The 55,644-nt window shown below is 57.2% G+C and carries 53 protein-coding genes and 3 pseudogenes (1 of these 56 only partly in view); 34 read left to right on the plus strand and 22 right to left on the minus strand.

From position 1 onward, the window contains the following. Positions 1 to 242: 242 nt before the first annotated feature. Positions 243 to 815: a xanthine phosphoribosyltransferase gene (locus PseAD21_RS05195; protein ID WP_025113230.1), complete on the minus strand. Its 573-nt coding sequence runs from the start codon at positions 813 to 815 to the stop codon at positions 243 to 245. Between the two features lie 54 nt (positions 816 to 869). Continuing rightward, positions 870 to 2,879: a DNA helicase Rep gene (rep, locus tag PseAD21_RS05200; protein WP_102354771.1), complete on the minus strand. Its 2,010-nt coding sequence runs from the start codon at positions 2,877 to 2,879 to the stop codon at positions 870 to 872. A gap of 254 nt (positions 2,880 to 3,133) precedes the next feature. On the opposite strand from rep, the gene PseAD21_RS05205 reads away from it, so the two are divergent. Then, positions 3,134 to 4,807 (plus strand): bifunctional diguanylate cyclase/phosphodiesterase, encoded by a 1,674-nt coding sequence (locus PseAD21_RS05205; protein ID WP_102354772.1) that lies wholly within the window; start codon positions 3,134 to 3,136, stop codon positions 4,805 to 4,807. A 108-nt stretch (positions 4,808 to 4,915) separates the two neighbouring features. Here PseAD21_RS05205 and PseAD21_RS05215 read toward each other — a convergent pair whose 3' ends face one another. Further along, entirely contained in the window at positions 4,916 to 6,271 is a 1,356-nt protein-coding gene (locus PseAD21_RS05215; protein WP_102354773.1) for a NorM family multidrug efflux MATE transporter, read from the minus strand. Positions 6,272 to 6,430: 159 nt separating this feature from the next. Here PseAD21_RS05215 and PseAD21_RS05220 point away from each other — a divergent pair, with 159 nt between their 5' ends. Both PseAD21_RS05220 and PseAD21_RS05225 read left to right on the plus strand, forming a co-directional pair. Beyond that, a complete protein-coding gene (locus tag PseAD21_RS05220; protein ID WP_102354774.1) occupies positions 6,431 to 7,351 on the plus strand; it encodes a LysR substrate-binding domain-containing protein in 921 nt (306 codons plus the stop codon). A 189-nt stretch (positions 7,352 to 7,540) separates the two neighbouring features. Beyond that, positions 7,541 to 9,517 (plus strand): methyl-accepting chemotaxis protein, encoded by a 1,977-nt coding sequence (locus tag PseAD21_RS05225; RefSeq protein ID WP_102354775.1) that lies wholly within the window; start codon positions 7,541 to 7,543, stop codon positions 9,515 to 9,517. Positions 9,518 to 9,688: 171 nt separating this feature from the next. Here the strand turns inward: PseAD21_RS05225 and PseAD21_RS05230 are convergent. Further along, a pseudogene (locus tag PseAD21_RS05230) lies at positions 9,689 to 10,336 on the minus strand (ATP-binding protein); the annotation flags it as partial. 258 nt (positions 10,337 to 10,594) lie between these two features. Between PseAD21_RS05230 and PseAD21_RS05235 the strand changes: the two are divergent. The 5 genes from PseAD21_RS05235 (at position 10,595) to PseAD21_RS29715 (ending at position 16,462) form a co-directional block, all read left to right on the plus strand. After that, positions 10,595 to 11,149, plus strand: a complete 555-nt coding sequence (locus PseAD21_RS05235; protein WP_178082092.1) for a TnsA endonuclease N-terminal domain-containing protein — start codon at positions 10,595 to 10,597, stop codon at positions 11,147 to 11,149. Continuing rightward, complete coding sequence (locus tag PseAD21_RS05240; protein WP_146011259.1) at positions 11,136 to 13,064, plus strand: helix-turn-helix domain-containing protein; 1,929 nt, start codon at positions 11,136 to 11,138, stop codon at positions 13,062 to 13,064. The genes PseAD21_RS05235 and PseAD21_RS05240 overlap by 14 nt, the downstream gene beginning before the upstream one ends. Next, positions 13,061 to 13,951, plus strand: coding sequence for a TniB family NTP-binding protein (locus PseAD21_RS05245; RefSeq protein ID WP_102354776.1), 891 nt, complete (start codon positions 13,061 to 13,063; stop codon positions 13,949 to 13,951). Before PseAD21_RS05240 ends, PseAD21_RS05245 begins: the two co-directional genes overlap by 4 nt. Further along, positions 13,909 to 15,030, plus strand: coding sequence for a TniQ family protein (locus PseAD21_RS30180; RefSeq protein WP_102354777.1), 1,122 nt, complete (start codon positions 13,909 to 13,911; stop codon positions 15,028 to 15,030). The genes PseAD21_RS05245 and PseAD21_RS30180 overlap by 43 nt, the downstream gene beginning before the upstream one ends. 604 nt (positions 15,031 to 15,634) lie before the next feature. Beyond that, a complete protein-coding gene (locus PseAD21_RS29715) occupies positions 15,635 to 16,462 on the plus strand; it encodes a hypothetical protein (RefSeq protein ID WP_178082091.1) in 828 nt (275 codons plus the stop codon). A gap of 124 nt (positions 16,463 to 16,586) precedes the next feature. Here PseAD21_RS29715 and PseAD21_RS05260 read toward each other — a convergent pair whose 3' ends face one another. Further along, positions 16,587 to 16,805 (minus strand): hypothetical protein, encoded by a 219-nt coding sequence (locus PseAD21_RS05260; protein WP_102354779.1) that lies wholly within the window; start codon positions 16,803 to 16,805, stop codon positions 16,587 to 16,589. A gap of 92 nt (positions 16,806 to 16,897) precedes the next feature. Beyond that, positions 16,898 to 18,667 (minus strand): hypothetical protein, encoded by a 1,770-nt coding sequence (locus tag PseAD21_RS05265; protein ID WP_102354780.1) that lies wholly within the window; start codon positions 18,665 to 18,667, stop codon positions 16,898 to 16,900. Between the two features lie 362 nt (positions 18,668 to 19,029). Here PseAD21_RS05265 and PseAD21_RS30185 point away from each other — a divergent pair, with 362 nt between their 5' ends. The 4 genes from PseAD21_RS30185 (at position 19,030) to PseAD21_RS30190 (ending at position 21,435) form a co-directional block, all read left to right on the plus strand. After that, positions 19,030 to 19,218 (plus strand): DUF4917 family protein, encoded by a 189-nt coding sequence (locus PseAD21_RS30185; protein ID WP_226500835.1) that lies wholly within the window; start codon positions 19,030 to 19,032, stop codon positions 19,216 to 19,218. A gap of 48 nt (positions 19,219 to 19,266) precedes the next feature. Next, positions 19,267 to 20,421, plus strand: a complete 1,155-nt coding sequence (locus tag PseAD21_RS05275; RefSeq protein WP_102354782.1) for a hypothetical protein — start codon at positions 19,267 to 19,269, stop codon at positions 20,419 to 20,421. 260 nt (positions 20,422 to 20,681) lie between these two features. After that, the gene (locus PseAD21_RS05280) at positions 20,682 to 21,107 is read left to right on the plus strand and encodes a hypothetical protein (protein WP_102354783.1); all 426 of its coding nucleotides are present in this window, start codon (positions 20,682 to 20,684) and stop codon (positions 21,105 to 21,107) included. Between the two features lie 97 nt (positions 21,108 to 21,204). Continuing rightward, on the plus strand, positions 21,205 to 21,435 hold the full coding sequence (locus tag PseAD21_RS30190; RefSeq protein WP_371859048.1) for a DUF6602 domain-containing protein: 231 nt from the start codon (positions 21,205 to 21,207) through the stop codon (positions 21,433 to 21,435). Positions 21,436 to 21,444: 9 nt separating this feature from the next. Here the strand turns inward: PseAD21_RS30190 and PseAD21_RS05285 are convergent, their stop codons facing one another. Beyond that, complete coding sequence (locus PseAD21_RS05285) at positions 21,445 to 22,116, minus strand: hypothetical protein (protein ID WP_102354784.1); 672 nt, start codon at positions 22,114 to 22,116, stop codon at positions 21,445 to 21,447. Between the two features lie 151 nt (positions 22,117 to 22,267). Between PseAD21_RS05285 and PseAD21_RS05290 the strand changes: the two genes are divergently transcribed. The 6 genes from PseAD21_RS05290 (at position 22,268) to PseAD21_RS05315 (ending at position 26,315) form a co-directional block, all read left to right on the plus strand. After that, entirely contained in the window at positions 22,268 to 23,134 is an 867-nt protein-coding gene (locus tag PseAD21_RS05290) for a hypothetical protein (RefSeq protein WP_146011261.1), read from the plus strand. Between the two features lie 126 nt (positions 23,135 to 23,260). After that, positions 23,261 to 23,530 (plus strand): hypothetical protein, encoded by a 270-nt coding sequence (locus PseAD21_RS05295; RefSeq protein ID WP_102354786.1) that lies wholly within the window; start codon positions 23,261 to 23,263, stop codon positions 23,528 to 23,530. Next, positions 23,523 to 23,873, plus strand: coding sequence for a helix-turn-helix domain-containing protein (locus PseAD21_RS05300; RefSeq protein ID WP_008439377.1), 351 nt, complete (start codon positions 23,523 to 23,525; stop codon positions 23,871 to 23,873). Before PseAD21_RS05295 ends, PseAD21_RS05300 begins: the two co-directional genes overlap by 8 nt. After that, positions 23,874 to 24,890: an ImmA/IrrE family metallo-endopeptidase gene (locus PseAD21_RS05305; RefSeq protein WP_102354787.1), complete on the plus strand. Its 1,017-nt coding sequence runs from the start codon at positions 23,874 to 23,876 to the stop codon at positions 24,888 to 24,890. Next, positions 24,887 to 25,537 carry a C1 family peptidase gene (locus PseAD21_RS05310; RefSeq protein ID WP_146011262.1) on the plus strand — a complete coding sequence of 217 codons (651 nt, stop codon included), beginning with the start codon at positions 24,887 to 24,889 and terminating at the stop codon, positions 25,535 to 25,537. The genes PseAD21_RS05305 and PseAD21_RS05310 overlap by 4 nt, the downstream gene beginning before the upstream one ends. Then, the gene (locus tag PseAD21_RS05315; RefSeq protein ID WP_102354788.1) at positions 25,515 to 26,315 is read left to right on the plus strand and encodes a hypothetical protein; all 801 of its coding nucleotides are present in this window, start codon (positions 25,515 to 25,517) and stop codon (positions 26,313 to 26,315) included. The genes PseAD21_RS05310 and PseAD21_RS05315 overlap by 23 nt, the downstream gene beginning before the upstream one ends. A 9-nt stretch (positions 26,316 to 26,324) precedes the next feature. Here PseAD21_RS05315 and PseAD21_RS05320 read toward each other — a convergent pair whose 3' ends face one another. Genes PseAD21_RS05320 through PseAD21_RS05330 form a run of 3 tightly spaced genes read right to left on the minus strand, consistent with a single transcriptional unit; the run spans position 26,325 to position 28,535 of the window. Next, positions 26,325 to 26,996: a uracil-DNA glycosylase gene (locus PseAD21_RS05320; RefSeq protein ID WP_102354789.1), complete on the minus strand. Its 672-nt coding sequence runs from the start codon at positions 26,994 to 26,996 to the stop codon at positions 26,325 to 26,327. Then, on the minus strand, positions 26,993 to 28,213 hold the full coding sequence (locus PseAD21_RS05325) for a nucleoside triphosphate pyrophosphohydrolase family protein (RefSeq protein ID WP_102354790.1): 1,221 nt from the start codon (positions 28,211 to 28,213) through the stop codon (positions 26,993 to 26,995). Before PseAD21_RS05325 ends, PseAD21_RS05320 begins: the two co-directional genes overlap by 4 nt. Before the next feature lie 28 nt (positions 28,214 to 28,241). After that, positions 28,242 to 28,535: a DUF4031 domain-containing protein gene (locus PseAD21_RS05330; protein ID WP_053154488.1), complete on the minus strand. Its 294-nt coding sequence runs from the start codon at positions 28,533 to 28,535 to the stop codon at positions 28,242 to 28,244. A 44-nt stretch (positions 28,536 to 28,579) separates the two neighbouring features. On the opposite strand from PseAD21_RS05330, the gene PseAD21_RS30195 reads away from it, so the two are divergent. The 4 genes from PseAD21_RS30195 (at position 28,580) to PseAD21_RS05350 (ending at position 34,189) form a co-directional block, all read left to right on the plus strand. Next, positions 28,580 to 28,972 (plus strand): helix-turn-helix transcriptional regulator, encoded by a 393-nt coding sequence (locus PseAD21_RS30195; RefSeq protein WP_102354791.1) that lies wholly within the window; start codon positions 28,580 to 28,582, stop codon positions 28,970 to 28,972. 22 nt (positions 28,973 to 28,994) lie between these two features. Then, positions 28,995 to 30,494: a potassium channel family protein gene (locus tag PseAD21_RS29855; protein WP_218244967.1), complete on the plus strand. Its 1,500-nt coding sequence runs from the start codon at positions 28,995 to 28,997 to the stop codon at positions 30,492 to 30,494. A 202-nt stretch (positions 30,495 to 30,696) separates the two neighbouring features. Continuing rightward, positions 30,697 to 32,646 carry a hypothetical protein gene (locus PseAD21_RS05345; RefSeq protein ID WP_102354792.1) on the plus strand — a complete coding sequence of 650 codons (1,950 nt, stop codon included), beginning with the start codon at positions 30,697 to 30,699 and terminating at the stop codon, positions 32,644 to 32,646. A gap of 949 nt (positions 32,647 to 33,595) precedes the next feature. Then, the gene (locus PseAD21_RS05350; RefSeq protein WP_102354793.1) at positions 33,596 to 34,189 is read left to right on the plus strand and encodes a hypothetical protein; all 594 of its coding nucleotides are present in this window, start codon (positions 33,596 to 33,598) and stop codon (positions 34,187 to 34,189) included. A 783-nt stretch (positions 34,190 to 34,972) separates the two neighbouring features. Here the strand turns inward: PseAD21_RS05350 and PseAD21_RS05355 are convergent. Then, positions 34,973 to 35,824 (minus strand): annotated as a pseudogene (locus PseAD21_RS05355) (YifB family Mg chelatase-like AAA ATPase); the annotation flags it as partial. 791 nt (positions 35,825 to 36,615) lie between these two features. Beyond that, entirely contained in the window at positions 36,616 to 36,876 is a 261-nt protein-coding gene (locus tag PseAD21_RS05360; RefSeq protein ID WP_102354794.1) for an accessory factor UbiK family protein, read from the minus strand. 413 nt (positions 36,877 to 37,289) lie between these two features. On the opposite strand from PseAD21_RS05360, the gene glnK reads away from it, so the two are divergent. From glnK to sutA, 4 genes are all read left to right on the plus strand, one after another. Then, complete coding sequence (gene glnK, locus PseAD21_RS05365; RefSeq protein ID WP_002555808.1) at positions 37,290 to 37,628, plus strand: P-II family nitrogen regulator; 339 nt, start codon at positions 37,290 to 37,292, stop codon at positions 37,626 to 37,628. 37 nt (positions 37,629 to 37,665) lie between these two features. Beyond that, positions 37,666 to 39,003, plus strand: coding sequence for an ammonium transporter (locus PseAD21_RS05370; RefSeq protein WP_102354795.1), 1,338 nt, complete (start codon positions 37,666 to 37,668; stop codon positions 39,001 to 39,003). Positions 39,004 to 39,218: 215 nt separating this feature from the next. Further along, positions 39,219 to 39,644, plus strand: a complete 426-nt coding sequence (locus tag PseAD21_RS05375) for a secondary thiamine-phosphate synthase enzyme YjbQ (protein ID WP_102354796.1) — start codon at positions 39,219 to 39,221, stop codon at positions 39,642 to 39,644. A gap of 102 nt (positions 39,645 to 39,746) precedes the next feature. Beyond that, positions 39,747 to 40,073: a transcriptional regulator SutA gene (gene sutA, locus PseAD21_RS05380; RefSeq protein ID WP_007920420.1), complete on the plus strand. Its 327-nt coding sequence runs from the start codon at positions 39,747 to 39,749 to the stop codon at positions 40,071 to 40,073. Between the two features lie 234 nt (positions 40,074 to 40,307). Here sutA and PseAD21_RS05385 read toward each other — a convergent pair whose 3' ends face one another. From PseAD21_RS05385 to PseAD21_RS05410, 6 genes are read right to left on the minus strand one after another with little or no spacing between them, the layout of a single operon-like run. After that, positions 40,308 to 41,015, minus strand: coding sequence for an HAD family hydrolase (locus PseAD21_RS05385; RefSeq protein ID WP_102354797.1), 708 nt, complete (start codon positions 41,013 to 41,015; stop codon positions 40,308 to 40,310). Then, positions 41,015 to 41,911, minus strand: coding sequence for a tyrosine recombinase XerC (gene xerC, locus PseAD21_RS05390; protein ID WP_102354798.1), 897 nt, complete (start codon positions 41,909 to 41,911; stop codon positions 41,015 to 41,017). The genes PseAD21_RS05385 and xerC overlap by 1 nt, the downstream gene beginning before the upstream one ends. A gap of 2 nt (positions 41,912 to 41,913) precedes the next feature. Next, entirely contained in the window at positions 41,914 to 42,639 is a 726-nt protein-coding gene (locus tag PseAD21_RS05395; protein WP_102354799.1) for a DUF484 family protein, read from the minus strand. Positions 42,640 to 42,652: 13 nt separating this feature from the next. After that, entirely contained in the window at positions 42,653 to 43,483 is an 831-nt protein-coding gene (gene dapF, locus PseAD21_RS05400) for a diaminopimelate epimerase (RefSeq protein ID WP_102354800.1), read from the minus strand. Positions 43,484 to 43,486: 3 nt separating this feature from the next. Further along, positions 43,487 to 44,734, minus strand: coding sequence for a diaminopimelate decarboxylase (lysA, locus tag PseAD21_RS05405; protein WP_102354801.1), 1,248 nt, complete (start codon positions 44,732 to 44,734; stop codon positions 43,487 to 43,489). A gap of 9 nt (positions 44,735 to 44,743) precedes the next feature. Further along, positions 44,744 to 44,917: a lipoprotein gene (locus PseAD21_RS05410; protein ID WP_007911098.1), complete on the minus strand. Its 174-nt coding sequence runs from the start codon at positions 44,915 to 44,917 to the stop codon at positions 44,744 to 44,746. 319 nt (positions 44,918 to 45,236) lie between these two features. On the opposite strand from PseAD21_RS05410, the gene cyaY reads away from it, so the two are divergent. From cyaY to rnk, 3 genes are all read left to right on the plus strand, one after another. Beyond that, complete coding sequence (gene cyaY, locus PseAD21_RS05420) at positions 45,237 to 45,563, plus strand: iron donor protein CyaY (protein ID WP_102354802.1); 327 nt, start codon at positions 45,237 to 45,239, stop codon at positions 45,561 to 45,563. A gap of 2 nt (positions 45,564 to 45,565) precedes the next feature. Beyond that, the gene (locus PseAD21_RS05425; RefSeq protein ID WP_102354803.1) at positions 45,566 to 45,781 is read left to right on the plus strand and encodes a DUF1289 domain-containing protein; all 216 of its coding nucleotides are present in this window, start codon (positions 45,566 to 45,568) and stop codon (positions 45,779 to 45,781) included. Between the two features lie 255 nt (positions 45,782 to 46,036). Then, entirely contained in the window at positions 46,037 to 46,456 is a 420-nt protein-coding gene (gene rnk, locus PseAD21_RS05430) for a nucleoside diphosphate kinase regulator (RefSeq protein ID WP_038359156.1), read from the plus strand. Between the two features lie 7 nt (positions 46,457 to 46,463). Here rnk and PseAD21_RS05435 read toward each other — a convergent pair whose 3' ends face one another. The 3 genes from PseAD21_RS05435 to PseAD21_RS05445 all read right to left on the minus strand — a co-directional run bounded on the left by PseAD21_RS05435 (position 46,464) and on the right by PseAD21_RS05445 (position 50,274). Further along, positions 46,464 to 49,307 carry a class I adenylate cyclase gene (locus PseAD21_RS05435; protein ID WP_102354804.1) on the minus strand — a complete coding sequence of 948 codons (2,844 nt, stop codon included), beginning with the start codon at positions 49,305 to 49,307 and terminating at the stop codon, positions 46,464 to 46,466. 182 nt (positions 49,308 to 49,489) lie between these two features. After that, positions 49,490 to 49,735, minus strand: a complete 246-nt coding sequence (locus tag PseAD21_RS05440; protein WP_047596728.1) for a TIGR02647 family protein — start codon at positions 49,733 to 49,735, stop codon at positions 49,490 to 49,492. A 254-nt stretch (positions 49,736 to 49,989) separates the two neighbouring features. Continuing rightward, entirely contained in the window at positions 49,990 to 50,274 is a 285-nt protein-coding gene (locus PseAD21_RS05445) for a hypothetical protein (protein WP_102354805.1), read from the minus strand. 123 nt (positions 50,275 to 50,397) lie between these two features. Between PseAD21_RS05445 and PseAD21_RS05450 the strand changes: the two genes are divergently transcribed. Further along, positions 50,398 to 51,057 carry a glutathione S-transferase family protein gene (locus tag PseAD21_RS05450; RefSeq protein ID WP_102354806.1) on the plus strand — a complete coding sequence of 220 codons (660 nt, stop codon included), beginning with the start codon at positions 50,398 to 50,400 and terminating at the stop codon, positions 51,055 to 51,057. Between the two features lie 130 nt (positions 51,058 to 51,187). Here the strand turns inward: PseAD21_RS05450 and argH are convergent, their stop codons facing one another. Further along, positions 51,188 to 52,582, minus strand: a complete 1,395-nt coding sequence (argH, locus tag PseAD21_RS05455; RefSeq protein WP_102354807.1) for an argininosuccinate lyase — start codon at positions 52,580 to 52,582, stop codon at positions 51,188 to 51,190. A 326-nt stretch (positions 52,583 to 52,908) separates the two neighbouring features. Between argH and PseAD21_RS30200 the strand changes: the two are divergent. From PseAD21_RS30200 to PseAD21_RS05470, 4 genes and pseudogenes are all read left to right on the plus strand, one after another. Further along, positions 52,909 to 53,058: pseudogene (locus tag PseAD21_RS30200) on the plus strand (sensor histidine kinase); the annotation flags it as partial. Next, positions 53,055 to 53,801 (plus strand): LytTR family DNA-binding domain-containing protein, encoded by a 747-nt coding sequence (locus PseAD21_RS05460; RefSeq protein ID WP_003229385.1) that lies wholly within the window; start codon positions 53,055 to 53,057, stop codon positions 53,799 to 53,801. The pseudogene PseAD21_RS30200 and the gene PseAD21_RS05460, both read left to right, overlap by 4 nt. 138 nt (positions 53,802 to 53,939) lie before the next feature. Continuing rightward, positions 53,940 to 54,881, plus strand: coding sequence for a hydroxymethylbilane synthase (hemC, locus tag PseAD21_RS05465; protein ID WP_102354808.1), 942 nt, complete (start codon positions 53,940 to 53,942; stop codon positions 54,879 to 54,881). Continuing rightward, positions 54,878 to 55,644 carry the 5' portion of a uroporphyrinogen-III synthase gene (locus PseAD21_RS05470; protein WP_102354809.1) on the plus strand. The gene runs 1 nt beyond the window's last position, so only the first 767 of its 768 coding nucleotides appear in the window; its start codon is at positions 54,878 to 54,880; only part of the stop codon is in view: it crosses the right edge, with 2 bases visible at positions 55,643 to 55,644. Before hemC ends, PseAD21_RS05470 begins: the two co-directional genes overlap by 4 nt.

Here is a 55,644-nt window from a genome sequence, read left to right on the forward strand (position 1 = left end):
ATGTCGACTGACACTACGCCATCGCGAGCAGGCTCACTCCTACAAGGGGCTGCGGTGTGGTTTTATTCGATGAAGGTATCGACGCCATTCGGTCCCAAGGCCACCGCACACTAACGGCCTGACCCAAAACAACTGTGGGAACGGGCTTGCTCGCGAAAGCGGTGTATCAGTCAACCAAGATGTCGACTGACACTACGCCATCGCGAGCAGGCTCACTCCTACAAGGGGGCTGCGGTGTGGCTTTATTCGATGAAGGTAACAACGCCGTCCTTCAGCGATTTCACACGGGCCAGCGATTCGACGCGGTAGCCCTGCGAATCCAGCTCGGCGCGGCCGCCCTGGAACGACTTCTCGATGACGATGCCCAGGCCAGCCACGGTGGCGCCAGCCTGCTTGATGATCGAGATCAGCGCCTGCGAAGCCTTACCGTTGGCCAGGAAGTCGTCGATGATCAGCACGCGGTCGCTGCTGGTCAGGTGACGCGGGGAGATGGCCACGGTGCTTTCGGTCTGCTTGGTGAACGAGTAAACAGTCGCCGACAGCAGGTTTTCGGTCAGGGTCAGGGACTGATGCTTGCGGGCGAAGATCACCGGCACGCCGAGGTTCAGACCGGTCATGATCGCCGGGGCGATGCCCGAGGCTTCGATGGTGACGATCTTGGTGATCCCCGAATCCTTGAACAGCGTGGCGAATTCGTCGCCGATCAGCTTCATCAGGGCCGGGTCGATCTGGTGGTTCAAAAAGGCGTCGACCTTCAGGACCTGGTCGGAAAGCACGATGCCTTGTTCGCGGATTTTCTGGTGCAGTGCTTCCATGAAGCTGTCCTCGTTCGGCGCTTGTGCGCCCTAAGCTTTAAAAAGTGGTCAATTCTAGCGCTTTAACATCGCGCGTATATCAGCCAGTGCGCTATTGCCCCGCACGGCTTTGACTTCGGTCGGTGTGTCGTCGTTGCCTTCCCACGCCAGATCGTCCGGCGGCAGCTCATCGAGGAAGCGGCTAGGTGCGCAATCGATGATCTCGCCGTACTGTTTGCGTTTGGCGGCGAAGGTGAACGCCAGGGTCTGACGCGCGCGGGTGATGCCCACGTAGGCCAGGCGGCGTTCCTCTTCGATGGTGTCGGCTTCGATGCTGGAGCGGTGCGGGAGGATTTCCTCTTCCATGCCCATGATGAACACGTAAGGGAATTCCAGTCCCTTGGACGCATGCAGCGTCATCATCTGCACGCCTTCGGCGCCGTCTTCCTCTTCCTGCTGACGCTCCAGCATGTCGCGCAGGACCAGTTTGCCGATGGCGTCCTCGACGGTCATTTCGCCTTCTTCATCCTTCTCGAGGGTGTTTTTCAACGCCTCGATCAGGAACCAGACGTTGCTCATCCGGTAATCGGCAGCCTTGTCGCTGGAGCTGTTGGTGCGCAGCCAGTTCTCGTAGTCGATGTCCATGACCATGCTGCGCAGCGCCGAGATCGGGTCTTCGCCGGCGCATTGCTCACGCACCTTGTCCATGAAGCGCTTGAAGCGCGACAGGCGATCGGTGAAGCGGCTGTCCAGATGTTCGCCCAGACCGATTTCGTCGGTGGCGGCGTACATCGAAATCTTGCGTTCGGTGGCGTAGTTGCCGAGTTTTTCCAGGGTGGTCGAGCCGATTTCGCGGCGCGGCACGTTGATCACGCGCAGGAAGGCGTTGTCGTCATCCGGGTTCACGATCAGGCGGAAGTAGGCCATCAAGTCCTTCACTTCCTGACGGCCGAAGAAGCTGTTACCGCCGCTCAGACGGTACGGCACCTGGTGGTGCTGCAACTTCAGTTCGATCAGCTTGGCCTGATAGTTACCGCGATAGAGAATCGCAAAATCGCTGTACGGGCGGTCGGTGCGCAAGTGCAGGCTGAGGATTTCCATGGCCACGCGCTCGGCTTCGGCGTCCTCGTTACGGCAGCGGATCACGCGGATCTCGTCACCGTGGCCCATCTCACTCCACAGCTGCTTTTCGAATTCGTGCGGATTGTTCGAGATCAGCACGTTGGCGCAGCGCAGGATGCGGCTGGTGGAGCGATAGTTCTGCTCGAGCATCACCACTTTCAGGGACGGATAGTCGTCCTTGAGCAACATCAGGTTTTCCGGCCGTGCACCGCGCCAGGCGTAGATCGACTGGTCGTCGTCGCCCACCACGGTGAACTGGTTGCGCTTGCCGATGAGCATTTTCACCAGCAGGTACTGGCTGGCGTTGGTGTCCTGGTATTCGTCGACCAGCAGGTAACGCACCTTGTTCTGCCACTTTTCGAGAATGTCGGCGTGCTCTTCGAAGAGTTTTACCGGCAGCAGGATCAAGTCGTCAAAGTCCACTGCGTTGAACGCCTTGAGCGTGCGCTGGTAGTGGGTGTAGACGATGGCAGCGGTCTGTTCTTTGGGATTACGCGCGTTTTCCAGCGCCTGCGGCGGCAGGATCAGGTCGTTTTTCCAGGCGCCGATCATGTTCTTGATCTCGTCGACGCCGTCGTCGCCCGCGTATTCCTTCTGCATGATGTCGGTCATCAGGGCTTTGACGTCGGTCTCGTCGAAGATCGAGAAACCGGGTTTGTAGCCCAGCCGCACGTGTTCCTTGCGGATGATGTTCAGGCCCAGGTTGTGGAAGGTGCAGACTGTCAGGCCGCGTCCTTCGCCGGCGCGCAGCAGGGTGCCGACCCGCTCTTTCATCTCGCGCGCGGCCTTGTTGGTAAAGGTCATGGCGACGATGTACTGGGCGCGGATGCCGCAGTTCTGGATCAGGTGCGCGATCTTGCGGGTGATCACGCTGGTCTTGCCGGAGCCAGCGCCGGCGAGCACCAATAGAGGGCCGCCGACGTAGTTCACGGCTTCTTGCTGCCGGGGATTGAGTCGGGACATACGAAAATTCGGGAGTCGTTGACGAAATGGGCCGGCATTTTAACAGGCTCAGCGATTTGTGCTGCTCTCTCCGACTTGTGACGCACCGCGCGATTCAAATTTGCCGGTTTTGTTACTTTCGCGGAGGATGCGCGGTGATTTTGCGGCTAATGTTCTCATTCGTGACACAAAATAACGTTCTGATAATCGTTGTCATTGAACATCGCAACGGCATAATGCCCCGCCCACATCATTGCAGAGTCTAGGGAGCTAGCTTGTCTACGCCTGTCGAACCCTTGCGTTTGCTGCTACTGGCCGAAGAGCCAGCGTGGGCAGCGTTATTGCGCGAGTGTCTGGCTCCGATGGGGAGCGCGGCGGTGCTGATCAGCGCGCCGAGCTGGGAGTCGGTCAGCAGTTTGTTCGAAGACAACCGCCATGCGGTGTTGTTGACCGTTCCCGCGTTGCAGCCGGCCCCGGGCCGTTGCAGCCTGCCGACGGTGTTGCTGCTGGATCAAGAACCGGCTACGGCGCCCGATGGCGTCAGCGACTGGCTGGTGTTCGACGCCCTCGACGCCGGCATGCTGCGCCGTTGCCTGCGCCACGTGCGCGAACGCGGCGTTCTTGAAAACACCCTGCAACGCCTGGCCGAACAGGATCCGCTGACCGGCATCGCCAACCGTCAGGGTTTCCAGACCCTGCTCACGGCGCGCCTCGCGGAAAACGACGGGCGTGGCGTGGCCCTCGGGCATCTCGACCTCGACAACTTCCGTCACGCCAACGATGCCCTCGGCCATCAGGCTGGCGACCGTCTGATTCTGCAGGTCGTCGCGCGGCTGAAAGGCCAGCTGGAGGCCGGTGATCAACTGGCGCGCCTGGGCAGCGATGAGTTTGCCCTGCTGATCGACACCCGCCGTGCGCCGCAACGCGCCGAGTGGATGGCTGAACGCATCACTGAAGCTTTGTCCGAGCCGTATTGGGTTGACGGCGAAAGCCTGTTGATCGGCTCCAGCCTTGGCATCGCCCATGCCCGCGCGCAAGGTGGCGCCGACCCGCTGATGTGGCACGCGCACATCGCCATGCAGCAGGCCAAGAGCACCCAAGGCTGCACCTTCCATATCTTCAACGAACGCATCAACCGCAATGCACGGAGCATGGCTGACCTCGAAAGCGAGTTGCGCCGGGCCCTGCGTCGCGATGAGCTGGAGTTGCATTACCAGCCACGGCTTAATCTTGAGGACGGCCAGATTGTCGGCCTCGAAGCGTTGGTGCGCTGGCGTCATGGCGAGCGCGGATTGCTGCCGCCGAGTGAATTCGTGCCGTTGGCCGAACAGAGCGGCTTGATCGTGCCGCTGGGTTACTGGGTGATTTCCCGGGCCCTGCGTGACATGCAGGCCTTGCGCGAGCGCGGCCTGCCGGCGCTGCACATGGCGATCAACCTGTCGTTCCGCCAGTTTCAGGACAGTCAGCTTTTGCCGACCTTGAGTCGCTTGATCGCTGAGCGGGGCGTTGAAGCGCAATGGCTGGAATTCGAACTGACTGAAACCGCGGTGATGCGCCGCAGCGATCTGGTCAAGCAGACCATGGACGCCCTCGGCCGCCTCGGCGTGCGCTTTTCACTGGATGACTTCGGCACCGGGTTCTCATCGTTCGTGCACCTCAACAGCCTGCCTATCACCTTGCTGAAAATCGACAAGAGCTTCGTCGGTGGCATGGAGCAACGTGAGGAGAACCGTAAACTGGTGCACGCGATGATCAATCTTGCGCACAACCTGCATCTGGAAGTGGTGGCGGAAGGGGTCGAGACGCCCGAACAGCTGGATCTGTTGCGTGGCTTTGGCTGCGATCAGGTGCAGGGCTATCTGATCAGCCGGCCGTTGCCGTTGGCGGAGCTGGTGGAGTACCTGACGTTCGGCTCAAGCCAGCAGCCAGCCCTCGAAATCGTCGGCTAAACACCTATCCCTTGTAGGAGTGAGCCTGCTCGCGATGGCGGTGTATCAGACAAATCATCATTGCCTGACACACCGCCATCGCGAGCAGGCTCACTCCTACAAGGGTACTCAGTCAGGCTGGGCGACGGTGTATTGATTTGATGGCGCCGGCTCCAGCCGAATCATCCGCTTCATCTTCCACTCAAACGCCAGCGTCAGGCTCACCGCCGCACACGCCAGCCCCAGCGCCAGGCCCCACCACGCCGCCGGTGCGCCAATCAGCCAATAGCAACCGAGGCCGACCAGGAACGTGGTCTTGGCATCCTTGAGCCCACGGATGCAGCCCATGGCAATCGTCTGCGTGCCGTCGAACAGTTCGAACCATGCCGCCACCGCCAACAGGCTCACCGCCAGGCGAATCACCTCAGCAAACGCCGGGTCATTGTGATCAAGGAACAACCCGACCAACTGGTTCGGCAACAGCCAGAACACCATGGCGAAACCCAACATCACCACCGCGCCGAATACGATGCCGACCCGCCCGGACATCCGCGCATCGCTCAACTGCCCGGCGCCGTAATGCTGGCCAACGCGCATGGTGATCGCGTAGGACATCCCCGCCGGCACCATGAACGCCACCGAAACGATCTGCAGGGCGATCTGGTGCGCGCCCAGTTGCGTGCTGCCCATGGTGCCCATGCACAGGGCGGCAAAGGCGAATAAACCCACTTCCACTGCGTAGGTGCCGCCAATCGGCAGGCCGAGGCGCCACAACTCCTTGAGATACTGGCGGTTCGGCCTCGACAGGCCGGCGCGCAACGGATAAGCGTCGTAGGCCGGATGCCGACGGATGTGCCAGGCCAGTGCCAGCGCCATGCAGTTGGCGACAATCGCCGTGACCAGGCCGATGCCCGTCAGGCCCATTTTCGGCAGGCCGAACAGGCCGGTGATCAGCGCGTAGTTGAGCAGGAAGTTGGCCACGGTGCCGCCGAGGCTGATGACCATCACCGGGGTCGCCCGGCCAATTGCGCTGGTAAAGCCACGCAGGGCCATGAAGCTCAGGTAGCCGGGCAGGGCAAAGGGCAGGGCGATCAAAAATTGCCCCGCGGCATTGACGTTGGTTTCGGTCTGGCCGAACAGCAGCAGCACCGGTTTCAGGTTCCACAGCAGCAGTCCGGCGCCGAGCGCCATCAGCCACGCGAGCCACAGCCCGGCCTGAGTCAGGCGCGCCGCGCCGACGATGTCGCCGGCGCCCTGACGGATCGCCACCAGGGTGCCGACCGCCGCGATCACGCCGATACAGAAAATCGACACGAACGAATAACTCGCCGCCCCCAGCCCGCCACCGGCCAAGGCTTCGGGGCTGAGGCGCGCCATCATCAGGGTGTCGGTCAGCACCATCAACATGTGCGCCAACTGTGAAGCGATCAACGGCCCCGCCAGCCGCAGGATGGCCCAGAGTTCGGTACGCACAGGATGCTGCATGGTCATCACCACTCATTGAAAGAGGGAACAGGGGACCGTCGATTCTCGGCGCTTGGCAGCGTTTGCACAAAGGGATAAAAAGGATGGGTGGCATGATTAAAACTCATTATGAGAAGATCCAGCCAGGTTGGCTGTATCCCGCTACAGGAGCTTTTTTGCATGTCCCGTCGTCTTCCTCCGTTGTATGCCCTGCGCGCATTCGAAGCGGCGGCGCGGCACAGCTCGTTCACCCGCGCCGCCGAGGAGCTGTCGATCACCCAGAGTGCGGTGAGTCGGCACATTCGTACGCTTGAAGAACATTTCGCCTGCAAGCTGTTTCATCGCAGCGGACGTAACCTGCAGCTCACCGAATCGGCGCGGATGCTGTTGCCGGGGATTCGCGACGGTTTTGCTGCGCTTGAGCGTGCCTGCAACACCTTGCGTGCCGAGGACGACATCCTGCGCATGAAAGCGCCGTCGACCCTGACCATGCGTTGGCTGCTGGCGCGGCTCAGTCGTTTTCGCCATCTGCAACCGGGCAACGAAGTACAATTGACCAGTGCGTGGATGGACGTGGATTCGGTGGATTTCAACAACGAGCCTTTCGACTGCGCGGTACTGCTCAGCGACGGGCATTTTCCGCCGGACTGGGAGGCCAGCCTGCTGTTTCCCGAAGAACTGATTCCGGTCGGTGCGCCGAACCTGCTGAACGATCAGCCTTGGGATGTGGCGCGACTGGCGTCCACCGAGCTGTTGCATCCGACCCCGGATCGGCGCGACTGGCGCAGTTGGCTGGAGCACATGGGGCTGTCCGAGCAGGTCTCGCTCAAGGGCGGGCAGGTGTTCGATACCCTTGAACTGGGGATGATCGCGGCGGCGCGCGGTTACGGTGTGTCGATGGGCGATTTGCTGATGGTGGCTGAGGATGTGGCGCAAGGACGCTTGAGTCTGCCGTGGCCGACCGCCGTCGCCAGCGGACTGAATTACTACCTGGTGTGGCCGAAAACCCGCCCGGGAGGTGAACGTTTGCGCCGCCTCAGCGACTTCCTGCAAGGCGAAGTGCGCGCCATGGCGCTGCCGGTGGTCAAGCGGTTGAGCTGAAACGTTCGAGCCGCCACAATGCCGGCCTTGCGCCATAACCCCGCTATTTACTCAAGTATTCGGTTTTACCGCCGAAAATGAGCATGTGGGACCGTCGTGCCGGTCTCCACGATTTCACCCCCATTATTAGAATTTTCCGAGCAGGTGCTGCGATCAAGGAGGATCCGGCGGCTCGGCCAGGAGCTGTCCATGTCTCAACCTCGCGCCCGGATCGCCTCGCAGCTGGGCCTCGCGCTTGCTGTGATACTGGCGATTGTCATCAGTGGCAGTACGGTGTTCGCCCTGCGTTCGCTGGATACCGCCAACCTCGCCACCCGTGAAGAACACCTCGCCAGTGAAGCGCGGCTGCTGGCCGACCAGTTGAGCACCTTCCACGGTACGCTGCGTGAAAGCACGCAGCGCCTGAGCGGGTTGTTCGAGAAGCGCTTCAGCGCGGGCCTGAGCATTCCCCCGGACGAGCCGGTGACCGTTGCCGGGACCCAGACCCCGGGCCTGCACCTGGGCAGCGAAGTACTGAACAACAACTTCAAGGAAGTCGACGAGTTCAAGCAAATGACCGCCGGTGTCGCCACGTTGTTCGTGCGCAGCGGCGAAGACTTCGTGCGGGTCAGCACCTCGCTGACCAAACAGGATGGCACGCGCGCCATCGGCACCTTGCTCGATCACACCCACCCGGCCTATGCGAAGTTGATGGCAGGGCAGGGCTATGTCGGGCGCGCCTTGCTGTTCGATCGTTCCTACATGACCCAATACACCCCGGTGCGCGATGGCAGCGGCAAGGTGATTGCGGTGTTGTTCGTCGGTTTCGACTACACCGATGCGCAGAACGCCCAGTTCGACAACCTCAAGCGTTTCCGCATCGGTCAGAGCGGCTCGCTGGCATTGCTGGATGAGCAAAACAAATGGCTGGTCGCGCCGGCTGGTGTGCAGGCACCGGGTCAAGCGGTGCCGGTGATCAAAGGTTTGGCTGCAAAGCCGGGTAAAGGCGAGTTCTGGAGTGACACCTCCGAAGACTTCTACAGCATCGCCGTACCGTTCGAGGGTGGGCCGTGGTCGGTGGTGGCGAGCATGCCGAAAGCCGAGATCCGCGCGGTGACCTGGAGCGTCGGTACGCAACTGGCCATTGGCAGTCTGTTGGCGATGTTGCTGGCGGTCGGATCTGCAGTCTGGTTGCTGCGCAGCAAACTGGCACCACTGAGCGACCTGGTCCGTCAGGCTGAAGCTTTGGGCGCCGGTGATCTGAGCGTGCGTCTGAACGTGTCGAGCAATGACGAAATCGGCCAACTGTCCCGTGCGTTCAACCAGATGAGCCAGGCGCTGTCGACCATGGTCGAGCACATCCGCCGCTCCTCGGAAGAGGTCAACAGCCGCGCCCAGGCCCTGTCCGGTTTGTCCGGCGGAGCGTACGAAGGCATGGAGCAGCAGTCCGGCGAAATCACCAGCATGGCCGGCGCGGTGGAAGAGTTCAGCGCGACCTCGCTGAACATTGCCGACAACATGGGCGCAACCCAGCGTCTGGCGCAGGAAAATGCCCAACAGACCCAGATCGGCCGCACCTCGATGGAAGAAGCTTCGTCCTCGCTGGAGCAAATCGCTGGTGCACTGAACACCACCGCTACCGTGATCAACACCCTCGGTCAGCGCTCCCAGGAAATCGGCGGCATTGTCAGCGTAATCACCTCGATTGCCGAACAGACTAACCTGCTGGCGCTCAACGCTGCGATTGAAGCCGCGCGTGCCGGTGAGCAAGGCCGTGGCTTTGCGGTGGTCGCTGACGAGGTGCGCAACCTTGCTTCGCGCACTCGTCAGGCGACTGACGAAATCTCCGGAATGATTCACAGCATCCAGCAGGAAACCGGCAACGCGATCAGCACCATGGAGCAGGGCAATGTGCTGATGCAGGAAGGCTTGTCGCGTAATGCCAATGTCGCCTCGGCACTGGCGCGCATTGATGAGCAAAGCCGTTCGGCAGGGCAGCAGTTTGCGGCGATTACCACGGCGACGCAGGAGCAGAGCAGCACCGCGACGTTGCTCAGCAGCAACCTGCAAAGTATTGCACTGGCCAACAGTGAGCAGCGCGAAGTGGTTTCCAATCTTGCGGTGACCGCGAAAGAGCTGGAGAAGCTGGCCGCCGATCTGCGCTCAGAGGTAGATCGCTTTCGTTGATGCGGCGTGCCGGCTACTGGTACGCGGAGAGGTCTTCGCTGGAGTCGACCTCTCCCCATTCTCCCGAATAGGCAACGGCGTCGATCGCTACTCGACCGGCGTCGATGGCACGCTGCAGCGCCAGGATGTTTATTTTTCGGGGCAGTCCATTTGCGAGTGGCGCTGTCATTTTCATTGTGTTGCCGGCCGATATTGCAACGCCTCTGCCAGATGCTCGCGTCGGATCTCGTTTTCCTGCCCCAGATCGGCCAACGTCCTGGCGACCTTGAGAAGTCGATGCGCCGAGCGCAGCGACAGGGTCAGCCGTTCACAGGCTGACTCCAGCCAGGTCTCGTCGGCTGTGGATAATTTGCAGTGCCGCTTCAACCCCGGCAGATCGAGAAACGCATTGGCACAACCCTGACGCTTTTGTTGGCGCTCACGCGCTTCGGCCACCACGGCTGCTGCACTGGCGCTGTCCTCTCCTGGCGGCACTGCCGGATTCAGTGCCGTCGCTTCCCGCGCCACCGTCAGGTGCAGGTCGATCCGATCCAGCAACGGTCCCGACAGTTTGTTGCGATAGCGCTGCACCATGTCTGGGGTGCATGAGCACTTGCCGCTGGGCTCGCCAAGATATCCACAGGGGCACGGGTTCATCGCCGCCACCAACTGGAAACGCGCCGGGAATCGCACGCGATCCTTGGCTCGGGCGATCACGATTTGTCCGGATTCCAGAGGCTCCCGCAGAACCTCCAGAACCTTGCGATCAAACTCAGGCAGTTCATCGAGAAACAGCACGCCATGGTGGGCGAGAGTGATTTCGCCGGGTTGCGGTTTGGAGCTGCTGTAGGCTTTCGAAATACATGATAAATAGCTACGCTAGAGGCCGCTATCGGCCATCAAAACCTTCTGAAATTACTGAGAAGCTTGTCGGTAATAAATGAGACCATATAAAAAATGATCGGAAATAAATGCGACCAGATTAAGCCGGTTCGGAAGATCAAGCCGACCCGCCGCAGCATTTCAGGAGTGATGGCTTTCAAAGGGTTAGGTGGGGTCGCTTTCGAGTCGTCATTGGAAAGAGACTTTCTGAAGCGTATGCGCTTCTCTCACCAGGTTGAGTCGGTTATCTCCCAACCGGTGGAGGTTCCTTTCTCCGACTCCCTAGGACGCCCGCAGATCTACACGCCTGATTATCTTGTTTTTTACCACCAGCAGAACTTGCCTTACTTTGGCGTGCTACGGCCGCTGCTTGTGGAGGTAAAACCGAGGGAACAATGGGTAGAGAACTGGCGAGCCTGGTCAGGCAAGTGGAAGGAAGCACGCCGGTTGGCTCGTAGCCAGGGGTGGCAGTTCCGCATTTATGACGAGTCGCGGATTCGTGGCCTTGCGCTCGAAAACATTGTGTTCCTCGAGCGCTTTGAGCGAATGATCTTTGAACAAAGTGACATCGATTCAGTGCTGAATACGCTGCGCGAGATGGAAGTTGCTCCGGTGCACTACCTCCTAGCACGGCATTTCAACGGTATTTTCCGCGATCGAGGCGTATCGCTGCTGTGGTACCTGATCGCCTCGCGTCAGGTTGACTGCGACATTACTGAACCGCTGAATCATGACCTCGAACTCTGGGTGCCTGATCATGAAACTGTATGAAGACGACACCAGCGAGCATCTGGTCCCGTTTGAGCCCGTTCGGTCTCGCGTTCCCATTGAGGTCGGCGCGATGGTGCGGCGAGACAGGCAGGTCTACCGGATTGTTCAGATCTTGGATCTGCAAACGGTGATCGCGACGGAGGTCGAGACCGGTCGCAGTGCGGCTCTACAGATTCTGGACCTAAGGGCGGTGGATGCGGAAAAACTGGACGGTCTATACGTTAACCACGATATCAGCAGCATCAGCTCGGATGCCTGGGCTATTGCGCAAAAGCGTTACTCCGCCATTCTGCCGTTGCTAGGCAACACGGTCTTATCCAAAGAAACTGTCGCGGCGCGCGCGAAGGCGACAGGAATCAGCCCGGCAACCCTTTATCGTTGGCTGAATCGCTACAATCGATGGAATGAGGTCTTGGCTCTCGTTCCGCGCAAACGAGGATGGCGTGAGGGTAGTACGCGTCTTTCTGTTGAAGGAGAAAAGCTCGTACAAGAGGTGCTGGCTGATTACTACCTGACTGAGCAAAGGTACACGGTTCAGTCCACCATTTCGGAAGTCGAACGCAGAGCGCGAGTGCTAGACATTCAGCCTCCGGGTGCATCCGCGATCAGGGCCCGGATCCGACAGATTCCCGAGGTGGTGAAGCTTCGCCGGCGTGGATATGCCGAGCAGGCGAACAATAGACACACACCTTCAGTCGGTCAGTTTCCAGACGAAGGCTATCCCCTAGCCGTTGTGCAGATCGACCATACCCCGGTCAATCTCATTGTGGTGGACGAACGCCATCGCAAGCCAATTGGTCGGCCATGGCTCACCCTTGCCATCGACATCTACTCCTGCATGATCGTTGGCTACTACTTGGCGTTCGAGTCGCCTTCCGAGACATCTGTGGCGATGTGCATCGCACATTCGATTTTGCCCAAGGAAGCCTGGCTGGCTGCCCACGACATCCGTGGAGAGTGGCCGGTATGGGGTTTTCCGCGCACGATTCACACTGATAACGGTGCAGACTTCAGGGCGCAGAACATCGTAGATTCTTGCAAGAACTACGGGATAGACAGCGTCTTCCGACCATCCAGGGTTCCAAAGTACGGTGGTCGAATTGAGCGGGTGCTTGGCACCTTCATGAGGATGGTGCACGAGCTACCGGGAACCACCTTCAGTAACCCTCAGGAGCGTGAGGGCTATGACTCGGATGCTAAAGCCGTTCTCACAATGGCGGAATTCGAGGTATGGCTGGTTCGGGCAATTTTGAAGTACCACCAGACCTACCATAAAAAGCTCCACATGAGCCCAGCTCGCAAGTGGCAGTTGGCATTCTTCGGCAACCGGGAGGTAGATCCCCTGATCAGTGTGCCGGCGCGACCGACGGATCCTTTGGCGGTGCAGCTGGACTTCCTCCCATCTGTTCGCAGGACAGTGCAGACGTATGGTGTGCAGTGGGATCTGTTCTACTACTCCGAGGCGCTGCGTCATTGGATCAACCAAAAGGATCCCGCGACCGGAAAGGCTCTCAAACTGCTCTTCAGACGGGATCCTAGGGATGTCAGCATCATTTGGTTCTACGACCCTGTTTTGAAGCAATACTTCCGAGTGCCGGCCTCATACCAGGCATTTCCTGCGGTAACCCTTTGGGAGTATCACGCTGCCAAGTGCAAAGCTGTAAGCGAAGGGCGCGAGAACATAGACGATGCGTTGATCGCCGAGTACGCCGTCGAAAACCGAAAGCTTGTCGAAGAGGCGTCCGCGAACAGCAAGAAAGCCCGCAAAGACGCTCAGAAGAGTCGTACCCACAGCAAGAAGGGTACGCCGGCCCAACCGAGCAAGCCCGTTGCGAAGCTGGTACTGGACCCCATTCAGGAGGATTCTGACCTACTTATGCTTTCGGAGGTCGAATCGACAGGTGAAGTCGAATGAGCACATACGAACACATCCATTCTGATTTTCGACCGGTGTTGCAGCTGAGTGACCGGGAACGGATCCTTTTCATGGGAGAGGAGCGCTGGATCGGGTATGTATCGGCTCGCACAATCCTGGATACGCTTAATGACCTGATCGTCATGCCCAAGCGAGCCCGCATGCCTAATCTGCTGATTGTGGGCGATTCCAACAACGGCAAGACGACCATCATTCGGCGCTTTCAGAAAACGCATGGCGAAGGGTACGTCGACGAAAATGATGATCCGGTCCGCCCCTTGATTCTGGCGGAGGCACCTTCGGCTGCTGATGAGAAGGCTCTGTATGTGGCTTTGTTGGAGCAGCTATGGATGCCTTACAGGATCACGGATACCAAGTTGGCATTGCGTTACCAGGTGATTCATTCCTTCCGTGAACTCAGGGTCAGAATGCTGATCATTGATGAGTTTCATTCGTTGCTAACGGGCTCTGCGATCAAGCAGCGTGAGGTGATGAACGCCTTGAAGTCGCTCTGTAATGAACTGGTAATACCGATCATTGGCGTCGGCACAACAGATGCCGTTCGTATCCTTCATCATGACCCACAACATGCCAGTCGCTTCGATGTCATCAAGCTCGATCAGTGGAAGCTCGATCCCGAATTCCAGCGCATGCTCAAAGGGTTTGAGTCGATACTGCCGCTGAAGAAGCCCTCTGAGTTGGCACATCCAGACAAGGCTCGACGTATACACGCAATTTCCGGCGGAAACTTGGGGAATGTGCACCGGCTTCTGATGGAGTGTGCGAAGCAGGCCATAGCTTCCGGTAAGGAGTGCATTGACATAGAACTCATCGAGAGCATGTCATGGTTACGTCCTACTCGTGGCATCCGGGAGCAGGCCCTGTAAACCCGATCTGGCCCCTCACTAAATCGCTGCTCGCCGACGAGCTTCTGACTTCCTGGATTGTCAGGATGGCACTTGCTCACGGCTGCTCCCCCGCAGCGTTGACCGCAATCACATGGCCTGGCTTTAGAGCTTGGGCAAGTGATCTGGATCGATCTGTCGCAGAGAGCAGGCTTGCGGTTCTGAGCAGGCTATCGGGTGTACCTTACGTGAGTCTGCAGTCCGCTACCCTTGGGTTTGCGATGTCCTCGATCGTGCGTCGGCCGGACAGACTGCCGTGCGGGAATTGGCCTTGGCTAACGGTGTTGGGTTGCAGAGGGGGGCATCATAGCGGGGGTCTGCAATGCTGCCCCGACTGCATTGCGCAAGATAACTCGCGGTACTGCGTCCAATGGCGTTTGGCCTGGCATACCTGCTGCCCTATCCATGAGATAAAGCTTGTTGACCGGTGTGGACGTTGTCTGGCTCCTCTGCAGCCGGAACTTCTGAGAGCCGGTGCCTCGCTCAGTGACTGCCATAGGTGCGGTGCTTCACTAAGCGGCGGAGATCGGAGCGCTGCAGCAGAAGCTGCGCTGGCTTTCCAGAGGTACGTGGACGAAAGCATTGGCCTTCGGCCCATGTACGGAACATCGTCTCTCGATTTTCGCGATTGGTTGACCGTTGCACGAACCATGGTGAGCTTTGCCCAAACAGCAGTACGTCGACATAGCGTTGCTGCTGGGCGATTCTTCGAGTCACTGGGCATATTGCCTGAGTCTCTCCAGCCGATTCCCTTGGGGTTGCCTCTTGAATACCTCTCTCCCGCTGATCGCTCTGTGCTGCTCAGTATCGCGTGGGTAATAATGTCGGCTGGGCCAGAAAAATTTATCGAAGCGGCGCGACATGAGTTGCTTCCAGCCTCGACTCTGCACTTTTCCCCCAATAGTGCACCTCCAGTTCTGCTGGATTTGGTCGCAGCACTCCAGTCGCCTAGGCATCACTTGGTAAGTGGTGTTGGCCGTCAACATCCCAGTAGCCCCGCGCAGACGCTGCGTATGTGGCTGCGACTGAAGCGAAAGGTCAGACGACGTGGCATCCGTTGAACATTTGGATCGCTGTGAATGCGATGGCTGCGGCCGTGTCGTAGCGCAGCCCAAAAGGGTTTACCAAGAAAAGCGCTATTGCGGGAACTGCTATCCACGACTGTTCAAGCGTCGACTCTGTCCTGGCTGCGGCAATTTCTCCAGGCTCCCGACATTTGATCAGGCAGCGCGCTGCAGCGCCTGCTTAAGGAGTGGGCCATGCGCCCGATGCAACAAAGTCGATTTCAAAGTCGGGCGTATCACTCTCTATGGGCCTGTGTGCAAACCCTGCGCAGTGCACTTTCGTGAGCCAGCAATCTGCGAATCCTGCGGGACGCTTTCACAGCGAACAGCGAGGAACACGCGGACTGGTGAATTGCTTTGCCCAAAATGCAGTGGGCCTGCTGCCGAGACATGCCCTGATTGCCGGCGACATCGAGTGCTAGTTGCGGGGCCTGATGGCCGGCGGCGCTGCAAGATCTGCATTGCAGAGGACGTACATGCGTGCGTGACTTGTGGCGTCAGTACACCACCCGGGCGCGGCCAAGAATGTGAGCAGTGCTATTGGGAGAGAACTTTCCACAAGCGCCTGGCAATAAACATTGCCGGCTTGAGCGTGCCATCCATGGCGCAGCGGTTTGAACGTTTCGGAAGCTGGGCTTTGCTTGAGCTTGGCCCCAAGGCGGCGGCCCTGAAGATCAATGCCTATTACGACTTCTTCAAAGAGCTCGAGAACGTCTCGCAGGATGTGCCTCCGTACGCTCATCTGCTGCGGCATTTCTCGGCCGAAGGATTGCGCCGTGTCCGTGTTCCAGTACGCTGGCTAAGCGAGTTCGATGGTTTGGTGGTGTGCGCGCAGGCCCGCGAGGCAGATTCTGAGCAGCGACGAGTGCAGGGCATCATGGAGCAACCCCGAGAGCCTTGGCCCCAGCAGTTGATTGCTGGTTATCACCGCATACTGCAAAGCCGGCTGGCGACCGGTGGCATTAGCTTACGATCCGCTCGGCTCGCCTTACGGTCTGCCTCTGACCTGCTGGATCACTCGCGGCTGAAGGCCGCTGCAATGATCGACCAGAAAGCGCTTGATGGTTATTGGTGTAAGTCGCCGGGGACGGTGGCCAGTGTCACCGGCTTCATCGGGTACTTGAACCAGGTTTACAGCGCGGGACTGAACTCTCGTCCGGATGCGAATTGGGCAAGACAACAGAAACTAGCGAAACGCGAGCGAGAGCTTGTCGAGTTGCTGCCACAACGCGATGAGACAAGTGATTTTGAGTCCCGATGGATTGTTAAGGCCTTGGCCTATTTCCATGGTATCGGCAGGATCAGTCGCAAGGCACTCGTCTATGTTCCGGCAGCCTATCAGGGGACTGCAGGATTCAACATTGAATGCCCACAAGGTGTGCTGTGGGTGCCATCAGCGGGCACCTATGAGCGAACCATCGTCGATTAACGTGTATCCATTGACTTGGCCATCTCTCTGCACTCTACCTGACCATCACGCTGCGTGGCCGCAGCCTACGGAAAGTCTCCCATTGCGGTAAGTCATCTAGGACTTTAGAGTTCCGTGAGGTTATCTAGCTCTGCCGTAGTTGCATAATCGCGTCTGCAATCGCTTTTGAATTTGCATCCAGGGTTTCCATGGCTGTCACTGCATTGGCTGCAACACCCTCTACACCATTCTCTGAAAGCCACTTGGTGATTTCTTCGATCGCTGCGCCTAGGGCGTGCTGGTTGTGCAGGAGCAGTGTCAGAGCATCAGCCGTGGGGATCTTGCAGTTTGAGTAGTCAGTCATGACGGTCGTCCTTGTAAAGAGCTTCCGGAAGCCTAGTTCATCTCGCCGGCTACAGCGGGACGCTTCTCTAGGGAATCGGTATAGCTCCACGATCAGGCAAGCGCTAGATCAAGCTCACCGAATTTGTTGATGAGGATGTTCCGGTAAAGAATTTCCTTGTCATGTTTGCCATGGTTAAACGTGACGTATTCTTCTGGGTACAGTGTCTTGAGTTTGCTGAACACCCCTCTGTAGCCGGGAATCCTTCTGCATAGCTCGTTGACGAAATGCTTGAATGCCTCTTCATTTCCGCTGAACGTCATCAACAATCCTGCAGATCCCGGAGGGATTTCACCTTTTTTTCCGTCCTTCCGCTGAACCTCGAAGCAAAAGAAATTACCCTTGGTCGTCTTGATGCGGACGATCAATATTCCCCGTCGCAGTCCGGCACTTCGGTCGAGATACAGCCAGGAGCGCACATCTGATGGAAGATCCTCTTCGTTTTCGACCACGAGCTCAACGACACCGAGTGGCGGCTTACTGCTGAATCGTGCCACGGGCGTGTACCAGTCAACGCGAAGGATCTTTTCCGGATTGGCAGCGGCGATTGATTTGAGTGCATTCCAGATGTCCATGAAAAAGCCTTGTGTTTCCAGCGCCACGTCAGGTGCTGTCTCATACTCTGCATCCGACACGGTCTCAAGCTTGCCGACGTTCTTCCCACCTCCGGTGCCAGTACCTGCAGAAACTCCTTCTGCCTCAGGTGGCGCTGGGCCAAGTGGGCTTTTATTGGCTTTCACGACAGATTTTGATTTCTTCACTGGCCGTTTTTCGCCAAGCACTTTGAAAGGCGCGGCTTTCGCCTCGTAGATTTCGGCATGTCGATCGGGCTCAATCGTAGAGCGTTCTTGGAGGAACTCCTCGAGGGCAGCGCTTTTGATCGGACGCGGCAGCACGATTCTTCCTAGGCCATCCAAGCCTTCGCTACTGTCGAACTTCAGTTTTTGAAATTCAACTTCTGGACCTTTGGGCATGCTTGTTCCCATCAGGTCCAAGCACAGAAAAGTTTTCCCGTCATTCAGCCATTTGCCCCGACCGAGGATCTCACCATGCCCTTCGAACCATGGTTCGCATTTGAGGAGCATGGGCTTGCCAGGTGCTTGAGACATGAATTGCGAATTCACCCTTTTTACAACGCTAGCCGTGTATGGGTCATAGAGAATGTGAGCCAGGAACACTGCGTCGAAGAAGCGCATTCTCGGGCCCGGGCGAACTAGCCAAACGGGTAGATTACGCTCTGCTTTCGGGTTTTGATAAAGAACGTTAAACACATCGTCCCAGCGTAAATTAGCAAGGGCCCTGCAGATCTCCATGTTTCTGGCATAGGCACGTACGAAGTACTCTGTGCAAGGGATCAGTAGATTTTTATCATCACCCAACGAGAAGTCGAGAAGCTTGCAGGCATCGTCGTTTCCCTTGAGTAACGGATACTCGTAATCTGAGAAAAGTTGTCCTTGATCCGCGGCGATGAGCCCTCTGCGTGAGGTAATCCGCCGTCTTGATGCGTTGAAGTTTACCGTTAGCCTTGCCGTGTCGAGCTCGGTGTCTGATATGCAGTGACCATTGCGCCAGATTGTACCGACTCTGTAATGGGGAAGGCTGGTGAAGGGAACGTGGGCCACCTTAAACTCACCAGGGACATTATCCTTCAGTTCGCGGAACAGTACGGCCGCAAGGGGGATGGACATCGCCCTGTTATTACGCATCACGGGGCCGTACCACCAGACGAGGTAGTCGCCTACCCAGTTTTGAGTTTTGCTATCAGGATTCCTGAGGTCAGGCCTTTGGTATGCAAAATTGCAACGCGTCACTGCTTTGGTCACCGACCATTCTCTCCTGACTTGCAGTTCAACCCATTCCACGCTTCATCGACACCGCCGATGTGCTACTTGTTTGCCATCACTTGCCAGCGCCAGTGTATCTAGTCGTTGTGTTTGGTGCGATGAAAATTGGCGCCGGCTTTCCGTCGGGTTGTGAGCTCCCTCAAATCAACTGTGACAGTCGGCTTACCCACGGCAACCATAATTGCGCGTCGAGCCAGTGGGGCCACGTGGAGTGCGATTTCGCAGCCAAGAGCCCCGATGCCTGGCTCGGCATTTTTTCAAGGAGTCAGGTGTGCCAAATAGCAGTTATTGAACTGCTAACGGCCATGTACACAAAGTCACATAATCGTGATTATCCGTACATGGGCGAGCAGGAAGCGCACTTACTTCAACGGCTATCGCAAGCGAATGTGACTCGGGTTGCGTGCTCGGTATATCTGGGCAACCAGCAGTTCTGTGAGACCGCATTCAGAGCCCTCAGAGATCGTCTCGGGGAGATAGATGTTGTGTTTTTTGACAGCGCGAGTGTCGAGTGGGCAGTCGGCGCTTAGCGCTGCACCAAGCGCGGTAGAGTAGAAAGACGGAATCGAGAGGGTTTCATGAAAAAAAAACTGTATCTGGCACTCAACAAATACAAGCCAATCCCTCCTACGCTCCAGGGAGCTACCAAAGAGAAGGCGAAAACGGTCATCGATCTGGACCTTGCTGGTCTTTATCACCACTTCTACCTCGACACCTACGGCACTCAGCCTCCGTTTCCGGATCCTGCTCAGTTTGAGCACATGAGATTCTTGATGCCAGACGACGAGTTCCGATTTCAAGGTGACGGTGTGGGCGCATCAACCAATGCCAAGCGGAGCAAGTCCAGCGAGATGGGGCAGGCATTCTGTCGCTGGTTTCTGCATGAGCATCTGGGAATTAAGTACTTCGCGCATTTGGATAGCTTGATCGACGACCTCTGCGAGAACTTCCAAGGATTTACCGTAGAGCGTGCCGTACCAGGGGATATCCCTGATTATCTATGCAGCGATGGAGCGGGCTCTGTTGTACTTGCGGAGGCGAAGGGGCGCTACACCTCGGTGGGTTTTAATACGGAGGAGTTTGAGCGTTGGCGGAATCAGTTCACGCGGGTTCGGGTGTTGGACGCCGAGGGCCAGGCCGTCAGGGTGAAAGGCCATATCGTGGCCACCCGGTTTGCAACCGAATCTAAGCCCAAGGTTCAGACCAAGCTGTATGCAGAAGACCCAAGCACAGAGGGCCAGGAACCAATATCGGGAGACACCGCGTTCCGTCTCTCCGGACGGGTCATCGCCAGCCACTATGGTGATGCGCTGATGAAGATCGACCAACCACACTTGGCTTTTGCCATTCGGCGATCGCGGCGCTTGGAGCAGCAGAGCAGTATTCCAGTGACAATTTGGCAGTTCGCCTTCGCAGACCTTAACCGGTACTTCGTAGGTGGCTACTACGCAAAAGATACCGACGAGCCGTTAATTGACCTCAAAAGCATGCAGATTAAGCATCGCAGTTGGGACCCTTTCAGGTTAGGCGTTCACTCAGGGACATTCGTGGGCATCGAGCTTTCAGTCTTTAAGCACCTGGTGAATGTGGCTCGAGGTGATCGGTATTTGTTGGATGGTCTGCCAGAGGTCGATCCCATCAAGGACCTCTACAGCGGAGTAAGCATGCTGCGCGATGGCTCAGTCATTGGACCGTTGTCGATGTTCATACCTCTCTACTCGGAACGCTTCTAAGCGGAGGTGCCCTGTTTCGGGGGTTGAGAGCGATGGCGTTTGAGAGAGCCAATTACGAGACCTTGGATGACGGGCTTGCGAAAGGAGCTTCTCGCTCCGGTCGATGGCTCTCTCGTAGCCGCCGGTGAGTGGCAGAGCCAATCCTGCTCATCAAAAATCCCAAGATCGACGGCGATGTAGGAACTGCATGGTTTTCAGGTGCGACCGCTGAGCAGAGATGCTATTCATGTCGGGAGATCAACCACATGGAGTAAGTCGTGATGAAAAAGCCGAAGTACGGCCCAAGCTTCTGGTCCGCGCCTGCCACAGCGGGTGTCTACAAGTACTTTCTTCTGCCGTTGTTCATTTTGATGCCCCTTCTTGCGCTCTGGATGCAGGGCCATCTAAGTCAAGAGAATGCCGTGCTGTCATGCTTCATTTCCTCCTCCATCTACGCATGCCTGCCGTTCACCACGGCGCTCAAGCGCGACCAGCTCCTGAACGAGTACCGGGGCTACCGTTCGGCTATCGAGGCGCGGTTACGCCATTCCGATGTGTCACCTAAGGAGGAGCGCTATCTGCTGCGTAAGCTGGTTAAGCTGGAGTCTCAGTATCACCTCGTGCTGAATCCCACACCGGCTATGCAGCTCGCGAACACCTTGGCGATCGTGGCGACGCATCTGGCTCGCACTATCGCTCGCTACTGAGCCTTGATGAGTTTCCGATGGGCACGAGGCATTACCAGGCAGAGGAAGGTGGAGGGTAGTCGCCCCCTTCTGCCTTACAAAAAAATAGTGAGAGATCATGGCCAGAGATGCGGACAGAAAGTTTCTGAATCGTTATTTCCGGAGTGTTTTTAATAAACTCGAAGCTGACGCACTGCTGTTCAATAGACGTTTGCCGCATGAGAGCCTGAAGGGTTGTGAAAATGAACAAGCTCTCGCCGATGTGCTGCGTTCATTTTTGCCGTCTAAATACGGAGTAGAGGTAAATGCTCTTATAATTGATAGAGATGGGTGCGTAAGTAGGCAGTGAGTTGCTAGATTACCGTGTGCACAGATCGCCTCTGGAAAGCATGTCGTTATCTCGGCAAGCGATGCGGATGGCTTCATAGGGAGATTTGGAGCGCGTCGGGATCCAGTAGTTTTCGACCACTATGTAGCGTAAAGACTCTTCTTCGTTTCTTAGTGCTAAAAATTTTAGTGTTTTATCGATGTAGCTGAGCAGTTTGTTTTTAGGTGTTACCTCGTACGTAATTTCAAAGATGGCGGCTTCCAACTGCAGATAGTCCCGGCTATTGAGGGGCGGAAGCCTGAATTTATGAGTGTCCTTAGCAGAAATTGTTTCGCCATCCAGTTCATGGAATTCGACGATTGGAACCGTGCTGATATTTCCCCCAGGCATTTCCAGCCCGCCGTCCTTGGGCAATACGTAAATGTCTTTGGTGGTTTTCGCGATCACTGGCTGATCGGGATAAGAAATTTTGAATTTCTCAACGATGATGTCAGCGGGCGAATCATTGATTAATGAAAAAACGTAAGAGCGTCCGTACGGCTTTTCATAAACGAGCTTGGTGTCACTAATAAGAAAGCTGTAGGACGTTGCGACGATTACACCTAGTGTGCCCACGCTTGAAAGAACTTTTACTGCGCGGAAGGCGATTTCTTTGTATCTTTTGCGGCCGTTAATCCGCTTAAATCTTGCCTGCTGTTTCATTTTGCTCTCTGATTTCAGGTGCTTGCTGCGTCGCAAGCGTATGGTTTGCGCGGTTACGCAACCGTGATGCCAATGTGATATTAATACGCTTGGTCGCAGTCGAGAACCCTGCTCGGCGCAAGCCATTTGCCAATGATCAGAGGGTGAATTGGTGCTGTTGAAAACGGATTTTGAGGCGGACTGGATCGTTGAGATGCGGCGGATCATGGAAGAGCACTGGGCGATGGAACTTGCTTCTGCGAAGACTGAGGAATTGGCAGCGCTGTTTTTCCATGCCAGAACACGCAGAGTCGAACCAAGGCCCAGGGCCGTGCATTTAGCTAATGCCTTCGCCTGCCCACTTGAACACGAAGCAGGTTGGGCAGAGCTCAAAGTTAAAATAGAAACCGGTGAAGACCTGTCGCCGCATCTGAGCCTGAAAATTGAAGACTTCAAAGGCAAGGATGGGCTGCTACTGGATTGGGGTATTTACCACTTCCATCTTGGGCAGGCGCAGCACGCAAATAACAAGAGCTTCGTCGAGCGCACAGGTCCAGTGGTATTCGGTTTTCCCACTGATGATGCATTCCATGCGGTGGGCATCTATCAGCACGGTGCCTGGTCGGACAGTTCGGTTATTGAAACGCTGCATGCAAACTGGCCGCACCTCACGCAGGCAGCAAAGATGCAGGGCAGTAGCATGTCTCTCAGTCAACGTTACACCGATGAAGACAGGAAAATGCTGAGGGCCGCCGGTATCAATCTCATCACCCCGCTATCGGACGGATTGCTTCTTTTTCCTCTGGGAGGCGGGTATTCAGGCAATGGGATTTCCGCTCAGGCGGTGACAGACGCTGAGTTAGAGCGACAACGAATTCATGGCCTTCAGGACCTGATCCACGACCGAGCGTCTGAAGTTGCACGGGCTCTTAAGGCTGAGGGTTATACCGGCAATACGGAGGTGGTTGGGCGTCTGAACTTCGGTAATGGCGTTCAGTGGGTTTCATTCGACGGGTTTCGCGTCTGCTTTGCTGTTTAACAAGGTGAGGTACCGTGCTGGGAGCTGACTCCAGAGATTGATGCATCGGTAGACGTTGCAATTTCTACGGTATCGACTTAAATTCAAACATGTAATGTACGATTTTCTTACCTCGGAACCATCGAAATGAAAGACGACATTGAGAAACACCTTGGCCAGTTCTGGGATAAGCGTGCGCTCGAAATCGTTGATGACCCGCTGTCGGTTGATGACTTGGGTGCGCCGATGGAATCGGTCATGGCTATCGAGGCGCTGGTTGATATCGGGAAAATGTTGAAAGTCAAAATCCCGGTGGATGTCGTGATCCGTAACGGCGGCTACGAAACCAAAGAACAGTTCGTCAAGCTGGTCACGTCGGGAATCCTTAAGCACCTGAAGGAAAAGGCCCATGCATAGTTCCTCGGTGGAGGATCAGGACAGGTTACGCCTGGCTGAGCGCCTGCGAGATGCTCGGGAGTATGTGGGGCTTTCCCAAGATGAGGTGGCTCATGCGCTCGGGGTCTCTCGTCCGGCGGTGACCAACATCGAGTCGGGCAACCGAAAGGTGGAGGCGACGGAGCTGAGCAAGCTCGCCAAGCTCTATCGCAAGTCTATGGAGTACCTGATGACCGGAAGAGACCCAGCGCCTTCCGGCCCCACCCAGCTCGCGTTTCTGGCCAGAGCAGTAAATGGACTTTCGCAGCAGGATATTGATGAGGTAGCTCGCTTCGCCGAGTTTCTCAAGCACAAGGGACAGTGAATGGGCTTCCGCGATGTTGTTTTGCGAGCCGCACAGCGTGCGGTCGAGGTCATCGATGAGAGCGGTGCGATGGCCCGCATCGAGCAGGACGGATACACGCGAATAGACCCCTTCCAGATAGCTGCTGATTCTGGGGTGATGGTTATGTTGCGCCCCATGGAAAAGCTGCTCGGGGCGTTTCTGGGTGATGAAACGCCTGGAATATTGGTCAATGTGGATCGCCCAGCAGGCTTGGTTCATATGACCTGTGCCCACGAGCTGGGTCATTTTTTCATGGGCCACGGCAGCAGCGCCGACGAGAAAATCTATTACGGTTCTCAGGCTGCCCTCGTCGAGCAGGAAGCGGATCAGTTCGGGTACAACCTGCTGGTGCCTCGCAAACTGATCGTCAAAATCATGCGGCGCAAGCAATGGACCAAGCAAGCGCTGTTCCGGCCTGACGTCCTTTATCAACTGGCGTTACGCATGGGGGTCAGTTACGAAGCGGCGGCATGGTCGCTCAACCGGCATGGCGTCATGAGCGCTGATCAAGTCCGGGAAATGTTGCGGACCAAGCCTGCGATGATCAAAAAAGCGCTGCTCGGCGACCGGTTGGTGGATACCCGCAAAGAGGTGTGGCTGCTCGACAGCGATGATCGAACTTCAATCCTTGAGCCTCGACCGGATGACCAGCTGGTTGTTCGATTGCCAAGCCGTGCACCGTCAGGATATCTCTGGGAAGCCGATTCCGAAGAGTTAAAGGCGCAGGGATTTCAGCTGGAGCCTTTGACCGTATCTTCGACGCCTTCAGTGGGTAAGTCGCCGGTTTTCGGCGGTACTGAGATGATGGACTACCTCCTCACTGGCGGAAGGACCAGCGATTCCGAGCCCGTAAGCGTGCGGCTCTCGGAGCGCGCGCCATGGGATGCCTCGAGCCCAGCCACTGATACATTCAGATCAAGCGCCAAGTTTGAGCCGTTGAATCTCGGGCTGACGCCGCACTCGCGTAAGCAGTTGCTCAAGGGTGGGCTAGCGTGATCGTCCCTAAGGTGTTGCTCGATGGCTATGGCTCGCCAGCAAGGCCTCAGGGGCGACGTCCGACCTGCCTGGCATTTGCATTATCGGATCTGAATCGACCGAAATCTCCCGCCGATTTGAGCCCTGAATACCTTTATCGGGCGGCCGCCATTTTAACGCCGGGGTGGGCGCCGGGCGGCGGAATCACTTTCGATGCGATGCGAGAGGCATCTCGTGTCGGTCAGCCTGAGGAAGCCGCGTTCCCCTACTGCTCTGAAGAGCCTTCGCTCCCAATTCCCGATCTGCCCTCGGGACTTCAGCATTACGGTGACTTATTGCAGTGCGTATCAGCTGACCCTACCGATATCGCCTGTTTTATAAGCGCCGGTCAGCCGATCGGATTGGGTCTGCGGGTAACGCCCAAATTCTTCAAGCCTGAAGGGGGCCTGGTGGCTTTCGGTGATCAGGTCATGCCAGGACTTCTCCATGCGGTAGTCGCTATTGGCGTGGGGCATGAAGATGGAAATAGTGCGCCATGGTTCTACGTGCGCAATAGCTGGGGCCCCCAGTGGGGTGTAGACGGACACGCCTGGATTTCAGGCGCCTATGTAAGCGCGCATGCCGAATGTGCTTTTGGAGTAGAGAATGGCAAAACTGATCGCATCTGAAAGTTTGGGGCAGGCTTGGGTGGCTGCGGCGCGACATTTGGCGGGATGCAAGCAGCGCAAGGATCGGAATTTGATCCTGGAAATCAGCGCTCCTCAGAAGCTGGGCAAGGATGATCTGAAAATCATCAAGGCTGTGGATGCGGTGTTGCGCAGCAGTCGTGGGGACCTGAGTGTCGAGACCGTGGCGGGCACCATTTTCCCCAATGGGTTGGCCCGACGATTTTCTCGCCCTGAGCTATACACAAATTACTTGGCGTTGCTGGTCAAGGGCAAAAAGCGCAGTTCATGGGGTACCTATGCTCAGCGCATGATGAGTCGTCCGAGTCGAAACGGGACAGGGACCATCAATCCGTTGGACGACCTGATTGAGCGTCTGCTTCAAACGCACAACGGTACCAAGTACCAATCGGCGTTCGAGCTGGGGGTCAGTGATCCCGATATTGACCTGGCACCGCCACTCGACGGACATGGCTATGAATTACCGGTGTTCGACCCATCTCGAGATGCAAAACCCCTCAACGTCCCTTGCTTGAGTCATCTGAGCTTCAAAATTACAGATGGCAAGCTGGATCTGACTGCGATCTACCGCTCTCAGTGGTACTGCCAGCGTGCGCTGGGCAACCTTGTCGGGTTGAGTCAGCTTCACTCGTTTGTAGGCAAGGAATCCAAATATGAGTGTGGAGTGCTTACCTGTATCGCAACGCATGCGTATTTGGATACGGAGACCTTTGGCAAGGTGAGTGTCACCAAAGATCTCTTGGCTGCTCTACCTGGTTGAAGGCAACCGTCAGAGCAGCGAAGCCTGGCGACTTTCCTGGGAAAACTGAGGGTGCAGATCGTAAAGTTTGGCCATCCCTGCGCGGAAGTCTCGGACTCCCCCGTAGCTCGGATGGCGAATGGTTTCTATGGGCAGGCCGAAGCGCGACGCATAGTGCGCGGCGTCCTGGCCAATGGCGATAATCTTCCTGATTCTAAGCCAGCTGAAAAGCTCGCTATTAAGCTCATCCACCAAAGCCAGTTCTTTTGCGCTGAATTTGCGGTTGGTGAATGGGTTGCCTGGTTCATGTGGATGAAATGGGAACACATTCCACAGAAGGGGAGGAATATCGATGGCTTTCAGGATGGCCCAGATCTCTGCAGCGGTCCGTTCGGCGATTGCTGGCCCTCGAGTTGCCTGTTGTGACTCACACCCTGGGTACACGCGTGTCATTTCGCAAAGGTGGAATTCGTCGGTTAGGGCCAGGCCGGTCCGACGTCCGCCGCGATATCCCAGATCACGACCCATCCAGATGGTGTCGGTGCCTAGATCGAATACAGCCTGAAGATAGGTTTTCAGGTTTTTGCGACGAGAGGCGGCAGCGCCCGCGCGATCATGCACAGGGCAGGTGTCTGCGTACGGGTTGAACACATTGTCGAGACTGAATTCAGACAAGGCCTTTACGAAGGATGTAGGGGTCATTGGGTGTAGGCCTCTTTGGGGGGCTTGTGAAAAGTCAGCGTCCCTTCAGTAATGTTGACTACCACCGAGCCTCCTCGATGCTCGCGCAGTTCGCGGAACATTCTGAAACCTTCGATGATGGCAAGCTCCCACTGCCAAAGCTTGCATCGCTCAACCTCGTAACCCCGAACCATCCCTTGGATCTGCTTGAGTAGGCCGTAGTCGAGCCGTCCAGGCTGAGTTGCTGCGTAGTAGTCATATTTTTTCGCGTGATCGAAAATCCAAGTGGCGATGCCTTCTTCAATGATCGCTGCGCGAGCGCCATCGTCGTTCTCATCCTTGGCGGGGTCGGATTTCCGTTTGCGCTTGAGCAGTGCTCGCAACACTGGTGACCAACCCAGATACGCCACATAAGCCAAATGGAAGACATCGTGGAAGCGATAGTCGTCAGGCTCGTTGCTGTTGTCTGTAAGGCGGTCACCGATATAGACGCCATTCAGGCGCTGAACCACATGCTTGTTCTGGCCTTCGCCGCGTTCAATGAATTCGATAGTGAATTCGCGCTCGAACTGCTCATGCTCCGGAAAGCCTTCATCGAAAAGTGGAAATTCACGCTTCTGGTCACTTGGCCAGCGACTGGCCGTTTTTTCCAGGTTTCCCAAGGCCACATCTTCAAGGTTTAGGTTGAAGCTGGAGCAGGTCTTGGCGAGCTCCGACAACAACTGTCCGAAATAAGCCTCGCGCTTGGGTGGCGCCATGCTTACTAAGCTGGCATGCGACATTTCAGCCAGCACGCCGGCGCTTAGCGCGAGCTTACCCAGCTGCGTTGGGCGGGGGATTGTATCCTCATCGCGCTGTGTTTCGATAAGACCGTCTATCTGACGGAACGTAATCGGCGGCGCGGGAGCTTTCTTGCTTTCGCCGAATTCATCGCGAAGGACAAGGATGCAGTGCTCCCCTAGAGCGTCGGCGGGGATTTTCAGAAGGTGCGCCGCAATGGTCAAGTACCACAGCGCGTCGCCCAGTTCTTCTGCGGCCAAGTCGTTCTGTGCGGCCTGCAAGCGGTCACGACCTGCTTTTTTCACGGAGGAAAGTAAGCCACCAATCTCGCCGAAGTATCCAAAGCGAATGTATTGAAGGCTATCGGCATCGTCCTCGAAGCGCATGCTCTCCCGCGCTTTGAGCATGTACTTGGCTACGGTAAGTGCCATCGGACGCGGTTGAGGTACTGGCGCCATCAATCCTCCTTGATCTATTTAAGCTATTTCAGGCGAGTGCCAGCACCTGCTGTCTTAGCACTTGCTGACGTAGTTCCATCTTCAGCTGCTTGCAGCGACCGACGATTGTCTCGCGATCGGCGTCGATTGCTCCCATTCTCAGCGCGCGTTCACGCACCGAAACGGTCACATCGTAGTGCGGGTAACCCTTGGATTGGAACCAGCTTTTGCGCAGGCCTAGTCGAGAGGCGAACGAGTGAAGTTCATCCAGAGTATCCGCTGCCAGATGGCACCAGAGCTTGCCCCGCCACAGGATTTCTTCTGAATCCACGTAGACCGCCATTCTGCTCGCCTTCTGTGAAAATATATGCAAATATTTTGCACATTATGGGAAAAAAATTCAACTCCTCATCCGATGTCACCCTTGTTGGGGCGCAGATCCGCCAAGCTCGCTTGGGTCGGGGTCTAACGCTCGTAGATCTTGGCCGTGCGGTCGGTGTTCACCATTCTCAGATCTCTCGTTACGAGCGGGGACAGATGAATAGTGTCGGCAAAAATCTGCATAAAATATGCACATTTCTGCAAATTAAAGACGATCCGCGTGAGTACTCAACCGGTACCGCGAGCTTGGGGCGAAAGTTGGACGAGCTGCTTCGAGTTGCGCCAGGGTGCGAACCAGCAGTGACGAAGTTGGTAGAAGCTTTGGAGGAGCTCATCAATGCGGCGCTTCCTGCAAATACATCTGCGAGTAGCTCTGTAACGCAGGGGCAGCGGGTTTAACGTAATCAATGTTTAGGTAAGCATGAAAAATTACATTAGTGCCGCCGAGCTTTGGCAATTAACACCAGCTAAGTTTAACGAGTGGCGTGCAAAAAATGATCTGCCGATGCTATTTGGATATTTCAGAAAAACATTGCTGGACTTCGAAGTGTGGTTGGCAACCATAGGAATCTCTGAATACGAGATAATGCTATGCTTGCGTCTTGGAGACTTCTTCAATGGTGAAGGGGAGCATGTTGTAATAAAAAAGACAACATCATATCGAGCGCCTCAATATTTTTGTATCAGCAAAGCTGATGCATCAAGCGCTCAATGGAATTTCTCCCGAGAGAGTCATCACGAAAAAAACGAAAATATTTCCAACTTTACCCCTTATTTTGAGTGGATAAAAATAAGAACGGGTAAGAAGTTGCCTGTAGATTTGACTCGTGCAAGCCTCGGTCACACTGATCGCTTTTCGATGGGCGGCTGGAGGAATGTCCGGCCTAATACTCGCACCTCGATTTGGCGAGGCCCAGAGTTACTTAAGCTGGGAGAGGTGACAGTCCCAGCTCATACCGACCTATCTGAGATGAATTTGGATTTTGCTGACCTAGATGGGCTCAGTATCACAGGAAATATTTACGGAAGCTTTAAAATAATTAGCTGTTCTAGCTTAGTGAATCTCACCATTGAAAATACTGAGCAAGCATTTTATAAGTTCAAATACTGTAAGTTTGATACTACGAGGATATTGAATTCAAAAATACAAGATTTTCACTTCGCGAAGTGTGATGTTGGGAATTTTTACGCAACGAATTCCACATTTTTCAGGTTGTCATTTACAAGGTGCCGAGTATTGCCTTTCATTGATAACTGCGATTTGAAGGACCTTATATCATATAGCCCTGAGAAAAATGAAATATGGAATGAAGATGCTTATAGGCTATTGAAGAATTCCTATAACGCGGCAGGGCAAAAAAAATTCGCTGCGCATTACCTCTATCAAGAGCAGTTGGCGCATCGACGAAATCTATTCAACGCGAAACGTTATTACAAATATTCAGACTTGTATCCGCGAGGTAACCCTGGTAGCTGGCTAACTATTGCTAAAAATTTCAAAGCGATGGGTGGAAGTAAGGTGCTGGTAAAAAAGGCCAGATACATGGCTAAATACCTTGGAAGGCCTAAATATCTAGCTATCTATGCTGAGCACAAGTTACAGTGGTTTTATTCGATTTTAGACTGGGCCCTTTGGGGGCATGGGGTAAAGCTTCATCGGCTTTCCCTTTCCTCATCGTTCTTTATTTTGATCTACGCATTTCTGTATCACGCTTTACAGGATCAAATACAAGCAAACCCACCACCGGAATCGTTCTTTGACTATATATACTTTTCTATGGTGACCTTCACAACTTTGGGATATGGGGACATCCTACCAAAGACAACTCTTCTACGGATGATATGCGGGACTGAGGCATTCCTAGGTGCTTTCATGATGGGGTTGGTCGTAGCCGGATTTACCAACAGAAAGACCGACTGAGAAGCTATACGAACATGTCCCCGAAAGTTGACTAATCATCGTGGTTCGACAGGGTTCGTCGGGCAGCACTTAAGAGCATTAGGTAGATCGAGCCAATCGCGTTTATTTCGAATAAATTTGAATAAATTTCGAAAGCCTACAATTCCAAAATGCGTTCTGGCTCACGAAAGGACATAATTGACAGAAAAATTAAGGGACCGCGATGCCTAGGGAATTTCCAATCCGCTTCGGAAAAGATGGCGCTTATGAACTTACAAAGGAAGGTCTTACGCACATCCTGATTGGCGAAATTATTATTCGGCCTATCACTAAACAAGGTGTGCGTAGTACTGACAAGGCTCTGGCTGGGGGGCTCCATACTTGGGATGGCTGGGAAGAGTTCTTAAAACATCACGAAAGTATCGTGCATCTCCTGGAGTATGACGCAGATCAACATGACGACTGGTTCTACGCGAGAGAACTTCAGAATGGCGTCATTACGTTGAAAATTCCTCGTCAGATGTTCACCGGCGGTGCTGCTAGCATAACTATGAAGCCCGATGTCCACTACAAGTCCGGGTATCTTTGGAAGACGCTTTATCCTTGCGGTTTTACAGAGGACGACATCATCAGCGCTCTCTCTGAAGCGTTCGAGAACTTAGATCGAGAAGACTCTACTTATCCTACAGCAGAGAATCCAGCAGGGGTGCTCTATGGGTATGCACTTATCGATGATACTTTCAAGGCGATGAAGCTGCGAATTCAGCTACGGGGAAATCAAATTCTTTCGGCTTTTCCGGCTTGGGAGCAGCCTGCGACAGGAAACAACGGTAAGCCATACTCACACGGGCATTCGATCAATTTCAATATTGCCGGCTCGGTTGTAAATTGCGAAAAATATACCAAGGTCTGGGGGGCAGTATTTTCGGAGGGCGCGCTCAGCGAAACGGAACTGCTAAAGCTGACTCCAGTCTTTATTCTACAAAGACGGAGGCGTAGTCCAGAAATCTCTATAGGAAACTGGCGCGATATACGTGAAAAAGAGCTTATAGCAGTAGCGTCGACGTTGAGTTTGGAAGACTTGCAGCATGTTGAGTCTTACCTGAACGACTATGTTTGCTCTAAGGATCCATACGGTCTTCAATATTTTTTCTACTCGAACTGCTTAGACAAAATTCGCGCTGATGATGCGTTCTTCAATGCGGTACAGTTTCTCGAAAATGTAGCTGAATGTATTCAGGTGCTAACCCATAGCGACCTTGAGCTTAAAACGCGTAGAGCAATGGATGCTATCTTGCGTTTCCTAAATATGGCCGTAGTACATACCGGCGGGCTCTGTTCGTTAATGTTTAAACGAGTCATTGGTGAATTCATTGAAACTGCAGTCTATCATCATGATCAGAACTCGCTTCGAGAGTTTTTTGCCGCATTAGCAGGGTCTCCATGTCGGTCAGCTTTATACGCAGAATTTAATCTCAACCCGTTCGTAATGGAAAATAATGAAGCTGGATGGTCTAGGTCGGGTGTGGAAGAGGTTGATCTGGAACTCGGTCCGGAAAATCTTTACGAGTTTATCGAATTGCAGCTTGGAGAGAACTACATGGTAAGCCTCTCAAAAGAACAAAGAGCCGTGATTGCACAAGCCTTTTTTTCTCGACCCGAGCAGAAATCAATGGTGGTAGACACGATGTCATTTCTATCAGGAATTGACTTCCAGTTTTTTATGCCATCACGACTACGTCCGGAATGGTTCTTTACAAAGCTTCCTCCGGTTGAGGAGGATTTGCTTTCAGTAGTAAGGGACTATAGCAGGATGTTAGTGATATACCGGCAACGTGTTGTAATGGAAGACTTTGCAGCCTATAAATCTGTTCCGGATTATAAGCAGGCGGGAACTTTGGAGTTTTTTAATCTTGTTCGTCAGAAAAATAAGCGCCAATTTATCTTTGATTTGCATAGGATCATGCTTGTGATGATGATGTCTTACGCCGAAGTTGTAGGGTTTGGAAAGCTAAAGACAAAAGTTCATGAGATGCTCGAGAGACTTCCGAAAGAAGCTGTTCCGATGCCGAAAGCTATCCCGGATTATATTATTGGTGGGCGCAAGCGGCCGGATTCATTTTCAGGTGATCATGAGGAAATGATCCGAGCAATATTAGGGCGGAGTTCTTAAAGATAACTTGCCTAGCAAGACTTACAGTCCGACTTCGATCTACGATTATAAGCTTATGTCAGCGATGGTAAACCTAATCGAACGATTTCAGCCAATGAGTGTTGTCGCATCTATCTCAAGGTTCTAAAATGGTTCTGCTACTCTTGACTTGCATAATAACCACAGAGATTGGGAGAATTTAGATTGGCGAGCTTTAAAGACAAAGGGAAATGTCCTTTCTGCGAGGAGGTTATGACGCCGGATGTTGCCGAAATGAATAATCTCCGCCGAGATAAGTGTGAGTGCATTAGCTGTCATAGGAATATTTACGTGTGTCGTGCCCCTGGATGTAGAGATTATGCAAGAGGGGGTGATTTGTATGATGATGAATTCTGTACTTCATGTTCGGATAAAATTGCGGAGTTTGGTAAGAAATCAACTGAGCAGTTCGGGGCGGCAGTCGTATTAGGTGGGGCTGCCCTAATAACCAGTTGGTTAGCATCACTAAATAAAAAATAATTCTAAAGTAGATTACGAGAGTAGCGGCCCAGGTTGGTAAAAGGTCTTCTACATTTGTGACGGCGCTAATTGAGAGATGATCCCTTCCTATTGATTGACGATGGACCTAGGGCAGATTGCTGAATTTCTGGATCAGCAAATGTGGGTAAGCTTAGCGGTCGTATCCCAATGGGCGAGGCATCAAGCCCTCTGAGTAAGCCTGAGCGGTAACGCATGACAATTAGTTTCCGCTCACGCGGAAGGGAGTGCCTGGCGATGCCGCACTCCGTCATAGCAGGCCCCTAGTAATCGTGACGGCCAAAGCGTTTATCAGTCCTGTCAGGCAGTGCGAGCAGCGTGGGAGCATCTGTCACTACAAACGATTTTGTAGGGGAGTTGAAAACGCAGGGAGCTTCGAGCTATTTTGGGCCGGTGGTAGATAAATATTCGCACTTTTCCAGGTAGCTCAAAAATGAACCGCCCTGAAACCAACAATCCAGCCTTAGAGGAGGACACTGACAGTGTTGGTCCGGCTGCGTCATGGGGTGAGAAGGAGGAAACCCGCCAGATAGCACTGCTCGAGGCAGCGGTACGCTTAGATCACATTCACCATGTTATTGACGAAATTACCGCCCCAGAGGAAGGCGATGAAGGCAATACCCTAGAAAAAGGTGAAATATTTCCAATTAGCCTTGAAAACGAATTGCGCTCTAGCTACCTCGATTACGCGATGACCGTAATCTGTAGTAGAGAGCTCGACCTCGGAAGGGCAGCAGGAAATCTAAGAGTAATTTCTCGCCGGATCTCTATGGAGCCTTGTGGGTTTTTAGGCTACTGCGACTACGAGCGACGCTATCCTCCCCTGACCCTTCGCCAGCTCCAGAAGCAAGCGCTTACGGCAGCGCTCGCTATTTTACGTCTCGACCAAGCAGCTAGGAACGCTAGGAACGCTAGGATCTCCGCACTGCTACTCAAAATGCTCAAATCTGCAAATGCAGCCCTCTATCGTCTTCCCCTATTCGCCTATGGAGCCGAGCTCAGCGAGTATCGACACCGTCTCCGGTAATCCCCGCCTCCACGTGAGGCACTGAAAAAGACTTGCTCTAAACAGACTTTCTTTTCAAAAGGGATGCCCCTATGCACCTCCATGTAATCGACCCTGAGTACGCCTCGGGTAAAACCATTCGTTGTGGTCACTGCTGGGATTGCGATGCAACGCATATCGAGCTTTCACACACTGGTGAACATGACCCCAATGAGCATTTGGTGCTCTGTTACCACTGTGCATACCTCGCAGGTCTCAAGTTATGCCCAGCATGCAATGCTGCCTCGCCAGTAACTGTAGTGGCACAGCATATATTCGCTGAACTCATACCTATTCACGCTCCGTGTGAGTTGGATGGCAGCGGTCACTCAGTTCAACTCCCCAGTTCCACGTCATGAGCGCCGGCTAACCCTCCTACGGATATTGCAGGTCGACCTGAGGCCGACCTGCAATCTCAGAGGGGTTAACGCACAGATTTGCCCGCCTACGTAGCTACCACTTACGGCGAGCATGCCAACGATGTTGGGCCGCGGTGGACTCAGATTCATAGCCAATCCCGGCTACGCCCCTGTTCGCTGGTACGGTAAAGCATTCGGCGCAACGACACTCGCAAGCTGCAATTTAATTGATCAATTGGACTCCGGCACCCAGTCGATCCAACGGCGTTTATGGCAGCACTTGGCAGGGACGCTACACGGACACATAACAGCTTGGACGCAGTCGCAAATTGCGGGAAGCTTACTGGGCTCAATCAACAGGTTTTCAATCGCATTTATTTCGAAAATTTCGCATTTATTTCGAAATCCGACAGCTGCCGCCGACCAGTGCCGGCCCCGATGCCGAGTGGTGCGGCTGACGAAAGGGACGTTGTGGCCAATGCGTCAGCGGCGCGCCACTGGCGACCGATTGAATCGCCGCCACCTCCAGCGCCTCGCACTCGGACAACGGTGGGAGCAATCCCGGTAGTCGGCTGGCCAGCAACGTCTTGCCGGTACCCGGAGGCCCACTGAACAACAGGTTATGCGCGCCCGCTGCGGCAATCAGCAGCGCCCGCTTGGCGGCCTTTTGCCCCTGGACTTCGTTGAGGTCGGGATAGGGTCTGGCGGCATGGATCAAACCGTCCGACACGTAAGGTTCAACCGGCGTGTGCCCGTTGAAATGCGCCACCGCCTCCAGCAGATGATCTACCGCAAACACCTTCAAGCCCGAGGCCAGGCACGCCTCCTCGGCATTCGCCCGCGGCACCACCAGTGCCCGCCCGGCCTTGCGCGCCGCCAGTGCCGCCGGCAACACCCCGCGCACCGGGCGCACCGCGCCGGATAACGCCAACTCACCCAGGCATTCCACATCATCCAGCGTCAGGCACGGCACCTGCACACTCGCCGACAGAATCCCAAGGGCGATCGCCAGATCAAACCGCCCGCCATCCTTGGGCAAATCCGCCGGCGCCAGATTCAAGGTGATCCGCCGCGCCGGAAACTGCAGACCGGAATTGATGATCGCGCTGCGCACCCGATCCTTGCTCTCCTTCACTGCGGCTTCGGGCAGGCCGACCATGGTCAGCGACGGCAGGCCGTTGGCCAGATGGACTTCGACGGTGACAGCGGGGGCTTCCACGCCAATCTGGGCGCGACTGTGGACGATGGAGAGGGACATGGTCGTTCCTTGAGCTGAATCGGGAGCCGCTTCCTGCGGTTTTTGAAGGGTAGTTGGGGAAGGGTGATCTGGCGGGGTAATGGCGGGGGCGAATTTTCACTGGATGTTGCGGGTAGTGGCCAACCAATTTCGAGGCGAAAAAAAACCGCCTCGAGGAGACGGTTTTTAGTTTGCAGGCTTTGGTGAGGCCAAGACCTGCGCATCCTTAGTGGACACACTCACGTCCGTTGAGACTATGTATGTTTGCCCGTTGAGGCAAGCACCCGAGTCAACTTTCACCCATCAGTACCGGTCTGGATGGATTGAAGCAGTCATGCCCGAATACGAGGTCATGGCCTGATAAAACTTGTTTAAATTGCCTCTGAGGGGCTGCAATACCATCTGTTTTGACGATGCCCGCTCATGGAGCGTTCGCAAAGTGTGGTCGGGGGAGTAAAGATTTCATGTTCCTCGACACGGTGTGAGACCCGTGCCGGTGTTTTTTTGGGGAACTCACACCCGGCCGCCTTAGCAGACACACTCACGTGTAGTCCCGAAGATGTTCGCACGCCGGAAAGTACATCGGCGGTTTGGCCCCACGCAAGGAGGGCCAAAATATGTCTAAGTTTCTTAAACATATGTGGCGCCTCGTCAGGATCGCGTTATGGGCTTATCGCCTGTACGAGTTTCTGCGAGACCGTTGGAGTAATTCGTAGTAGAGGATTGATCTGACGGAAGCCGCTCTTGCCTCGGCAGGAGCGGTTTAATTTCTACCAGCAAAATGAAGGTATTTCTGCGCAGGACTTGCAGTCCTACTCGGCCGCCGGCGTCAGCTTCGCTTCAAGCTCCGCCACCTTTGCTTCAAGGCTTTCAAGGCGAGCACGAGTACGCGCCAGGACAACCATCTGGCTATCGAATTCTTCCCGGCTCACCAGGTCGAGTTTGCTGAAGGCGCTTTGCAGCAGCATCTTCAACTGGCTTTCGATTTCGGCTTTCGGCAGCGGGGTGTCGCCGCTGAAAAGGCGGGAGGCGGTGCCGCTCAGGGCGTCGAGGAGGTCTTTGGGCGCGAGCATGGAATGTGTCCTGTAAACAGTGGCGGGCAGTGTATCACGCAGTGTCTATAGTCATTGACGCAGGCACGAGTGCACGCTTTTCGCGCAAGCGGACGGACGGCGACGCACCGTTGTTGTGCGTAACCGTCGGGGCTTTTTTGCGCAAGCGCCTGCGGCAGCGGCCAAAGGATTGAAATCAGAGGAATTTGGCGAGATGGCAAGCTTTCTGCTTAGTCGGTAGTGACCCATGCACTGATGCAGTCGCTGTGACGAATGCAGTGCGGCAGGCGGAGCGGGGAGTTTCGTCAGCAGCGGTTAGCTGGCGTCAGTCGGGCAGCTAAGGCCGACGATGCGTTACAAAGCCAGGCACTGCGCTTAGACTTGAGTCGGGTTTGTTTTCCTGGGGCAAGTCCACCAATTCGGGAGAGAGTTTCATGAAGCTAGTCACTGCCATCATCAAGCCGTTCAAGTTGGACGACGTGCGCGAGTCGCTGTCCGAAATCGGCGTGCAGGGCATTACCGTTACTGAAGTCAAAGGCTTCGGCCGGCAGAAGGGTCACACCGAGCTGTATCGCGGGGCGGAGTATGTGGTCGATTTTCTGCCCAAGGTGAAAATCGACGTGGCCATCGACGACAAGGATCTGGATCGGGTTATCGAGGCGATAACCAAGGCTGCCAACACCGGCAAGATCGGTGACGGCAAGATCTTCGTGGTCAATCTGGAACAGGCGATTCGCATCCGTACCGGCGAAACCGATACCGACGCGATCTAAACGCCGCCACAAACCCAACGCCCCAGGAGAAAACAATATGACTCTGCGTAAATTCGCAGGGCTAGGCGCCCTGTTGTCCATCGTAATGCCCGGCCTGGCTATGGCGGCAGATCCGGTGGCGCCTCCAGTCCTCAATTCCGGCGATACCGCCTGGATGCTGACCTCCACAGCCCTCGTGCTGTTCATGACTATTCCGGGCCTCGCGCTGTTCTACGGCGGCATGGTGCGGTCGAAAAACATTCTTTCGGTGATGATGCAGTGCTTTGCCATTACTGGCCTGGTCACCATCCTGTGGTTCCTTTATGGCTACAGCATGGCGTTCGACACCACCGGGATGGAAGCCAACGTCGTCAACCTGAACTCCTTCGTCGGCAGCTTTGCCAAGGCCTTCCTTGCGGGCGTTACGCCTGCCAGCATTACCGGCCCGGCAGCGCTGTTCCCTGAAGCGGTGTTCGTCACTTATCAAATGACCTTCGCCATCATCACCCCGGCGCTGATCGTCGGTGCCTTCGCCGAGCGCATGAAGTTCTCCGCGATGCTAGTGTTCATGGGCGTCTGGTTCACCCTGGTCTATGCACCGATTGCGCACATGGTCTGGAGTGGTCCGGGTTCGTTGCTGGGTGACTGGGGCGTGCTCGATTTCGCGGGCGGCACCGTGGTCCACATCAACGCTGGTGTCGCCGGTCTGGTGGCGTGCCTGGTACTGGGCAAGCGCAAAGGCTTTCCGACCACCCCGATGGCTCCGCACAACCTCGGTTATACCCTGATGGGCGCGGCGATGCTGTGGGTCGGCTGGTTCGGCTTCAACGCAGGTTCCGCCGCAGCGGCCAACGGCACCGCCGGCATGGCGATGCTGGTCACCCAGATCGCTACCGCTGCCGCGGCACTGGGCTGGATGTTCGCCGAGTGGATCACCCACGGCAAACCTAGCGCACTGGGCATCGCCTCGGGCGTGGTTGCAGGTCTGGTGGCAATTACGCCGGCAGCCGGTACCGTGGGCCCGATGGGTTCGCTGATCATTGGCCTGGCGGCCGGTGTGGTGTGCTTCTTCTGCGCCACTACGCTCAAACGCAAACTCGGTTACGACGACTCCCTGGATGCCTTCGGCGTGCACGGTATCGGCGGTATCCTCGGCGCGATCCTCACCGGTGTGTTCGCCGCACCGGCCCTGGGCGGCTTCGGCACCGTGACCGATATCGCATCGCAAGTGTGGATTCAGTGCAAAGGCGTCGGCTTCACGGTGATCTACACCGCGATCGTCACCTTCATCATCCTTAAGGTACTGGACGTGGTCATGGGCCTGCGTGCCACTGAGGAGGAAGAAGCAGTGGGTCTGGACCTGGCACAACACAACGAACGCGGCTACAACCTGTAAGTACCCGCATTAAAAAACTTGCCCGGCTTGCCGGGCATTTTTTTGTCTGGGATTTGTCATTGAAGTACAGGCTGAAAGGATTTTTCGTACGGCTTTGGTCGTGTTTACGACGGGCGTTTTTCTGCGGCCAATCGCTTACATCATTGCGGGAATATTAGGGTCTTTGTTTTTTCCCTGAGCGCGCTAGAATGCGCCCCGAACGTGCGGAGAACTGTATGTGGCAACAGACTCTGATAACCCTGCGGGCACGGCCCCGGGGCTTTCATCTGGTAACGGACGAGTTACTCGCCGGCCTGCCTGAACTCAGGGCGTGCCGGGTCGGTCTGTTGCATTTGTGGCTGCAGCATACCTCGGCGTCGTTGACCATCAACGAGAACGCCGATCCGGCGGTCCGTCGCGACTTCGAACGATTTTTCAATCGTCTGATCCCACAAGGAACAGACGGCTATGAGCATAACGACGAAGGCCTGGACGACCTCCCGGCGCACTTCAAGGCCAGCGTGCTTGGCTGCCAGATCAGCTTGCCGGTATCGGCGGGGCGCCTGGCTCTGGGAACCTGGCAAGGCGTTTATCTGGGCGAGCATCGTGATCATGGCGGTGCTCGAAAAGTCCTTGCCACCTTGTACGGTGAAGGGGCGTAAACCGTTGGTCACCAATGGTTACTGATTTTTTAACGGCGACTTTCGACAGTTGCCAAAGCTGGTCTATAACTAATCTGCTTTTCGCAAGTCATGAGGTAGAACATGAGCGACGATGATCTGGAAAACGACGACCTCGAAGTAGGCGACGAAGACGAGGCCGAGGAAGGCTTGGAAGCAGCAGCGGAAGACGTTGCTGACGACGATGGCGGTGACGATACGCCGGCCCCGGCTGCCAAAGGCAAAGCCAAGGCTGCGGTGTCGGTAGACGAGTTGCCGAGCATTGAAGCCAAGAACAAGGAACGCGACGCCCTGGCCAAGGCCATGGAAGAGTTCTTGTCGCGCGGCGGAAAAGTGCAGGAAGTGGAGGCCAATGTGGTCGCCGATCCTCCGAAGAAGCCGGACAACAAGTACGGCAGCCGCCCTATCTGAGGCGTGCCGCTTGCTTGCTGAAAAAGCCCGCCGTCGCTGCGGGCTTTTTCATGCCTTTAGAAAATGCACGACCCGCTGCGGTCACTGTGGCGAGGGGATTTATCCCCGATCGGTTGCGCAGCAGCCGTGAAGTCAGATTGCGTGGAGTGTCAGGACTTTCGGGTTTGCTGCATCTGGGGCCGCTTTGCAGCCCATCGGGGATAAATCCCCTCGCCACAAAAAGGCGGTTTTGTGTCAGGCGGAAGTGGCATTCCAGCGCGCAAGCACCGCCGGCAAATCGCTCAGGCTGCGGATTTCGGCATCCGGCAAACGATCCGCTTCCCAGACCTTACCCGCCGGGTTGAACCAGATCGCCCGCAACCCGGCCTGCTGCGCCCCGGCAATGTCATCACCCGGATGATCACCGATATGCACGGCGGTTTCGGCCGTGGCGCCACCGCGCTGCAAGGCTTCATGAAACAGTCGCGCATCCGGTTTGGCGATGCCGATATCTTCCGCGCACAACGCAAACTTGAAGTAATCCGCCAGGCCCAATCGACGCACATCGGCATTGCCATTGGTGACTACGCCAAGCGAGTAATGATTGGCGAGAATCTCCAGCACCGGCTCGACCTCGGGGAACACCTCGATCTGGTGCCGTGCATGCAGAAACACTTCAAAGCTCTTGTCCGCCAGATCCGAGGCTTCGCGGTGGGCGTACCCGGCCTCCTCCAATGCGTGGAACAGCCCCCGCCGACGCAATGCGCTGATGCGGTGCTTGAGGCCTGGTTCACTGGCCAGCACCCGCTCGCGAATTGCCCACAAATGCTCCACCGGCACCGCGCCCAGGTGCGGCGCATGTTCGCTCAGCCATTCGCGTAATACCGCTTCGGCGCTGACGATCACCGGGGCGGTGTCCCACAGGGTGTCGTCGAGGTCGAAGGTGATCAACTGGATGTTCATTAATCGTCGCCTTTGCTGCGTTTGGCCCGTGGGTGGGCGCTGTCGTAGACCGCCGCCAGGTGCTGGAAGTCCAGGTGGGTGTAGATCTGCGTGGTCTTGATGTCCGAGTGGCCGAGCAGTTCCTGCACCGCGCGCAGGTCCTGCGAGGATTCCAGCAAGTGGCTGGCGAAAGAATGCCGCAGCATGTGCGGGTGCAGGTTTTGCCCAAGCTCGCGTTCGCCGGCCAGTTTCACCCGCACCTGAATCGCTCGCGGGCCGAGGCGCCGACCTTGCTGGCTGACGAACACGGCGTCGTCCGCCGGGTTGGTCATGGCGCGCAGCGGCAACCATTGCTCGATCGCTTCGCGGGCCTTTTTGCCTACCGGCAACAGTCGGGTCTTGCTGCCCTTGCCGAGCACCTGGACCATGCCGTCAGCAAGGTCGAGCTGATCGAGGTTGAGCCCGGTCAGCTCGGAAAGACGCAGGCCCGAGGAGTAGAACAGCTCCAGAATGGCCTGATCACGCCGCGCCAGAAAGTCGTCCTCGACCGCACCTTCAAGCAGTTGCAATGCACGGTCGGTGTCGAGGGTTTTCGGCAGGCGACGTTCGCCTTTCGGCGGCGCCAGGCCAGTGGCCGGGTCGTGGTCGCACAGGCCTTCGCGATTGAGGTAGTGATAGAGCCCGCGCACCGCCGAGAGCAATCGGGCCAGGCTGCGCGAAGACTGACCCTGCGCATGCAGACGGGCGATCAGGCTGCGCAGGCGCTGGATGTCCAGCGCGGCCCAACTGTCGATGTTCTGTTTGAGGCACCAGCCGAGGACTTTATCGAGGTCGCGGCGGTAGGCCGAAAGGGTGTGCGGCGACACCTGTCGCTCACTGCGCAGGTGTTCGCAGTAAGCGTCCAGTTGTCGTTCCATGCTCAGCGTACCGAGCGCAGGGAGCTGTTGACCCGTGGCAGCACGCGGCCCATGACTTCGGCGATGTAGCTGAGGAACAGCGTGCCGACCGAACTCTTGTAGTGCTGCGGATCGCGGCTGGCGATCGCCAGAATGCCGTGGATGCCTTGATGGCTGACGGCGACCACTGCGGTGGAACCGATCTGCTTGCGCTGCTCTTCGCCGAACAGGAAGTCCAGCTCATGTTCACGCAGCGTGCCGCTGACGCTTTTGCCTTCGGTGAGCAAGCCGCCGATAGCGGTTTGCGCGTCGGCGTGAGTCACCCAGCGGCCGACCGGTGCCGGGTTGTCGCCGAGCAGGATCAGGCTGACAAAAGGCACCTGGAAGTCCTGGCGCAGGCTGTCTTCGACGCTGATCACCACGTCTTCGAGGCTGGCGGCGTCCATCAGCGCCAGGATCAGGCGGCGGGTCTTGTCGAACAGGCGATCATTATCGCGGGCCACGTCCATCAACTGCGAGAGGCGGTGGCGCATCTCGATATTGCGGTCGCGCAGGATAGTCATCTGTCGTTCGACCAGCGACACGGTGTCGCCGCGTTGATGAGGAATGCGCAGGGCGGGCAGCAGTTCTTCGTGCTCGACGAAGAAGTCCGGATGAGCCTCCAGGTACGCGGCAACCGCTGCCGCCTCCAGGCTCTCGGACGCTGATTCGTCGGACTGTCGGGCGGGTACCTGAGGCTTATCGGTCATGGTTTCTGCTCACTCAAAGACGCACTTGTCCTTCGTATACACGCACTGCCGGACCGGTCATCAGCACCGGTTGGCCAGGGCCTGCCCATTCAATGGACAGACGCCCGCCGGGCAGGTCGATCAACAGCGGCGAATCCATCCACCCCTGGCTGATTGCCGCGACAGCCGCGGCGCAGGCGCCGGTGCCGCAGGCCTGGGTTTCCCCGGCGCCGCGCTCCCACACGCGCAGTTGCGCGCGGTTACGGTCGATGACCTGGATGAAACCGACATTGACCCGCGCCGGGAAGCGCGGATGGTGTTCGATTTTCGGCCCCAGTTCATGTACCGGTGCGTTGTTGATGTCCTGCACGCGCAGCACGGCGTGTGGGTTGCCCATCGACACGGCGGCCAGTTCGACCGTGGTGCCGTCGACTTCCAGCTGGTAGCTGGAAGCCTGCGCTGGTGCTTCGAACGGAATGTCCGCCGGCACCAGGCGCGGGGCGCCCATATTGACGCCGATCTGGCCGTCGTTACGCACGTCCAGCTCGATGATGCCGCCCTTGGTCTCGACGCGGATCTGCCGTTTGGCGGTCAGGCGCTTGTCGAGCACAAAGCGTGCGAAGCAGCGCGCACCGTTGCCGCACTGCTCGACTTCCGAGCCATCGGAATTGAAGATCCGATAACGAAAATCCACGTCCGGGTTGCTTGGCGCTTCGACGATCAGCAACTGGTCGAAACCGATACCGGTGTGCCGGTCGCCCCATTGCTTGGCGTGCTTGGGCTGAATATGCGCGTGCTGGCTGACCAGGTCGAGAACCATGAAATCATTGCCCAAGCCGTGCATTTTAGTAAAACGCAGCAGCATGGGTTACTCCGGCAGCAGGCTTTCGCCGGCAAACAGCTCGGCCACGGTTTCGCGGCGGCGCACTTCAAATACCTGATCACCGTCTACCAACACTTCAGCGGCACGGCCACGAGTGTTGTAGTTGGAACTCATGACGAAACCGTAGGCACCGGCCGAATGCACGGCCAACAGATCGCCTTCTTCCAGAGCCAGTTCACGGTCCTTGGCCAGGAAATCACCGGTTTCGCAGATCGGGCCAACCACGTCGTACGGGCGCGCTGCGGTGTCGCGCGGTTTGACTGCGGTGACATCCATCCAGGCCTGATAGAGCGCCGGACGGATCAGGTCGTTCATCGCCGCGTCGACGATGGCGAAATCCTTGTGTTCGGTGTGCTTGAGGTACTCGACCTGAGTCAGCAGCACACCGGCGTTGGCGACGATGAAGCGGCCCGGTTCGAACACCAGCGCCAGATCACGCCCGTTCAGACGCTCGCGCACAGCCTTGACGTAGTCGCCGGCCAGTGGCGGCTCTTCATCGCGATAACGCACGCCCAGGCCACCACCGAGATCGATGTGGCGCAGGTGGATGCCGCAATCGCCGAGGCGGTCGACCAGATCCAGCAGGCGGTCGAGGGCATCGAGGAACGGCGGCAGGGTGGTCAGTTGCGAGCCGATGTGGCAGTCGACGCCGATCACTTCCAGGTTCGGCAGGTGCGCGGCACGCACGTACACGTCTTCGGCGTCGGCAATGGCGATGCCGAACTTGTTCTCTTTGAGACCGGTGGAAATGTACGGATGGGTGCCGGCGTCGACGTCCGGGTTCACGCGCAGCGAGATCGGCGCACGAACGCCCAGCTCGGCGGCGACCACTTGCAGGCGCTCCAGCTCGTCGGTGGATTCGACGTTGAAGCAGTGCACGCCGACTTCCAGCGCGCGACGCATGTCGTCACGGGTCTTGCCGACGCCGGAGAACACGATCTTGTCGGCGCTGCCGCCAGCGGCCAGCACACGTTCCAGCTCGCCACGGGACACGATGTCGAAGCCGGCGCCGAGACGGGCCAGGACATTCAGCACGCCGAGGTTGGAGTTGGCCTTGACCGCATAGCAGACCAGGTGAGGCATGCCGGCCAAGGCATCGGCGTAGGCCAGATACTGAGCTTCGATGTGCGCGCGCGAGTAGACATAGGTGGGCGTGCCGAAACGGTCGGCGATGGCGGACAGCGCCACACCTTCCGCGAACAGCTCCCCGCCACGGTAGTTAAAAGCGTCCATGGCGATCCCTTATTGGTAAACGTCGTGCTTGTGAGCTTTGGACGGCTGCTTTTGCGAAGACTGGGCTTGCTCGGCCGGGTCCTGATCGTCATCCGGCAGGTACAGCGGGCCTTTTTGACCACAGGCCGAAACGAGGCAGGCAACCGCGACGAGCGCAGCAAGGGAAGAGATCAGGCGCTTCATGGCGAAATCCTTGAAAATGCGTTAATTGCGCCGGAGTATACCGGCCACCCGGCAGCTTGCCTATGCGAGGGGGTTCCCGTCCGGCGGGGCTTGTCCGGATGCGCACAAATCCCCGTGGGAGCGAGCCTGCTCGCGAAGAGGGCGGCAGGTTCAACAGGCTCGCTGCCTGATACACCGCTTTCGCGAGCAGGCTCGCTCCCACAGGGTTCGGTGTTGGATGGGCCAATCGGCCCTTGGTCGTTATCCTTTGCAATCGGCCGGCAGCGTCCGTATCTTGCGGCGCTTGAGCCTGAGCAGACATTTTTTTGAGGTTGCCACAATGAGTTTGTCCGAAGCGCGTTTCCACGATCTGGTCGATGCCACCCAGCAGGCGTTGGAAGAGTTGCTGGAGGATCATGCCGACGATATCGAGATCACGGCCGGCATGATGACCATCAAGTTCGATAACGGCAGCCAGCTGATCATCAGCCGCCAGGAGCCGCTGCGTCAGCTGTGGCTGGCGGCGCGTTCCGGTGGGTTCCATTTTGACTACGACGAAGAGTCGGGCAAGTGGAGCTGCGAGAAGTCCGCAGAATTGCTCGGTGAAGTGTTGGCTCGCTGTGTTCAGGATCAGGCGGACCTCAAGCTGGACTTCGAAGAGATCTGATCGTGACCGAGGTTGCCCCGCGCCCACCCAAGCCGCTTTACAGCAACGTCAGCCCGGCGGTGCCTTCGCCGTGCACCGGCGTGTGCCGGCTGGATGAGCAGAAGGTTTGCCTTGGCTGCGCGCGACATGTCGAAGACATTCGTGAATGGCGCTCGGCGGATGATGAGCGACGGCGGGTGATCGTTGCCCAGGCTACTGCCCGCAGATCCTTGGCCTAGGGATGTTGTGGTGAGGGGATTTATCCCCGATAGACTGCGCAGCAGACTCAAAAGCCTGGGGCCGCTGCGCGACCCATCGGGGATATATCCCCTCGTCACAGAGGTTGCGTGGTGTCGGGGTGGGTGACTTGTATATTTTTTGAGCTGTGATAGTGTCGGAACACGCCTCAACCCATCGAGGCCCGGTGAAAACCCCGTCTTTTTTGGCGGGGTTTTGCTTTTTTTGTGTGCAGAAGAAAGGAGTCTGCCCGGATCATGACCGCACCTTCCATCACCCTTACCCGTCTGGACGTGCAACGTCTGGAGCGCCTGATCGACAACCTGAACGAGAAAGACCAGGCTGCGCCGGGCGTGATCGCGCTGCAAACCGAGCTGGATCGCGCCGACACCGTGGTCGGCCACGATGAGGTGCCCGCCGATGTCGTGACGATGAATTCCCGTGTGCATTGCCGCGAAGAGGGCAGTGGCAAGGATTACCACCTGACGCTGGTGTATCCCAAGGATGCCAACGCCGATGAAGGCAAGATCTCGATCCTGGCGCCGGTCGGCAGCGCATTGTTGGGCCTGAAGGTCGGTCAGCACATCGACTGGCCGGCCCCAGGTGGCAAGACCCTGAAACTGACGTTGCTGGAAGTCGAATCGCAGCCGGCCAACGGCGGTGATTTCCGCGAGTAACCCCGCCTCAGACCTGTTCGAGCGCCTCGTTCAGGGCGCGCTCCAGGTCGGCCTTGTAGCGCAGATACAAATTGCTTGAACTCTGACCATCACCGAGCAGGCCCGACAAGTCCAGGTCGGTGATGTAGCAGCGATAGCGCTCGGTCTCGCGGCGCTGCTCGATGATCTCCCGGGCGACCACATGAAACAGCTGGTCGCCATGTTCCAGCTCGCTGAATTCCCGTTGATTGCAATACAGGGTGACCTGCACCTCTGCCGGTGCGGCCTTGCCGATGATCGCCTGTACGTCGTAGAACGGTTTGTTGACCGGGGTCTGCGGCGCCGGCCGTGCCTCGACCCGGCGCGCGCGTCCCGGTCCTGAGGGCAACAACTGGTAATACAAAGTCTCGAGACTGATCGCCGGGCTGCCGTCCATCGGCAACAGCGCTTCACGCCGGTACTGAATCGATTGCAGGAAGCGTTGCAGCGGCACCAGCAGGCTCTGCTCGTCGTGATACGGCAGACGCTGCTGCCACAGTGCGTTGAACTCATCCAGCACGTACAGCTCGGCCTGTTGCTCGGTAATCCGGTAGAACACCTGAATCGATTCCGGCTGCCCCATCGGCAGGATCAGCGCCAGGTCGTGTTCTTCCAGTGCCATCGGGTCCAGGTGCAGCGGGCTGTAACGTGCCTGTTCTTCGCCGAGGTAATCAAGCAGTGCCGGCAATGTCGCGAGGGCAACGTGATTGACCTGTCCCGGCACCAGTTCCAGCACGTGATAGTGCTGTTGCACCTGAATCAGATAGCGATGGTTCAGCTCGCTGAGCAGCAGGTTTTGCGCGGTATCGACGATCTCTTCGACGCGGCGGGCAATGAACTGCGCACGGTTGTGGCAGAAGCAACGTACCTTCAATGATGGTTGCTGCGGGCCGCGTGGCAGGTTGTTAAGGTAGTCGCGCAGGCAGTCGAGCAACGCATGGGGGCCGTCAAAGCGGTTGACCAGCACTTCGTTCCAGCTGTTGAGCGTGACCTGATCGAGGGTCAGCACGAGGTTTTCCCGGACCCCGGCGTAACTCAGCGAGTCGGTGCGCTCGGTGGTCATCAGGATGTTCAGGTCGCGGTGATGCTTGAGCGGGTCGACGCCGACGTTGACCAGCATCAGCACTTCGCTCGGCACGGCGGCGCGCAGCAATGGCTCTTCGGCGACTGTGGGCAAGGGCAGGGCGATGCACTGTTGCAGGCTGCCGAGCAGGTTGAACAGTTCGAACTCGCTCAGGTCGCTGGTGCCTGGATGCAGGGCCAGACGGGTGCTGCTGTCGATCACGCCGTTGCGATGGCACCAAGTGAGCAGTTCGAGCAGCTCACGGCTGCGCTTGATCGGCGCGAAATGCTCCCACTCCAGCGCGGTCAGGCTGCCGTTGTACAGGCCCCAGTGGGTTTGCCCCGGTTCCTTTTTGTTCGGTGACTGCACCAGCGTCAAGGTGTCTTCGGCCAGATCCGGGGCGATCCCGGGATTGATGAACTCGACCTTGTCGGCCTTGCGCTCGAACGCTGCGTACAGGCGGCGGCCAAGCACGTTCAGGTCGCGCTTGTTGATCAGGCTGACGGTCTGTTCGGTGCGGGCGAACTGGGTCAGGAAGCGATAGCTGTAATTCAGCTCGTTGACCAGCGCGCGGCGTTCGGCGCTGACCTGGCGGACTTTCCATTGGCTGCGACTGTCGAGCAGCGCCAGTTGGCGCTGGTCCCAATGCCATTCGCTGGCCAGACGCTCCAGCAGCGAACGCTGCCAGCCCTGACTGCGGCTGTTGCCGGTGAGCTTGCGGTTGACCTTCAGGTACAGCGCGCGGCGCACCAGCTCCAGGCGCTCTGGTTCGTTGCGCGCAGTGAGGTATTCCTCGATGCGCCGGTACACGACCATGTACGGATCAAGCTCATCGAGATCCAGCTGATTGGCGAACACGGCTTTTTTGAAGCGCAGACTCAGGCACTGCACCTGTGGGTGTTCGCTGGCGTAGACCTCGGTCAGGAGCAGCTTGAGCACCGACTTGTAGGGCGACTCGATGCCCTTGAACAGTTGCCACAGTCCGGCGCCGATGAACTCGCCAGGCGGAATCGTTGCCAGGTGGCCGAGGTCGAGGGTCTCGTCGGCGCGGATGAAGCGCTTGGAAATCAGGGTGTGGGTGTAGAGGTTGTAGGCGCCTTCTTCGTAGACCGGCACCAGCCACCAGATCGGCGTGCGTCCGGCCAGCCAGATCGCCGTGCGGTAGAACTCGTCGAGCAGCAGGTAATGCTGGGTGGTGCCGCAGTTCTCGGAACTCAACTGGGTGTCGCGCTCACCTTTGACGAAGCGCACCGGATCGATCAGAAAGAAATGTGCCTCGGCACCCTGACTGGCGGCCCAGGTTTCGAGCAACTGACATTTTTTGCGCAGCTCGGCCAGTTCGCTGTCGGTGAGATCCGGCGCGTGGCAGACCCACACATCCATGTCGCTCTGATCGGCCTGGGCCAGCGTGCCAAGGCTGCCCATCAGGAACAGCCCGTGAATCGGCCGTGGCGGATTGCTGCCGTGGCGTGGCTTGTAGGAGAACGAACGGGTCAGCCGCTGAGCTTCGGCAAGCACGTTGGCGTCCGGCTCGTAGTTGGACAGCCCGGCCGGCGTGCTGCCCGAGACATAACCCGGCAGCAGCGGGTGATTGACGTGGAAAAACAGCGGCAGCAGGGTCAGCACGCCTTGCTGGCGGCTCGACAAGCCTTCAAGTGCACGGCCGAGACGGCCTTCATTGAGTTTGAGAAAACGCGCACGCAACTGGCTGAGTACCTTGCGGTCGATGCCTTCGTCCAGGTCGGGGCGGATTTCATGGGTGCGCGTCATGTCAGCTCAAACCGGCTCGCAGGCTCGGACGAAGAGGGTCTCGGATTGGGAGGCAGTTTAGCCTTTGCGCAGCGGGACTTTTAAGCTGAATTTGTTTTTTGACGTCAGATTTTTAGCACGAGGCAATCAAGTGGGCCCGCGGAAATCCCGTGGCAGGGGTTCCCGTGGGCAAAGACGGGAAGTCAGGCGGTTTCCTGCTCTCTCAGAATGGTCAGCACGGTTTGCACACTTTGCGCGGCATCGCGACCCAGGCTGGTCAGATACCCGCCATCGGGCTGGTCGGTCAGTTCTTTTTCGAAGAGGCGTTTGGCGGCGGCAATGTGTTTCGGGGCAGCGGTCTGATGAATTTTCAAACCTTCCTGGGAACTGTCCAGGTTGAAGAGTGCGAGGACTTCCAGTTCGGCAACCAGCTCAGGGGTAAGCGACATAAGGACTCCAGACTTTCTAGGAATTGGACGACAGCGCCCCTAAGGTGAACCCGCTTCTGCGGCATGTCCAGTGCTCAGATCAGGGATTTTGTCTTGAGGCGGATTCCAGTGTAGTTGGGGCTCGGGAGATGGCCGGATGGATACGTAACAAACATTGTAGGAGTGAGCCTGCTCGCGATAGCGGAGTGCCTGTCGGCATATTCTTCACCGACGGAACGCTATCGCGAGCAGGCTCACTCCTACAGGATCGGGGGTTACTGCTTTTCTGGTGGCAACTCAGGCAATGCACGCAGCGCCGCTTCGTACCATTCGGTATTGAATGCGCGGTCTTCATCGAGCATCGCGTCAATCTCGTAGGCCAGCACGTGCGCCATCAGATTGAGGATCTCTTCGCGCTCGACGCCCACCAGCGTCAGCTTGTTGTAAGTCGCCTTGGCCGCTGGCGGGTTGTCGCTTTCGATCTGGTTCTCGATGGCTTCGATCAACGTCGCCTCGGTGAACTCTTCTTCGTCGTTGTCGATGTCTGTCGGCTCGCTCATGGCAGGCTCCTCAAGGAAAGGCGCCAGTTTACCCGCATTCAGCGGTGTGTTGCTGCTGGCAGGATCGAGTCCGGCGATCTATAAACAGTGACTGCCCACCCCGCACGGCCTGGAGGCTATGTGATGTTCAAGCTTTATGGATTCGCTGTCAGCAACTACTACAACATGGTCAAACTGGCACTGCTGGAAAAAGGCCTGGCGTTCGAAGAGGTCACGTTCTACCCGGCACAGACCCCGGAATCACTGGCCATCAGTCCGCGCGGCAAAGTGCCGGTGCTGGGCGTCGAGGAGGGTTTCATCAATGAAACCGCGATCATCCTCGAATACCTCGAACAGACCCTGAAAGGTACGCCACTGCTGCCGAGCGATCCGTTCGAGCGTGCACAGGTGCTGGCGATTGCCAAGGAAATCGAGCTCTATATCGAGTTGCCGGGCCGCGCCTGTTATGGCGAAGCATTCTTTGGCGCGGCGGTGCCGGAGGCGATCAAGGAAAAAACCAAGGCCGAGCTGCTGCTGGGTTTCGCTGCGCTGGGTCGGCACGGCAAATTCGCCCCGTACGTGGCGGGCGACAGTCTGAGCATTGCCGATCTGTACTTCCTGTACAGCGTGCCGCTGGCGTGTGCGGTGGGCAAAAAGCTGTTCGATCTGGATTTGCTGGCTGAAATGCCGAAGGCCAAGGCGCTGCTGGAGCGGCTTGAGCAGAATCCTCATGTGCAGAAGATTGCGGCGGATAAAGAGGCGGCGATGCCGGGGTTTTTGGCGATGATCGCGGCGAAGAAGTGAGATTTGTAGCGCTCTGAAGTCAGCATTCGCGAGCAAGCCCGCTCCCACATTGGATCTGTGACGTTCACAGATTTTGTGTTCAGCACAGATCCAATGTGGGAGCGGGCTTGCTCGCGAAGCTTTTGGTTTTTTAGCGGCTGGAGATCAGCGCCTGACCGCGAACCACCGCGGCCTTGACCTGCGCCGGCGCAGTGCCGCCGATATGGTCACGGGCATTCACCGAGCCTTCGAGGGTCAGCACGGCAAACACGTCCTCTTCGATCTGGTCGCTGAACTGGCGCAGTTCTTCCAGGCTCATCTCGGCCAGATCCTTGCCGGTGTCCACGCCATATTTCACCGCGTGACCAACGATTTCGTGGCAATCACGGAACGGCAGGCCACGGCGTACCAGGTAGTCCGCCAGATCGGTCGCGGTGGAGAAACCGCGCAGCGCCGCTTCACGCATGATCGCGTGCTTGGGTTTGATCGCCGGGATCATGTCGGCAAAGGCCCGCAGCGAGTCGCGCAGAGTGTCGGCGGCGTCGAACAGCGGCTCTTTGTCTTCCTGATTGTCCTTGTTGTAGGCCAGCGGTTGGCCCTTCATCAAAGTCAGCAGGCCCATCAGCGCACCGAACACACGGCCGGTCTTGCCGCGTACCAGTTCTGGCACGTCGGGGTTTTTCTTTTGCGGCATGATCGAGCTGCCGGTGCAGAAACGATCCGGCAGATCGATGAACTGGAACTGCGCGCTGGTCCACAGCACCAGTTCTTCGGAGAAACGCGACAAGTGCATCATCGCGATGCTCGCGGCCGAGCAGAATTCGATGGCGAAGTCGCGATCGGAAACGTTGTCCAGCGAGTTGCCGCCGACGGCGTCGAAGCCCAGCAGTTGCGCGGTGTATTCGCGGTCGATCGGGTAGGTGGTGCCGGCCAGTGCAGCGCTGCCCAGCGGCATGCGGTTGGTGCGCTTGCGGCAGTCGACCAGGCGTTCGTAGTCGCGGCTGAGCATTTCGAACCAGGCCAGCATGTGGTGCCCGAAGGTCACTGGCTGCGCAGTCTGCAGGTGGGTGAAGCCCGGCATGATGCTCGCGGCTTCGCGCTCGGCTTGCTCCAGCAGGCCTTTTTGCAGGCGGGTGATCTCGGCCAGGATCAGGTCGATTTCGTCACGCAGCCACAGGCGGATGTCGGTGGCGACCTGGTCGTTGCGGCTGCGCCCGGTGTGCAGTTTCTTACCGGTGACGCCGATGCGGTCGGTCAGGCGCGCTTCGATGTTCATGTGCACGTCTTCGAGGTCGACGCGCCAGTCGAACTGGCCGGCCTCGATTTCGCCCTGGATGGTCTTCAGGCCATCGATGATGCTGTCGCGCTCGGCATCCGTCAGTACGCCGACCTTGGCCAGCATGGTGGCGTGGGCAATCGAGCCCATGATGTCGTGGCGATACAGGCGCTGGTCGAAAGTGACGGAGGCGGTGAAGCGGGCGACGAAGGCGTCGACGGGTTCACTGAAGCGGCCGCCCCAGGACTGATTGGTCTTGTCAGTGCTCATGAATTCGCTCGTATCGGCTTGGAGAAAGAAGGCGTGAAACGCTGGCACGGATAATAACAGGGTTGCCAATCCTGTCGCTGACACTGGTCGATACGTTTTTTTCTCATCTGCTGGTTCATAGTCGGCGCTGTCCACGGGGGATTTGCGCAAGGATATTTTCCGATTGAGCAATATCGGCTCGGCAAGCGTCTACAGTTGGACATAAGGGTCGGCGCGACTGCGGATCGCACAAAGGTCCGGACGCCGACTATAAGAAGAGGGGGTGGGTGGATTTGTCCTTTGGCAAGCCGCGTGAAAAACGCAGGAAACAGCGGGCTTTGAGCAGTACGACCCGGGCACTGGCAAATATTGCTGGCCGACGTACGGCACTTTTTGGCGCTCGGGCTAGTCTTAGCGTGGATCGCGGTGACGGACGTCACTTCACCTGTCTACGCTATCCTTGTGCGAGACTCACGCAGGAATCCAGCGCAATATGAATGTCCTGATCGTTGATGACGAACCACTGGCTCGCGAGCGCCTAAGCCGAATGGTAAGCGAGCTCGAGGGTTACACAGTCCTGGAGCCCAGCGCCACGAATGGCGAAGAGGCGTTGGCGCTGATCGACAGCCACAAGCCGGATATCGTGCTGCTCGATATCCGCATGCCGGGTCTGGATGGCCTGCAGGTGGCTGCCCGTCTGTGCGAACGCGAAACGCCGCCGGCCGTGGTGTTTTGCACCGGCCCCGATGAATTTGCCGTGGAAGCCCTGCAGGCCAGCGCCGTGGGCTATGTGGTGAAACCCGTGCGAACCGAACATCTGCATGACGCCCTGAAACGGGCTGAACGTCCCAACCGGGCCCAACTCTCGGCCCTGACCCGTCCTGCTGCCGAAAGCGGCAACGGCCCGCGCAGTCATATCAGCGCCCGTACCCGCAAAGGCATCGAGCTGATCCCGCTGGATCAGGTGGTCTACTTCATTGCCGATCACAAGTACGTGACCTTGCGCCATGAGAGCGGCGAAGTGCTGCTGGACGAACCGCTCAAGGCCCTCGAAGACGAATTCGGCGAACGCTTCGTGCGTATCCACCGCAACGCGCTAGTCGCCCGTGACCGCATCGAGCGCCTGCAACGCACGCCACTGGGGCATTTCCAGCTGTTCCTCAAGGGCCTGAACGGCGATGCGTTGATCGTCAGCCGCCGGCATGTGGCCGGTGTGCGCAAAATGATGCAGGGCCTGTAAGCCGGTCATTCCGGGCGGTTCTGCAGTCTTGTTACCAGGCATTGCCGGCCAGGGAGGCCACGCCGTTTCTGATTCAAGTCAAAGTGGATTTGGCTGAGCTGTTATTATCCGCCGTATCTATTCAGTACGGATTGATCCATGTCCTCTCGCGAAATCCGCATCGCCACCCGTAAAAGTGCGCTGGCCCTCTGGCAGGCCGAATACGTCAAAGCCCGTCTGGAAGCGGCCCATCCGGGGCTGCTGGTGACGCTGGTGCCCATGGTCAGTCGCGGCGACAAGCTGCTTGATTCGCCGCTGTCGAAAATTGGCGGCAAGGGCCTGTTCGTCAAGGAACTGGAAACCGCGCTGTTGGAAAACGAAGCCGACATCGCCGTGCACTCGATGAAAGACGTGCCGATGGACTTCCCCGAAGGCCTTGGCCTGTTCTGCATCTGCGAACGCGAAGACCCGCGTGACGCTTTCGTTTCCAATACTTACGCAAGCCTCGACGCGTTGCCGGCCGGCAGCATCGTCGGCACCTCCAGCCTGCGTCGTCAGGCGCAACTGCTGACTCGCCGCCCGGATCTGCAAATCCGTTTCCTGCGCGGTAACGTCAATACCCGTCTGGCCAAGCTCGATGCCGGTGAGTACGACGCGATCATTCTCGCGGCGGCGGGTCTGATCCGTCTCGGTTTCGAAGACCGCATCACTTCGCCGATCAGCGTCGACGACAGTCTGCCGGCTGGTGGCCAGGGCGCCGTCGGCATCGAATGCCGCAGCGCCGACACGCAGATCCACGCCTTGCTCGCACCGTTGCATCACGCCGATACCTCTTCGCGTGTGACTGCCGAACGTGCCCTCAACAAACATCTGAATGGCGGCTGCCAGGTGCCAATCGCCTGCTACGCCGTGCTCGAAGATGGGCAGTTATGGCTGCGTGGTCTGGTCGGCGAGCCGAGCGGTGGCAAGCTGCTCAGCGCCGAGGCTCGCGCCCCGCGTGCCGATGCCGAAGCGCTGGGCGTGAAGGTCGCTGAAGACCTGCTCAGCCAGGGTGCCGACGACATTCTCAAAGCGGTCTATGGCGAGGCAGGTCACGAGTGACCGGCTGGCGCCTGCTGCTGACGCGCCCTGCGGACGACTGTGCGGCGCTGGCCGAGGTGTTGGCCGCAGAAGGTTTTTTCAGCAGTTGCCTGCCGCTTCTGGACATCGTGCCGCTGCCGGTCTCTGAGAAAATACGTCAGGCCATGACCCAGCTGTCGAACTGCAGCGCGGTCATCGTGGTCAGCAAGCCAGCGGCGCGAATCACAGTCGGCCTGCTCGATGCCTTTGGCTTGTCATCGTTGGCGATGCCCTGGTTCAGCGTCGGTGCGGCGACGGCGCAGATTCTTCGCGAGCGCGGCCTGGACGTGCACTTCCCGGCCACCGGCGATGACAGCGAAGCCTTGTTGCAATTGCCGCGTCTGCGCGAAGCGGTTGCGCAGTCTGGCGCGCAGGTGTTGATCCTGCGCGGGGAGGGTGGTCGTGAGCTGCTCGCCGAGCGTCTGCGCGCGCTAGGTGCTAGTGTCGAGTATCTGGAGTTGTATCGGCGTGACCTGCCGACCTACTCGCCGCAAGAGTTGTCGCGGCGGATCGAAGCGGAACGCTTGAACGGGCTGGTGGTCAGCAGTGGACAGGGTTTCGAGCACCTGCGCCAAATGGCCGGCGCTGCCTGGCCTGCGATTGCGCAGTGGCCGTTGTTTGTTCCAAGCCCAAGGGTCGCCGAGCTGGCACGTGCCGCCGGGGCCCAAACAGTTGTGGATTGCCGCGGCGCGAGTGCCGCGGCTTTGCTGACGGCGCTACGGGAGCATCCCGTGCCCGTTCTCTA

Source organism: Pseudomonas sp. AD21, assembly GCF_002878485.1.
Taxonomy (GTDB): domain Bacteria; phylum Pseudomonadota; class Gammaproteobacteria; order Pseudomonadales; family Pseudomonadaceae; genus Aquipseudomonas.

Excerpts from the sequence above, each read along its gene's own strand:
- PseAD21_RS05220 (WP_102354774.1), top strand. The coding sequence starts at position 6,431 with ATGTCCCGTCGTCTTCCTCCGTTGTATGCCCTGCGCGCATTCGAAGCG.
- lysA (WP_102354801.1), bottom strand. The coding sequence starts at position 44,734 with ATGGACGCTTTTAACTACCGTGGCGGGGAGCTGTTCGCGGAAGGTGTG.
- dapF (WP_102354800.1), bottom strand. The coding sequence starts at position 43,483 with ATGCTGCTGCGTTTTACTAAAATGCACGGCTTGGGCAATGATTTCATG.
- PseAD21_RS05325 (WP_102354790.1), bottom strand. The coding sequence starts at position 28,213 with ATGGCGCCAGTACCTCAACCGCGTCCGATGGCACTTACCGTAGCCAAG.
- PseAD21_RS05440 (WP_047596728.1), bottom strand. The coding sequence starts at position 49,735 with ATGTCGCTTACCCCTGAGCTGGTTGCCGAACTGGAAGTCCTCGCACTC.
- PseAD21_RS05320 (WP_102354789.1), bottom strand. The coding sequence starts at position 26,996 with ATGACCCCTACATCCTTCGTAAAGGCCTTGTCTGAATTCAGTCTCGAC.
- PseAD21_RS05285 (WP_102354784.1), bottom strand. The coding sequence starts at position 22,116 with ATGAAACAGCAGGCAAGATTTAAGCGGATTAACGGCCGCAAAAGATAC.
- PseAD21_RS05275 (WP_102354782.1), top strand. The coding sequence starts at position 19,267 with ATGAAAAAAAAACTGTATCTGGCACTCAACAAATACAAGCCAATCCCT.
- PseAD21_RS30185 (WP_226500835.1), top strand. The coding sequence starts at position 19,030 with ATGGGCGAGCAGGAAGCGCACTTACTTCAACGGCTATCGCAAGCGAAT.
- PseAD21_RS05345 (WP_102354792.1), top strand. The coding sequence starts at position 30,697 with ATGCCTAGGGAATTTCCAATCCGCTTCGGAAAAGATGGCGCTTATGAA.
- sutA (WP_007920420.1), top strand. The coding sequence starts at position 39,747 with ATGAGCGACGATGATCTGGAAAACGACGACCTCGAAGTAGGCGACGAA.
- PseAD21_RS05350 (WP_102354793.1), top strand. The coding sequence starts at position 33,596 with ATGAACCGCCCTGAAACCAACAATCCAGCCTTAGAGGAGGACACTGAC.
- xerC (WP_102354798.1), bottom strand. The coding sequence starts at position 41,911 with ATGGAACGACAACTGGACGCTTACTGCGAACACCTGCGCAGTGAGCGA.
- PseAD21_RS05245 (WP_102354776.1), top strand. The coding sequence starts at position 13,061 with ATGAGCACATACGAACACATCCATTCTGATTTTCGACCGGTGTTGCAG.
- PseAD21_RS05460 (WP_003229385.1), top strand. The coding sequence starts at position 53,055 with ATGAATGTCCTGATCGTTGATGACGAACCACTGGCTCGCGAGCGCCTA.
- PseAD21_RS05410 (WP_007911098.1), bottom strand. The coding sequence starts at position 44,917 with ATGAAGCGCCTGATCTCTTCCCTTGCTGCGCTCGTCGCGGTTGCCTGC.
- hemC (WP_102354808.1), top strand. The coding sequence starts at position 53,940 with ATGTCCTCTCGCGAAATCCGCATCGCCACCCGTAAAAGTGCGCTGGCC.
- PseAD21_RS05395 (WP_102354799.1), bottom strand. The coding sequence starts at position 42,639 with ATGACCGATAAGCCTCAGGTACCCGCCCGACAGTCCGACGAATCAGCG.
- PseAD21_RS05375 (WP_102354796.1), top strand. The coding sequence starts at position 39,219 with ATGTGGCAACAGACTCTGATAACCCTGCGGGCACGGCCCCGGGGCTTT.
- PseAD21_RS05295 (WP_102354786.1), top strand. The coding sequence starts at position 23,261 with ATGAAAGACGACATTGAGAAACACCTTGGCCAGTTCTGGGATAAGCGT.
- PseAD21_RS05215 (WP_102354773.1), bottom strand. The coding sequence starts at position 6,271 with ATGCAGCATCCTGTGCGTACCGAACTCTGGGCCATCCTGCGGCTGGCG.
- PseAD21_RS05195 (WP_025113230.1), bottom strand. The coding sequence starts at position 815 with ATGGAAGCACTGCACCAGAAAATCCGCGAACAAGGCATCGTGCTTTCC.
- PseAD21_RS05260 (WP_102354779.1), bottom strand. The coding sequence starts at position 16,805 with ATGACTGACTACTCAAACTGCAAGATCCCCACGGCTGATGCTCTGACA.
- PseAD21_RS05360 (WP_102354794.1), bottom strand. The coding sequence starts at position 36,876 with ATGCTCGCGCCCAAAGACCTCCTCGACGCCCTGAGCGGCACCGCCTCC.
- PseAD21_RS29715 (WP_178082091.1), top strand. The coding sequence starts at position 15,635 with ATGGCGCAGCGGTTTGAACGTTTCGGAAGCTGGGCTTTGCTTGAGCTT.
- PseAD21_RS05235 (WP_178082092.1), top strand. The coding sequence starts at position 10,595 with ATGCGCTTCTCTCACCAGGTTGAGTCGGTTATCTCCCAACCGGTGGAG.
- PseAD21_RS05435 (WP_102354804.1), bottom strand. The coding sequence starts at position 49,307 with ATGACGCGCACCCATGAAATCCGCCCCGACCTGGACGAAGGCATCGAC.
- PseAD21_RS05240 (WP_146011259.1), top strand. The coding sequence starts at position 11,136 with ATGAAACTGTATGAAGACGACACCAGCGAGCATCTGGTCCCGTTTGAG.
- rnk (WP_038359156.1), top strand. The coding sequence starts at position 46,037 with ATGACCGCACCTTCCATCACCCTTACCCGTCTGGACGTGCAACGTCTG.
- PseAD21_RS05225 (WP_102354775.1), top strand. The coding sequence starts at position 7,541 with ATGTCTCAACCTCGCGCCCGGATCGCCTCGCAGCTGGGCCTCGCGCTT.
- glnK (WP_002555808.1), top strand. The coding sequence starts at position 37,290 with ATGAAGCTAGTCACTGCCATCATCAAGCCGTTCAAGTTGGACGACGTG.
- PseAD21_RS29855 (WP_218244967.1), top strand. The coding sequence starts at position 28,995 with ATGAAAAATTACATTAGTGCCGCCGAGCTTTGGCAATTAACACCAGCT.
- rep (WP_102354771.1), bottom strand. The coding sequence starts at position 2,879 with ATGTCCCGACTCAATCCCCGGCAGCAAGAAGCCGTGAACTACGTCGGC.
- PseAD21_RS05385 (WP_102354797.1), bottom strand. The coding sequence starts at position 41,015 with ATGAACATCCAGTTGATCACCTTCGACCTCGACGACACCCTGTGGGAC.
- PseAD21_RS05315 (WP_102354788.1), top strand. The coding sequence starts at position 25,515 with ATGGCAAAACTGATCGCATCTGAAAGTTTGGGGCAGGCTTGGGTGGCT.
- PseAD21_RS30195 (WP_102354791.1), top strand. The coding sequence starts at position 28,580 with ATGGGAAAAAAATTCAACTCCTCATCCGATGTCACCCTTGTTGGGGCG.
- PseAD21_RS05330 (WP_053154488.1), bottom strand. The coding sequence starts at position 28,535 with ATGGCGGTCTACGTGGATTCAGAAGAAATCCTGTGGCGGGGCAAGCTC.
- PseAD21_RS05445 (WP_102354805.1), bottom strand. The coding sequence starts at position 50,274 with ATGAGCGAGCCGACAGACATCGACAACGACGAAGAAGAGTTCACCGAG.
- cyaY (WP_102354802.1), top strand. The coding sequence starts at position 45,237 with ATGAGTTTGTCCGAAGCGCGTTTCCACGATCTGGTCGATGCCACCCAG.
- PseAD21_RS05450 (WP_102354806.1), top strand. The coding sequence starts at position 50,398 with ATGTTCAAGCTTTATGGATTCGCTGTCAGCAACTACTACAACATGGTC.
- PseAD21_RS05280 (WP_102354783.1), top strand. The coding sequence starts at position 20,682 with ATGAAAAAGCCGAAGTACGGCCCAAGCTTCTGGTCCGCGCCTGCCACA.
- PseAD21_RS05370 (WP_102354795.1), top strand. The coding sequence starts at position 37,666 with ATGACTCTGCGTAAATTCGCAGGGCTAGGCGCCCTGTTGTCCATCGTA.
- PseAD21_RS30190 (WP_371859048.1), top strand. The coding sequence starts at position 21,205 with ATGGCCAGAGATGCGGACAGAAAGTTTCTGAATCGTTATTTCCGGAGT.
- PseAD21_RS30180 (WP_102354777.1), top strand. The coding sequence starts at position 13,909 with ATGGTTACGTCCTACTCGTGGCATCCGGGAGCAGGCCCTGTAAACCCG.
- PseAD21_RS05305 (WP_102354787.1), top strand. The coding sequence starts at position 23,874 with ATGGGCTTCCGCGATGTTGTTTTGCGAGCCGCACAGCGTGCGGTCGAG.
- PseAD21_RS05300 (WP_008439377.1), top strand. The coding sequence starts at position 23,523 with ATGCATAGTTCCTCGGTGGAGGATCAGGACAGGTTACGCCTGGCTGAG.
- argH (WP_102354807.1), bottom strand. The coding sequence starts at position 52,582 with ATGAGCACTGACAAGACCAATCAGTCCTGGGGCGGCCGCTTCAGTGAA.